This is a genomic window from Pantoea sp. BAV 3049 (assembly GCF_009765445.1).
GTDB lineage: Bacteria > Pseudomonadota > Gammaproteobacteria > Enterobacterales > Enterobacteriaceae > Erwinia.
This window is the reverse complement of record NZ_WHOY01000031.1, coordinates 554,405-604,712: the sequence shown is the minus strand read 5'-3', so window position 1 is coordinate 604,712 and position 50,308 is coordinate 554,405. Positions and strand designations below refer to the sequence as shown.

At 54.9% G+C, this 50,308-nt stretch carries 43 protein-coding genes and 1 pseudogene; 11 read left to right on the top strand and 33 right to left on the bottom strand.

Annotated features, from left to right (window positions below):
* Positions 1-164: 164 nt before the first annotated feature.
* A complete protein-coding gene (gene pmbA, locus GSQ70_RS03655) occupies positions 165-1,505 on the bottom strand; it encodes a metalloprotease PmbA (protein WP_158781245.1) in 1,341 nt (446 codons plus the stop codon).
* A gap of 165 nt (positions 1,506-1,670) precedes the next feature.
* On the opposite strand from pmbA, the gene yjgA reads away from it, so the two are divergent.
* Positions 1,671-2,213 (top strand): ribosome biogenesis factor YjgA, encoded by a 543-nt coding sequence (gene yjgA, locus GSQ70_RS03650; protein WP_158781243.1) that lies wholly within the window; start codon positions 1,671-1,673, stop codon positions 2,211-2,213.
* Between the two features lie 117 nt (positions 2,214-2,330).
* Here yjgA and mpl read toward each other — a convergent pair whose 3' ends face one another.
* Positions 2,331-3,686 (bottom strand): UDP-N-acetylmuramate:L-alanyl-gamma-D-glutamyl-meso-diaminopimelate ligase, encoded by a 1,356-nt coding sequence (mpl, locus tag GSQ70_RS03645; protein WP_158781241.1) that lies wholly within the window; start codon positions 3,684-3,686, stop codon positions 2,331-2,333.
* A 168-nt stretch (positions 3,687-3,854) separates the two neighbouring features.
* Here mpl and fbp point away from each other — a divergent pair, with 168 nt between their 5' ends.
* Positions 3,855-4,853 carry a class 1 fructose-bisphosphatase gene (gene fbp / locus GSQ70_RS03640; RefSeq protein ID WP_158781239.1) on the top strand — a complete coding sequence of 333 codons (999 nt, stop codon included), beginning with the start codon at positions 3,855-3,857 and terminating at the stop codon, positions 4,851-4,853.
* Between the two features lie 143 nt (positions 4,854-4,996).
* On the opposite strand, the pseudogene GSQ70_RS03635 reads toward fbp, so the two are convergent.
* A pseudogene (locus tag GSQ70_RS03635) lies at positions 4,997-5,212 on the bottom strand (Tar ligand binding domain-containing protein); the annotation flags it as partial.
* Positions 5,213-5,576: 364 nt separating this feature from the next.
* The gene (locus GSQ70_RS03630; protein WP_158781237.1) at positions 5,577-7,139 is read right to left on the bottom strand and encodes a methyl-accepting chemotaxis protein; all 1,563 of its coding nucleotides are present in this window, start codon (positions 7,137-7,139) and stop codon (positions 5,577-5,579) included.
* Between the two features lie 325 nt (positions 7,140-7,464).
* On the opposite strand from GSQ70_RS03630, the gene ppa reads away from it, so the two are divergent.
* Entirely contained in the window at positions 7,465-7,995 is a 531-nt protein-coding gene (gene ppa / locus GSQ70_RS03625; RefSeq protein ID WP_158781235.1) for an inorganic diphosphatase, read from the top strand.
* A 60-nt stretch (positions 7,996-8,055) separates the two neighbouring features.
* On the opposite strand, the gene GSQ70_RS03620 is transcribed toward ppa, so the two are convergent.
* The 3 genes from GSQ70_RS03620 to GSQ70_RS03610 are packed head-to-tail and all read right to left on the bottom strand — an operon-like array spanning position 8,056 to position 13,897.
* Complete coding sequence (locus GSQ70_RS03620) at positions 8,056-8,409, bottom strand: gamma-glutamylcyclotransferase (RefSeq protein WP_158781233.1); 354 nt, start codon at positions 8,407-8,409, stop codon at positions 8,056-8,058.
* Between the two features lie 2 nt (positions 8,410-8,411).
* Positions 8,412-12,185: a translocation/assembly module TamB domain-containing protein gene (locus tag GSQ70_RS03615; RefSeq protein ID WP_158781231.1), complete on the bottom strand. Its 3,774-nt coding sequence runs from the start codon at positions 12,183-12,185 to the stop codon at positions 8,412-8,414.
* Positions 12,182-13,897 (bottom strand): autotransporter assembly complex family protein, encoded by a 1,716-nt coding sequence (locus GSQ70_RS03610; RefSeq protein ID WP_158785196.1) that lies wholly within the window; start codon positions 13,895-13,897, stop codon positions 12,182-12,184. Before GSQ70_RS03610 ends, GSQ70_RS03615 begins: the two co-directional genes overlap by 4 nt.
* Before the next feature lie 557 nt (positions 13,898-14,454).
* Here GSQ70_RS03610 and GSQ70_RS03605 point away from each other — a divergent pair.
* A complete protein-coding gene (locus tag GSQ70_RS03605; protein WP_158781229.1) occupies positions 14,455-15,783 on the top strand; it encodes a hemolysin family protein in 1,329 nt (442 codons plus the stop codon).
* A gap of 87 nt (positions 15,784-15,870) precedes the next feature.
* Here GSQ70_RS03605 and GSQ70_RS03600 read toward each other — a convergent pair whose 3' ends face one another.
* Positions 15,871-16,077 carry a DUF1107 domain-containing protein gene (locus GSQ70_RS03600; protein WP_052898849.1) on the bottom strand — a complete coding sequence of 69 codons (207 nt, stop codon included), beginning with the start codon at positions 16,075-16,077 and terminating at the stop codon, positions 15,871-15,873.
* A 314-nt stretch (positions 16,078-16,391) separates the two neighbouring features.
* Here GSQ70_RS03600 and GSQ70_RS03595 point away from each other — a divergent pair, with 314 nt between their 5' ends.
* Positions 16,392-16,958 carry a YtfJ family protein gene (locus GSQ70_RS03595; RefSeq protein WP_158781220.1) on the top strand — a complete coding sequence of 189 codons (567 nt, stop codon included), beginning with the start codon at positions 16,392-16,394 and terminating at the stop codon, positions 16,956-16,958.
* 54 nt (positions 16,959-17,012) lie between these two features.
* Here the strand turns inward: GSQ70_RS03595 and cysQ are convergent, their stop codons facing one another.
* Positions 17,013-17,753: a 3'(2'),5'-bisphosphate nucleotidase CysQ gene (gene cysQ, locus GSQ70_RS03590; RefSeq protein WP_158781218.1), complete on the bottom strand. Its 741-nt coding sequence runs from the start codon at positions 17,751-17,753 to the stop codon at positions 17,013-17,015.
* Between the two features lie 388 nt (positions 17,754-18,141).
* Here cysQ and GSQ70_RS03585 point away from each other — a divergent pair, with 388 nt between their 5' ends.
* A complete protein-coding gene (locus GSQ70_RS03585) occupies positions 18,142-20,079 on the top strand; it encodes a bifunctional 2',3'-cyclic-nucleotide 2'-phosphodiesterase/3'-nucleotidase (RefSeq protein ID WP_158781216.1) in 1,938 nt (645 codons plus the stop codon).
* Between the two features lie 111 nt (positions 20,080-20,190).
* Here the strand turns inward: GSQ70_RS03585 and GSQ70_RS03580 are convergent, their stop codons facing one another.
* Both GSQ70_RS03580 and fklB read right to left on the bottom strand, forming a co-directional pair.
* Positions 20,191-20,481: a hypothetical protein gene (locus tag GSQ70_RS03580; RefSeq protein WP_158781214.1), complete on the bottom strand. Its 291-nt coding sequence runs from the start codon at positions 20,479-20,481 to the stop codon at positions 20,191-20,193.
* Between the two features lie 325 nt (positions 20,482-20,806).
* Entirely contained in the window at positions 20,807-21,427 is a 621-nt protein-coding gene (gene fklB / locus GSQ70_RS03575) for an FKBP-type peptidyl-prolyl cis-trans isomerase (protein ID WP_158781212.1), read from the bottom strand.
* A gap of 183 nt (positions 21,428-21,610) precedes the next feature.
* Between fklB and GSQ70_RS03570 the strand changes: the two genes are divergently transcribed.
* Positions 21,611-22,285: a LysM-like peptidoglycan-binding domain-containing protein gene (locus GSQ70_RS03570; protein ID WP_199257219.1), complete on the top strand. Its 675-nt coding sequence runs from the start codon at positions 21,611-21,613 to the stop codon at positions 22,283-22,285.
* Between the two features lie 103 nt (positions 22,286-22,388).
* Here GSQ70_RS03570 and rplI read toward each other — a convergent pair whose 3' ends face one another.
* From rplI to rpsF, 4 genes are read right to left on the bottom strand one after another with little or no spacing between them, the layout of a single operon-like run.
* A complete protein-coding gene (rplI, locus tag GSQ70_RS03565; RefSeq protein WP_158781208.1) occupies positions 22,389-22,841 on the bottom strand; it encodes a 50S ribosomal protein L9 in 453 nt (150 codons plus the stop codon).
* Between the two features lie 39 nt (positions 22,842-22,880).
* Positions 22,881-23,108 (bottom strand): 30S ribosomal protein S18, encoded by a 228-nt coding sequence (gene rpsR, locus GSQ70_RS03560; RefSeq protein ID WP_002210155.1) that lies wholly within the window; start codon positions 23,106-23,108, stop codon positions 22,881-22,883.
* A 4-nt stretch (positions 23,109-23,112) separates the two neighbouring features.
* Positions 23,113-23,430: a primosomal replication protein N gene (gene priB / locus GSQ70_RS03555; protein ID WP_158785195.1), complete on the bottom strand. Its 318-nt coding sequence runs from the start codon at positions 23,428-23,430 to the stop codon at positions 23,113-23,115.
* A gap of 6 nt (positions 23,431-23,436) precedes the next feature.
* Positions 23,437-23,832, bottom strand: a complete 396-nt coding sequence (rpsF, locus tag GSQ70_RS03550) for a 30S ribosomal protein S6 (protein WP_158781206.1) — start codon at positions 23,830-23,832, stop codon at positions 23,437-23,439.
* A gap of 366 nt (positions 23,833-24,198) precedes the next feature.
* On the opposite strand from rpsF, the gene GSQ70_RS03545 reads away from it, so the two are divergent.
* Positions 24,199-24,408, top strand: coding sequence for a hypothetical protein (locus GSQ70_RS03545; RefSeq protein ID WP_158781204.1), 210 nt, complete (start codon positions 24,199-24,201; stop codon positions 24,406-24,408).
* A gap of 39 nt (positions 24,409-24,447) precedes the next feature.
* On the opposite strand, the gene yjfP is transcribed toward GSQ70_RS03545, so the two are convergent.
* The gene (gene yjfP / locus GSQ70_RS03540) at positions 24,448-25,197 is read right to left on the bottom strand and encodes an esterase (protein ID WP_158781202.1); all 750 of its coding nucleotides are present in this window, start codon (positions 25,195-25,197) and stop codon (positions 24,448-24,450) included.
* A gap of 173 nt (positions 25,198-25,370) precedes the next feature.
* Here yjfP and GSQ70_RS03535 point away from each other — a divergent pair, with 173 nt between their 5' ends.
* Positions 25,371-27,305 carry a methyl-accepting chemotaxis protein gene (locus tag GSQ70_RS03535; protein ID WP_158781200.1) on the top strand — a complete coding sequence of 645 codons (1,935 nt, stop codon included), beginning with the start codon at positions 25,371-25,373 and terminating at the stop codon, positions 27,303-27,305.
* 53 nt (positions 27,306-27,358) lie between these two features.
* Positions 27,359-27,685, top strand: coding sequence for a biofilm peroxide resistance protein BsmA (gene bsmA, locus GSQ70_RS03530; RefSeq protein ID WP_158785194.1), 327 nt, complete (start codon positions 27,359-27,361; stop codon positions 27,683-27,685).
* Here the strand turns inward: bsmA and GSQ70_RS03525 are convergent.
* The 6 genes from GSQ70_RS03525 to GSQ70_RS03500 are packed head-to-tail and all read right to left on the bottom strand — an operon-like array spanning position 27,659 to position 34,455.
* Positions 27,659-29,290 (bottom strand): isovaleryl-CoA dehydrogenase, encoded by a 1,632-nt coding sequence (locus GSQ70_RS03525; protein ID WP_158781197.1) that lies wholly within the window; start codon positions 29,288-29,290, stop codon positions 27,659-27,661. The two genes, bsmA and GSQ70_RS03525, sit on opposite strands and share 27 nt — an antisense overlap.
* 46 nt (positions 29,291-29,336) lie before the next feature.
* Positions 29,337-30,512, bottom strand: coding sequence for an anaerobic sulfatase maturase (locus GSQ70_RS03520; protein WP_158781195.1), 1,176 nt, complete (start codon positions 30,510-30,512; stop codon positions 29,337-29,339).
* The gene (locus GSQ70_RS03515; RefSeq protein WP_158781193.1) at positions 30,509-30,862 is read right to left on the bottom strand and encodes a DUF202 domain-containing protein; all 354 of its coding nucleotides are present in this window, start codon (positions 30,860-30,862) and stop codon (positions 30,509-30,511) included. The genes GSQ70_RS03520 and GSQ70_RS03515 overlap by 4 nt, the downstream gene beginning before the upstream one ends.
* Positions 30,852-31,199 (bottom strand): YidH family protein, encoded by a 348-nt coding sequence (locus GSQ70_RS03510; RefSeq protein ID WP_158781191.1) that lies wholly within the window; start codon positions 31,197-31,199, stop codon positions 30,852-30,854. The genes GSQ70_RS03515 and GSQ70_RS03510 overlap by 11 nt, the downstream gene beginning before the upstream one ends.
* Positions 31,200-31,243: 44 nt before the next feature.
* Complete coding sequence (locus GSQ70_RS03505) at positions 31,244-32,743, bottom strand: sulfatase-like hydrolase/transferase (protein ID WP_158781189.1); 1,500 nt, start codon at positions 32,741-32,743, stop codon at positions 31,244-31,246.
* A complete protein-coding gene (locus tag GSQ70_RS03500) occupies positions 32,743-34,455 on the bottom strand; it encodes a solute:sodium symporter family transporter (RefSeq protein WP_158781187.1) in 1,713 nt (570 codons plus the stop codon). Before GSQ70_RS03500 ends, GSQ70_RS03505 begins: the two co-directional genes overlap by 1 nt.
* A gap of 174 nt (positions 34,456-34,629) precedes the next feature.
* On the opposite strand from GSQ70_RS03500, the gene GSQ70_RS03495 reads away from it, so the two are divergent.
* Positions 34,630-35,502, top strand: coding sequence for a helix-turn-helix transcriptional regulator (locus GSQ70_RS03495; protein ID WP_158785193.1), 873 nt, complete (start codon positions 34,630-34,632; stop codon positions 35,500-35,502).
* Positions 35,503-35,540: 38 nt separating this feature from the next.
* On the opposite strand, the gene rlmB is transcribed toward GSQ70_RS03495, so the two are convergent.
* From rlmB to GSQ70_RS03440, 11 genes are all read right to left on the bottom strand, one after another.
* Positions 35,541-36,275 carry a 23S rRNA (guanosine(2251)-2'-O)-methyltransferase RlmB gene (gene rlmB / locus GSQ70_RS03490; RefSeq protein WP_158781184.1) on the bottom strand — a complete coding sequence of 245 codons (735 nt, stop codon included), beginning with the start codon at positions 36,273-36,275 and terminating at the stop codon, positions 35,541-35,543.
* A 113-nt stretch (positions 36,276-36,388) separates the two neighbouring features.
* Positions 36,389-38,836, bottom strand: coding sequence for a ribonuclease R (gene rnr / locus GSQ70_RS03485; RefSeq protein ID WP_158781182.1), 2,448 nt, complete (start codon positions 38,834-38,836; stop codon positions 36,389-36,391).
* Between the two features lie 30 nt (positions 38,837-38,866).
* Positions 38,867-39,292 carry a nitric oxide-sensing transcriptional repressor NsrR gene (gene nsrR, locus GSQ70_RS03480; protein WP_158781180.1) on the bottom strand — a complete coding sequence of 142 codons (426 nt, stop codon included), beginning with the start codon at positions 39,290-39,292 and terminating at the stop codon, positions 38,867-38,869.
* 195 nt (positions 39,293-39,487) lie between these two features.
* Positions 39,488-40,786, bottom strand: coding sequence for an adenylosuccinate synthase (locus tag GSQ70_RS03475; RefSeq protein ID WP_158781178.1), 1,299 nt, complete (start codon positions 40,784-40,786; stop codon positions 39,488-39,490).
* Between the two features lie 110 nt (positions 40,787-40,896).
* On the bottom strand, positions 40,897-41,097 hold the full coding sequence (locus GSQ70_RS03470) for a DUF2065 domain-containing protein (RefSeq protein ID WP_158781176.1): 201 nt from the start codon (positions 41,095-41,097) through the stop codon (positions 40,897-40,899).
* Between the two features lie 97 nt (positions 41,098-41,194).
* Entirely contained in the window at positions 41,195-42,535 is a 1,341-nt protein-coding gene (locus tag GSQ70_RS03465; protein WP_158781174.1) for an alginate export family protein, read from the bottom strand.
* The gene (locus GSQ70_RS03460) at positions 42,532-44,820 is read right to left on the bottom strand and encodes a phosphotransferase (protein WP_158781172.1); all 2,289 of its coding nucleotides are present in this window, start codon (positions 44,818-44,820) and stop codon (positions 42,532-42,534) included. Before GSQ70_RS03460 ends, GSQ70_RS03465 begins: the two co-directional genes overlap by 4 nt.
* Positions 44,821-44,834: 14 nt before the next feature.
* Positions 44,835-46,652, bottom strand: coding sequence for an ABC transporter ATP-binding protein (locus GSQ70_RS03455; RefSeq protein ID WP_158781170.1), 1,818 nt, complete (start codon positions 46,650-46,652; stop codon positions 44,835-44,837).
* Positions 46,652-47,824, bottom strand: a complete 1,173-nt coding sequence (locus tag GSQ70_RS03450) for a glycosyltransferase family 4 protein (RefSeq protein ID WP_158781168.1) — start codon at positions 47,822-47,824, stop codon at positions 46,652-46,654. The genes GSQ70_RS03455 and GSQ70_RS03450 overlap by 1 nt, the downstream gene beginning before the upstream one ends.
* Before the next feature lie 36 nt (positions 47,825-47,860).
* Entirely contained in the window at positions 47,861-49,066 is a 1,206-nt protein-coding gene (locus tag GSQ70_RS03445) for a glycosyltransferase family 4 protein (RefSeq protein WP_233268239.1), read from the bottom strand.
* A complete protein-coding gene (locus tag GSQ70_RS03440) occupies positions 49,063-50,271 on the bottom strand; it encodes a glycosyltransferase family protein (RefSeq protein ID WP_199257218.1) in 1,209 nt (402 codons plus the stop codon). Before GSQ70_RS03440 ends, GSQ70_RS03445 begins: the two co-directional genes overlap by 4 nt.
* Positions 50,272-50,308 lie beyond the last annotated feature (37 nt).

Sequence of the window (50,308 nt, the reverse complement as noted above, 5' to 3'; positions counted from 1 at the left end):
GAATTCCGTACTGAAATCTGCATGGTAATCAGCAGTGATAAAATTTATTATTTATAGAATAATTTGGAAGAAATAAGAAAATAAAGAAAAACAATGGACCATTGAATCCGATAAACATAAAAAAAGGAGACCAACAGCCTCCCTTTATTTGGCTTATAACTTTTTTACTGCCCGGCGATCTTCATCTCCGGAATAAGCACTGAGCCGCACTGGATATTGCTGCGGGTTTCGATATCACTGCCGACAGTGACCATGTTGCGCCACATATCTTTCAGGTTACCGGCAATAGTGATCTCGCTGACCGGGTACTGGATCTCGCCGTTCTCCACCCAGAAACCGGCTGCACCCCGGGAGTAATCACCCGTGATGCCGCTGACGCCCTGGCCCATCAGTTCTGTCACTACCAGCCCGGTCCCCATTTTCTTCAGCAGCTGCTCAAAGCTGTCACCCTGTCCGGCAATACGCCAGTTATGGATGCCACCTGCGTGACCGGTGCTTTGTAAACCGAGCTTGCGAGCGGAGTAGCTGGTCATCAACCAGGTTTGCAGCACACCATCTTTAATGATTTCACGCTGTTTAGTGCGCACCCCTTCGCTGTCGAAAGGCGTGGAAGCCAGCCCTTTCAGCAGGTGCGGCTGTTCCTGAATGGTCAGCCACTCTGGCAGAATTTGTTTGCCCAGCGAATCCAGCAGGAAGGTGGACTTGCGGTAGACGCTGCCACCGCTGATCGCGCCGACCAGATGGCCAAACAGGCCGGTTGCCACTTCCGCAGCGAAGATAACCGGCGATTTCATGGTGGAAAGCTTACGCGGCGAGAGGCGTGAAAGCGTCCGCCGTGCGCACTCTTCCCCGACCCACTCTGGAGACTTCAGATCCTCAAACGCACGGCCGATGGTGTAGGCGTAGTCGCGTTCCATATCGCCATCTGCTTCAGCAATTACGCTGCCGGAGAGCGAGTGGCGGCTGGAAGAGTACCCCTGGAGCATGCCGTGACTGTTGCCAAAGACTTTCATACCGATATGGCTATTGAAGCTGCCACCTTCGGTGTTGGTAATGCGCGGGTCGGCTTTCAGGGCAGCCTGTTCAGCGCGCGCTGCCAGCTCAATTGCCCGATCCGGATCCAGTTCGGTGGGATGAAACAGATCCAGATCCGGCGCATCAAATGCCAGCAGATCGCGATCCGCCACGCCAGCGTAAGGGTCCGGTGAAGTGTAACGGGCAATGTCGATCGCCGCCTGCACTGTGCGCTTGATCGCATCCGGACTCAAATCGGTGGAAGAGGCACTGCCTTTACGATTCTGGTGATAAACGGTGATGCCTAAAGCACCATCGCTGTTAAATTCGACGTTTTCCACTTCGCCATAGCGGGTGCTGACGCTGATACCGGTGGTTTTGGTCACGGCGACTTCCGCCCCATCGGTGCTGACTTTTGCCAGTTCGAGTGCTGTCGCTACCGCCTGTTCGAGGGTTTTACGCTGTTCTGCAACTTGGGAGAGTAATTTCATCGACCTACCATATAATTAACAGAGGGCTTCTCTGGCGTGCGTCAGACTGCCAGATTTTCGGACTCTTCAGTGATTAGGGTTCATTTGAGTCTAACAGACTCAGAGAACAATTTCGCAGTAGCCTCGTAACCTGATAGCATTAGCCTCTTTTTTAGGGAGCCTCCCATGACCAAACAGCCCGACGACTGGCTCGATGATGTACCGGATAACGAAGAACAAGAAGACGATGAGATTATCTGGGTCAGTAAGAGTGAAATCAAACGTGATGCCGAGGAGCTGAAGCGCCTGGGTGCCGAACTGGTGGATCTGAGTAAAAATGCGCTGGACAGGATCCCGCTGGATGAAGATTTGCGTACTGCTATTGAGCTGGCGCAGAAGATCAAGAAGGAGGGCCGCCGCCGTCAGCTGCAGCTGATCGGGAAAATGCTGCGCTCACGCGATGAAGATCCGATCCGCCAGGCGCTGGACAAGCTGAAGAACCGTCACAACCAGCAGGTTGCGCTGTTCCACAAACTTGAGATGCTGCGCGACCGTCTGGTGGCAGAAGGTGACGACGCCATGCCGGACGTGCTGAATCTGTATCCTGATGCTGACCGTCAGCAATTGCGCCAGATGATCCGTAACGCCCAGAAAGAGAAAGAAGCCAATAAGCCACCGAAAGCTTACCGCCAGATCTTCCAGTATCTGCGCGAGTTGGCTGAGGAGTGATCGACACGGACGGGATCTGTTCCTGCATCTCCCCGTGTGACTCTCTCGTAAGGGCGGAATAAATTCCGCCCTTACGGCCGCTCCGGGGCTGAATGCTTTCGCCCCCCGCTTTTCCCCCTACTTCGCCAGCCGGTCCAGCAGTTTCTGATGGATGCCGCCAAAGCCGCCGTTGCTCATTACCAGAATGGTATCGCCAGGCTGCGCTGTTTTAGCGATCATCTCCACCAGCGTATCAACATCGGCACTCCAGTGTGCCGGCTGCACGCAGGCATCCGCCACTTCTGAAACCTGCCAGGGAATGTGATGCGGCTGAAACAGAAACACCTCATCCGCACGGGCCAGTGCCGGGGCGAGGTCATCCTTACTGATCCCCATTTTCATGGTGTTTGAGCGAGGCTCAAGCACCGCCAGGATCCGCGCCGTTCCGCCAACCTTACTGCGCAAGGCGGTCATGGTTGCCAGGATCGCGGTCGGGTGGTGAGCGAAGTCATCATAAACCTTCACGCCGTTGGCTTCGCCACGCAGTTCAAGGCGACGGCGGGCGTTGATGAAGTCGTTCAATGCACGTCCGGCATCTTCCGGCTTCACGCCGACGTGGCGCGCTGCGGCAATCGCCATCATGCCGTTATGCATGTTGTGCTCGCCCACCAGCGCCCAGTTCACTTCAGCCACTTTCTCGCCATCCAGCCAGGCTTCCCACCGGGAAGCATCCGGCGTCAGCTTTTTCGCCTGCCAGTGGCCGCCATCGCCGACGCTCTCCTGCTCGCTCCAGCAGCCCATCGACAGCACCTGTTTCAGGTTGGCGTCGTGCTCTGGCACCAGGATCTTGCCGCTTCCCGGCACGATACGCACCAGATGATGGAATTGACGCTGAATGGCCCGCAGATCGTCAAAAATATCCGCGTGATCGAATTCAAGGTTGTTGAGGATCAGCGTACGCGGGCAGTAATGCACGAATTTGGAACGCTTGTCGAAAAAGGCACAGTCATACTCATCGGCCTCAATCACGAAGAATGGGCTTTTTCCTAAAGTTGCCGAAACGTCGAAATTTCCCGGTACACCACCGATCACAAAGCCCGGTTCAAGGCCGCAAGCCTGTAAAATCCATGCCGCCATCCCCGCCGTAGTGGTTTTTCCGTGGGTTCCTGCTACTGCCAGAACCCAGCGGTCTTTCAGCACAAAATCATGCAGCCACTGCGGCCCGGAGAGGTAAGGAATGTTGCGTTCAAGCACCGCTTCAACACAGGCATTTCCGCGGGTCATCGCGTTACCGATAATCACCAGATCGGGAGCAGGATCGAGCTGCGAAGCATCATAACCCTGAATTAAATCAATGCCTTGCTTCTCTAAAAGCGTGCTCATCGGCGGATAAACGTTGGCATCAGCGCCGGTGACTTCATGGCCCAGAGAACGAGCCAGCATTGCCAGACCGCCCATAAAAGTGCCGCAGATACCGAGGATATGAATACGCATAAAAGGTCCGTTTACTGGAATGTTCGGCGCACAGTGTACCGTCCTCATCGAGAGGAAGAAACGGATTTGCCCTATGTTCTTTGCCGTTCATTCGGCTAAACTGCGTACGCATACGTTGGCAGTTTGTTATACGAGCTGCTGTTCAACCGCAGATTCAGGGATTGTGTTATGAAAACGTTAGGCGAATTCATCGTCGAGAAGCAACACGACTTTCCTCACGCCACAGGTGAACTGACGGCACTGATTTCAGCCATCAAGCTGGGCGCGAAGATTATTCATCGCGACATCAATAAAGCCGGACTGGTCGATATTCTGGGAGCCAGTGGCGCTGAAAACATTCAGGGCGAGCAGCAGATGAAACTCGATCTGTTTGCCAATGAAAAACTCAAAGCTGCTCTGAAAGCGCGCGGCATTGTGGCAGGGATTGCGTCAGAGGAAGAAGATGAGATCGTGATCTTCGAAGGCGTTGAAAACGGGAAGTACGTGGTGTTGATGGATCCTCTGGATGGCTCCTCCAACATCGACGTAAACGTATCTGTCGGAACAATTTTCTCCATTTATCGCCGCATTACCCCGCCAGGCACGCCGGTCACTGAGGAAGATTTCCTGCAGCCGGGCAGCCAGCAAGTGGCCGCAGGCTATGTGGTTTACGGCTCGTCCACCATGCTGGTTTACACCACCGGCTGTGGTGTTCATGCCTTTACCTACGATCCATCACTGGGCGTATTCTGCCTGAGCGCGGAGAAAATGGAGTTCCCTGAAAAGGGCTATACCTACTCCATTAACGAAGGAAACTATATTCGTTTCCCTCAGGGCGTGAAAAAATACCTGAAGTTCTGTCAGGAGGAAGATCAGCCCACCCACCGCCCTTATACCTCACGTTATATCGGCTCGCTGGTGGCGGACTTCCACCGCAACCTGCTCAAGGGCGGCATCTATCTCTATCCAAGCACCGCCAGCCACCCGAAAGGCAAGCTGCGCCTGCTGTATGAGTGCAATCCGATGGCGTTCCTCGCCGAACAGGCTGGTGGTAAAGCCAGTGATGGCGCAAACCGTATTCTGGACCTCGTGCCGGAAACGCTGCACCAGCGTTCGCCGTTCTTTGTCGGCAATACCGAAATGGTGGACGATCAGGAACGTTTCCTGCGTGAGTTCCCGGACGCATAAAGCAAGGGCGGGTGATTGAAAAATCGCCCTGAAGAGAGTCGCCCCGGCCCTGTCAGCTCCACGCTTACAGGGCTTTTTTACCTCCGCCAGAAACTTACGCCATGCTGACTTTAAACACCGCCATCGACTGCACCAGTTGCTGAGACTGCTCCTCCAGCGACTGAGTGGCCGTGGTTCGCGCTGTTGCTGGAAAAAAATAAGTTGTTCAGCTCAACTCCCTGAATCCGGTTCACCACGTCCAGGGAACGGTTCCCTTTGTTGATGGCAATAATGCCCATAATGCTGACCACTAACAGCATCAGCGTCATAAGCGCTGATAAAACTAACAGACTGGGGCGTATTGATATTCTTTTAAGCATGATTTGGCGTACCCCGACAGGCTGATTATCCATATTCCCAAAAAAAGCGAAGAGATTATCGGCAGGGGTGGTTTAAACATTCAGCACCAGTAACGTAAGCTCCTCCGCCGCGACAGAGCCTGAAAGCGACCCGACGGATAATCATGGGGTGAAAGTAACAATTTATCAGAATTAATATGATGCAATCGTTGCCAATAATAGTGAATATCACTAACAACACCCCTAACTACAAAAATGCTTAACGGTGCAATGTAAGGCACATTTATTGGAGATTTCTGGCAATTACGCCAGTCTGAAACAAAAAAAGGCGATCTTTCGATCGCCCAAAAGGGATGATAAACACAGTGAGAGGGTGCTACTGGTACTACGCGGCGCTGACCTTAAAGACTGCCATGGTCTGCACCAATTGCTGCGACTGCTCCTCCAGCGACTGAGTCGCTGCAGCAGCCTGTTCAACCAGCGCCGCATTTTGCTGCGCCATTTCATCCATTCGAGTAACCGCGACGTTAACCTGCTCTATACCGAGGCTCTGCTCCTGGGAGGCACTGGAGATCTCTTTCATCAGCACCGTCACCCGCGATACTTCACTGGTAATCTCATCCATGGTCTCTCCCGCTTTGGTCGCCATCTGGGAGCCCTCGCTGACCCGGCTTTGCGATTCGGCGATCAGCTCGCGGATCTCTTTTGCCGCCGTCGCGCTGCGCTGGGCAAGAGTCCGGACCTCACCGGCCACCACTGCGAAGCCTCTGCCCTGCTCACCGGCGCGGGCCGCTTCCACGGAGGCGTTCAGCGCCAGAATGTTGGTCTGGAAGGCGATGCCATCAATCACGCCAAGGATGTCACCAATGCGCTTCGAGCTGTTGGAGATCTCCTGCATTTTTTCCATCACGTAATTGACCACTTCGCTGCCACGATCGGCGCTGGAAGAGACGGAGCGCGCCAGCTGGTGCGCCTGGCTGGCGTTATTCGCATTGAGCTTCACGGTGGCCGTCAGCTGTTCCATGCTCGCGGCGGTCTGCTCCAGAGAAGCCGCCGACTCTTCCGTCCGCTGTGACAGGTCCAGGTTCCCGGCAGCAATTTCACGGCTGCCTACCTCGATTTGCAGGCTGGCATCGCGAACCTGCCCTACCGAATATTGCAGGGCGGTCTGCATTTCCGCCAGCGCGGAATTCAGGCGCCCCAGTTCATTTTTACCGCCTTCAGGCAGTTCCTGGGTTAGGTCACCTGAAGCGACAAATTCCAGACGCCCAATCGCCACATCCAGCGGTTTCAGCAGGATTTCACGCAGCACTATCCATGATCCGACCAGCAGGACTACCGTCAGAATGCCGCAAAAGACGATCAATACGGTCAGGAGTTTCTTGTTCCATGCCGCTTCGGCCAGTTTCTGCTCGGTTGTTTCGTCAGCAAAGGTGCGAAACTCTTCTACAGACTGAGTAAAAAGGGCATTCAGCGGCGTCAGTTTCTGCTCCAGCAATTGATAATAAGCATCGAGATTGCTGGCCTGCAGGGCATCGATCATTGGATCGATCCCTTCTGAGAGATACTTGTGATAATTGGCCAGCAACGCATCCGCCAGAACCTTGCCCCTGGCAGTCACCGTCCCGGCTTCCGTGAAGAGTTTGATCTCTTCGTTTGCCACTTTAACGAAACCATCCGCCCTGCCGATCACTGACATGGCCCGATCAGCATTGCCTTTTTCCAGGTTCCTGGCGGCTAAAGCGGAGATAGTGCGGGTTCGTAACAGATAAGTGTTGGCATTGAACAGGCTGTTCAGCTCAGTGCTCTGGATACGGTTAACCACATCCAGCGAGCTGTTGCCTTTGCTGATGGCCGTAATTCCCATCAGGCTGACCACCAACAACATCAGCGTCATCGTGGCCAGCAGGATCATCAATCCTGTGCGTATTGAAAGTTTTTTAATCATGATCTGAAGGGTCCTTAATCAGGTTACAGTTGCAGAATCCATTAGTACAATTGGCTTATCGGACCGACGATTGTGACCTTTAGAGACCATCGGGACTGCAGAGACGCTGATTGGCGGCACGTTGATCTGGATCAATTTTCAATAATGATTAAGACAAATCAGCCATGCCCGGCTGCCCGATCGCAGCGGGGTCGGTTGAAATCATCCGGGCAGCGATTGGCACGGTACTGGAGCATTCCTAAAGGCCAAAAAGGGGGGATACTTTCAGAATCAGTTGGCTATAATGAGCGTCACTTGACCAAGACTGCTATGTAAGGAATTGACCATGAGTTTGAACCAGGTTCCAGCGGGTAAAGATCTGCCAGAAGATATCTATGTCGTTATCGAGATCCCGGCCAATGCCGATCCAATCAAATATGAAGTCGACAAAGATTCCGGCACCCTGTTCGTTGACCGTTTTATGTCTACAGCGATGTTCTATCCGTGCAACTACGGTTACATCAACCACACCCTGTCCCTGGACGGTGACCCGGTAGACGTGCTGGTCCCAACTCCGTATCCGCTGCAGCCAGGCTCCGTGATCCGTTGCCGTCCGGTTGGCGTGCTGAAAATGACCGACGAGTCTGGCGAAGATGCCAAACTGGTTGCGGTTCCGCACACCAAACTGACCAAAGAGTACGATCACATCAAAGATGTGAACGACCTGCCAGAACTGCTGCGTGCGCAGATCACTCACTTCTTCGAGCAGTATAAAGCGCTGGAAAAAGGCAAATGGGTGAAAGTGGAAGGCTGGGACAACGCTGAGGCGGCTAAAGCTGAAATCGTGACCTCTTTCGAACGCGCTGCGAAGAAATAAGTTTTCTTCCGGCACAAAAAAACACCGCTCAATGAGCGGTGTTTTTATTTGCAGAAGACGTCAGTCAGGATCCTGTTGATCGCGGAGCAGCCAGTCGCCGCTCTCTATGCGAAGCTTTCCTGCTACCGGACGTTGGTACACATAGAGCCAGGCGCTGCCGTAAGGCGTTTGTACCAGCTCGCGCTTGTACTCTCCGCCTTTAGTCCGGAGCGCGTCCAGCTCACCAAGGGTCGAGGCATCGATCCGGTAAACCTCACAATAAACCCGCCCGTTCCCCGCGACCACACCAGGGTAATGGCCCAGACTGTACAGCTCATAGCCGTCGATCTGGTGATCGCCCAGCCACTGGCCGTTGGTCATCCAGTGACTGTTGCCCTGCTTACGCCTCAGGCTACCGTAGACAATTATTCGCATTGCTAAAACTCAAACTGATAGAGCACATCGAGGGCCTGGTCTATGCCAGACACCGCTTCCAAATAGAGTTTGGGCATCAGGCGATAACGTAAGGTTAAGGTCGCCAGTGAATCAAATATGCCAACACCGTATTTTACCTGTAGACCCGGCAGCACATAGCCGCTGACCTGAACCTGCTGGCTGTCACCGACGCCAGTCGTATCCAGGGCAAGATTACTCACGCCGAAAGTCTCCCCGATTTTACCCACAACCTGCCCACTTTGTGCAAGCCCCAATCCAACAAGTGCTGAGGTTAATGCGCTGCTGTCGCTGCCGGAGGAGCCAAGGCCCTGTCCACGCAGCAGATATGACAGAGCTTCCTGCTGCGACATCGCCGGGTCAGAGAACACTTCCGCCTTTGGTTCATCCGCCAGCCCGGTCACGCGGACCCCGGCAGTGACATCATCTTCGGTCGCTTCCGGATTACGGATCGCCTCAATATTCAGGTAAGGCTGATCGGCTGGCCCGGCAAACTGCAGCTCCCCTCTGCGCACAATCAGATCCTGCCCGTAAGCATGGAAGCGGCCCGACGGGATATTGATCTGACCATTAAGGCCCAGTCCCCTCCGGTCCTGCGCCAGCTTCAAATCGCCGTTCAGTTTGGCTTTCAGGCCAAATGCGCTGAGCCGCACGTCATCGCCAACGTGAATAACCAGGTTGCTGTTGATCGGGATTGAGGTGCTCTTCGGCGCAATCGGCTTGAGGTTTTTATCCAGCAGCACTTCATCAGGCGAGACACCCACCGCGCTTTGCGGAACTTCCTGCACGGTGATACGCGCCCACGGAATATCCACGCGACCGTTAAGATTGAACATTTCCGGCGTGGCTTCAAACACCAAATCCGGCGAGACATCCATACGCACCATCGGTGGCACGGTCACGCGGATTTTATCTCCTTTGGCGGCAATACGTGCCCGCCAGGCATCCAGTTGGCTCCAGTCGGCATCGCCATTCAGCGTCAGTTGCCCACGAGAAGTCTGGATCAGCCCTTCCAGCGTTGAACTCATACCGTTAAAGATCATGTTCACGCTGGCAGTCGTGAGGTCGACAGGCATAAAGCTGCCTTCCACATCGACTTTTTTCAGTCCCAGCTGGCCGAACACCTGCGGTTTCTGCAGGCTGCCGCCCAGACGAAGGTTGCTGTTCAGCATTCCGGCGACTTTTTCTCCCTGCATCAGCGCAGGATTAAGCAGCCCCAGATCCAGATTGGCGATGTTAACGTTACCGGAGAGCATCCGCTTGCCCTGCGGATCGGCAATCTGCACGTTGCCATCCAGCTGGCCGTTTTTCGCAATGCGGATCAGCCAGTCCAGCTGCGCCTTGCCATTGCGCAGCACTGCATTCAGATTCAGAGTATCAAACGCTACCGGCAGCGTGTTGCCCTGTACATCCTGTTCAACCTTCACACCGTTGCCTTTCAGCGAGACACGCCCCTGTGGCAGCGCACCGTCCGCGGTCCAGCTGACATCGGCATCGCCGGTAAACACGCCGCTGAGTTTGGTTGCATCACCGAGGAACGGTTTCGCCATCGCCAGATCGAAACGACTGAGCACCACTTTCGCATGGCCGGAAGGACCGGCTTCAATGGTCTGCGGCACGCAAAGCTGGGCATTAGGATTCTGCCAGCAGTGAGCGCCAATTGAGACGGTCTGTTTGCTGTTCAGGTAATCCAGCGCTATTGCCCGCGTTAAGCGCCATTCGCCGACTGGCGTATCGAAGCGTGTATTATTCAGCGTGCCCTGCCAGCGCTGCGCCTGTCTGTCAAAGCTGCCGTTAAGCTGCAGCTGCCCGGCCACCGGTTTGCCCTCAAGCGTCAGTTTCAGCTGATGCTGCTTTTCACTGCCGCTGGCGTCCAGACTCAGCCGTGAAATCTCCAGTGCATCCTGTTTCAGCTGATCGACACGCAGCGCCAGTTTGCCCTGGATCTGCTCGCCGGAACTGACATCGCCCTGCAGGGCCACGTGGCCGATACTCATCGCCTGCCAGCGCAAACCGGTTGCGGTCAGGTCAGCCAGCAGCTGCGGCGTCTTCAGATCGCCACGCGCTTTGACGGTGCCCTTCGCCACGCCGCCCAGGCCTGGCAGCGCGTTGTCCAGATGCTGCGCATCGATATTAGCGTCCAGGTTCAGCTTGTCGCCCAGAGAGCCTTTCAGGTCAACATTGTTCCTTCCCAGCACCAGTTTGATGCCGGGGATATCCCACTGGTTATAGCTGTTGCCATAAAGGGAGCCATCGGCGGTCACTGCATTCTGCTTCACGTTGCCGCGCAGCTTGAGTTCCGGTACCCGCACCTGCCAGCTGCCGCCGTAAAGGCTGCCGCGCGTGGTTATTTTGCCCTCCAGCTTCGCTGGCCAGTCAGGATACTGCCGCGCCGTGTTAATGCCGGACAGCGTCAGCTCACTGCGCCAGCTGATGGCTTTGCTCCAGTCCACCAGCGCCGTCAGATCGGTACTGCCCTCCAGCGCGGCCAGGTGCAGTTTATCCAGCGAGAACTGTTCAACATTCCCTTTGCCGTCCAGCGCCAGCGTGGCTGGCGGGATCGCCTGCCCTTTCAGCGCGGTCTTCAGCGACATCACGTAGTCCGTCGCTTTACCCTTAAAGCTGAAGTTGAAGTTATCTGCCTGATATTGCGTTTCTCCGGTCAGCGGCCAGCGTAGCTGAGGACTTTGCAGCGTCATCGACAACGGCAGCCCCGCGTCGGCCAGCCGGGTATTGGCGTCAAGCTGCACACGGACCGGGCCGGAGAGATTCACCGCCATGTTCAGTTGCTCACGAAGGCCGCCATCCAGGGTCATCTTGATCTTTTCGCCCTTGATCGGGTCGAGGTTTACCGTGCTGTACAGCGTGAAGCTGACCGGCCAGTTATCCGCCAGCGTCGCCTGCCCCTGAGCATTCAGCTGCCCCTGCGGCGAGTCCACGTCCAGCGTTTCCAGATGCAGCAGACGATCCTGAGTTTTGGCCTTCACTAACAGGCGATTCACCGCAATATCGGTATCGCCGGTAATGCGCAGCTGTTCGCCGAGGATCTGCTGGATATCCACATCCAGCGGCATTTTGAAATCAGGCAGGTCCGGCAGCAGCGGTTTGGCGAACAGCGTTTTCAGCGTCTCGCCCAGCGGTGGTTCCTCCTGTTTTGGCTGCGTCACTTTCGGCTGTACCACCTGCTCCTCTGCCACTTTGGCCGCTTTTGGCAAGGCAATCAGCAGCCCCTGAATATGGGTTGGCGTCAGGGTGAGCGCACGCTGCTGCCAGCTGATACCGGAGGTGAAATCCGCCAGCGAAATCGCCGTGTCGTCCACTTTCACGTTGATGTTATGCAGAGCCAGGTTGCGCAGGGTGATGGGATAAGGCGTGCTCAGATCGCCGGAGGATTTTTCCTCTTCCACCGGCGCTGGAGCCGCAGGGGCCATCTTCTTACTATCCACTACCACGTTGACGTCCTTTAGCGAAAGATCGTTAACGCAGAACGCACTGTTTTTCAGGCATCCCAGCCGGACAGCGAGACGGAACTCACCCGCATTGACCGTGACGCCGGGCATTTCATACTGCACGCCCGTCAGCCGGAGGTCTCGCCAGCCGCCCTCCACCTGTTTGATTGACAGACCTGGCACCCAGCGTGCCGCACCGTTCAGCAACAGGTGCAGGCCTGGTGTGGTACCTATTAAAAACGCGATGCCGCCCAGCAGCACCAGCAGGAAGATCAGGATGCCAATCAGAACCTTTTTCCAGCGACTCATAGTTCAGGCCCCAATCCGATATAAAACTGAATGTCCCGGTTTTCGTCATCGCCAATCGGCCGCGCGATATCCAGCTTGATTGGCCCGACTGGTGACTGCCAGCGCACGCCAAAACCGGCACCGGTTTTGAAATCACTCTGTCTGATATCGTTCACCGCTTCTCCGGAATCGACAAACACCGCGCCCCACCACCTGCCGGTCACGTTGTACTGATACTCCAGCGAGCCGGTGGCCAGTTTGGAGGCCCCGGTCAGCTTGCCGTCATCATCCCTTGGGGAGATGCCTTTGTATTTATAGCCACGAATGCTACGGTCACCACCGGCGAAGAAACGCAGATCCGGCGGAACCTTATCGAAGTCATTCGTTTCAATCCAGCCGAGGTTCCCCCGCACCACGAAGCGGTGTTTTTCAGCCAGCGTACGGATCCAGACGTTCTGGGCCTGCGCCACGGTGAAATCAATATCCGATCCCCAACTGGTGTCAGAAACATCCACTGAATACCGCTGCGAATCTCCCCAGTCCGGCATCAGGCCACCGCGTGAGCGGGTACGGTTAATGCTCACGCCAGGGTAAATCAGCATCGTGGTGTTGGTGACGTCGGCCTGGGTAAAGTGATCGAGGCTCCAGCGCAGGTTAATGGCACGCTGCCAGCCGGATGAAGATTCCCAGTAGCGGGAAGCAGCCAGCGTTGAGGAGTCGGCTTTGGTGTCGTTAAGGTCGGTTCTTTTGAGGCCGCCCTGCAGCAGGTAATACTGCTCAATCGGGGCTTTCAGCAGTGGGATCTTATAACTGAAATCCAGCTGCTGTTCAGGGGCAGAAATATTGGCGCTGGTGCTGAAGCTGTGACCATAAGAGTTAACCCACGGCCTTCTCCATGTGGCTTTCACTCGCGGGCCAACGTCGGTGGCGTAGCCTACCCCGGCTTCAATGGTGTTTTCCGTGCGCGGGCTGACCACACCGTGCAGCGGCAGGACCTTGGTTGCACGTCCTGCATCGAATTGAGGCGCGACAACCACGGAGTTGAACCAGCCGGTGGCAGACAGGCGGCGGTTAAGCTCGGCCAGATCCCGGGAGCTGTAGTAATCGCCCTTTTTAAAAGGCACCAGGTTTTGCAGATATTCTTCGCGGATTTGCGAACCTTCAAAGGTGACATCGCCAAAGCGGTAGCGGTCGCCGCTGTTGTAATCGATATCCCAGAAGGCTTCCCGCCGGTCGACGGAAACGCCAAGCTGGCTTTTGGTATAGTCGGCATCGAAGTAGCCTTTGCGCAGCGCCATATTGCTCAGCGAGCTTTTAAAGCTGTCATAGTCGCCATGATTCAGTACTTTACCGATCTTGCCGCGGCCGGTGCTCCGCAGCGCCAGGTAGTCTGGATCTTTGCTCGCCCCACCACGGAAAATCACCGTTTCTCCCGCCAGCTTGACTGGTTCGCCCGGTGTGACTTTTGTCAGCAGAACCGGACGCTTACCGCCCTCAGGCGGAGGCTGCAGCTCGAACTCAATGGTCGGTTCGTAATAGCCCAGCGCCTTCAGGCCTTCTTTAACGGCTTCGCTGACGCGCGCACGAAAACGCCCGTCGGAAGAAACTTCATCGCTCGAGATAGTGGAGAGCCGCGCACGGACGTTACTTTGTAATTCCCCAGATAATCCAGTCACCTGCAAACGCACGGTCGCTGCCTGAGCGACGGGTGCAGCGGCGATCAGACAAAACATGCAATACACATGAATTCGTGGCACGCTAACTCCTGATTTTGTGGCCGGCCCTGATTCCAGATGGGCACAACGTCTTCTGTAATTTGATCAAAATGGCCTGGGATCCTAAGCCTGGCAATGTTTTCGCCGACCCGGACCTCTTTTTACTGATAAAGCCAAATTTTTGACATATTGTGTGCAAAGAATCGACACGATACAACACAGGATCGTGACCGAATGTAACGTCAGGACCTTTTGCGTCCTACAGTCGGATTAATCCTGGTGCCTATGCCAGTTCCGGGTGAGAATTGATTCGCAGGTAAGCGCCGCAATTGTAAGCAATCGTCTCCACAGCTATACTCCACCACACAGGCCGCCTGACGGTCTGTCTGAATTCTGCCCCGGCGCATCAGCCGAACAGGGCAGACATTTTTGGCACGGATAGCCCATATTCACTGAACGGGACAAACTTACGCAGATCCTCACACGCTGCCCAGGCCAAAAATGACAAGTGATTAACCCAGGGCCACGGCGTTTTCCCCTGAAAGCGACTGAATGAGCCATTTTATGGATGTTTTATGTTAGACAGCTTGCTTGTCATCTTACTGCTGATCGCGGTCAGCTCATTTTTTTCCCTTTCAGAAATCTCTCTGGCAGCAGCGCGCAAAATCAAGCTGAAGCTGCTGGCGGATGAAGGGAACATCAACGCCCAGCGCGTGCTGAATATGCAGGAAACACCGGGCATGTTTTTCACCGTGGTGCAGATTGGCCTCAACGCGGTCGCGATCCTGGGCGGTATCGTGGGTGACTCTGCCTTTTCACCGGTATTCCAGAAATTATTTGAAGGCAGAGTCAGCGCGGAGCTGGCGGAACAGCTGAGCTTTATCTGCTCATTCACCCTGGTCACCAGCCTGTTTATTCTGTTTGCTGACCTTTTCCCGAAGCGTCTGGGGATGATCGCCCCGGAAGTTGTCGCGTTGAAAATCATCAACCCGATGCGCTTCTGCCTGCTGGTCTTCCGTCCGCTGGTGTGGTTCTTTAACGGCGGTGCCAACATTATTTTCCGCCTGCTGAAAATTCCCTTAGTGCGCAAGGACGACATCACTTCAGATGACATCTATGCCGTGTTTGAAGCCGGCGCTCTGGCAGGCGTGTTGCGTAAGCAGGAGCACGAACTGATTGAGAACGTGTTCGAGCTGGAATCCCGTACCGTGCCCTCCTCCATGACCTCACGCGAGAACGTGGTGTGGTTTGACCTGCACGAAGACGAGGCCAGCCTGAAGGAGAAAATTGCCAACCATCCGCACTCCAAGTTCCTGGTTTGTAACGAAGATATCGACCACATTATTGGTTATGTTGACTCCAAAGAGCTGCTGCTGCGGGTGCTGGGGAATCAGAGCATGGCGCTGAACAGCGGCGTGCAGATCCGCTCGGCGCTGATAGTGCCGGACACGCTGACGCTGTCAGAAGCGCTCGAAAGTTTTAAAACCGCCGGTGAAGACTTTGCGGTGATTATGAATGAGTATGCGCTGGTGGTGGGCATCATCACCCTGAACGATGTGATGACCACGTTGATGGGCGACCTGGTCGGGCAGGGCATGGAAGAGCAGATTGTCGCGCGTGACGAGAATTCATGGCTGGTGGAAGGCGGTACGCCAATTGATGACGTGATGCGCGTGCTGGACATTGACGAATTCCCGCAGTCCGGCAACTACGAAACCATCGGCGGCTTTATGATGTTTATGCTGCGTAAAATCCCTAAGCGTACCGACTTCGTTAAGTTCCACGGCTATAAGTTTGAGGTGGTGGATATCGATAGCTACCGTATCGATCAGCTGCTGGTAACCCGTATTGAGGCCCGCCCGACGGCGGCAAGTGCGGTGCTGAGTAAAACGGCGGAAGAGTAGCGGAATGATGGCCTGCCATTCGGTCTGTATGAAGTGAGAGGCTGAACAGCCTGACAAAAAGGCGCGAAGTTTCGCGCCTTAGTTTTATCAGTTAAATTCGGTCTGCAGACGCAGCACCTGACGATTCACTTCTGACATCACGCTGTAGTGCTGTTTATCTTTAATGCGTGGGATCAGAATCTTACCTTTGTCAAATTCAAATGCGCCTACGTCTTTGATGTATAACCTGCCACGAAACAGGGTCTTCACGTATTTGGCTACCTGCAGCGGATTATATCGCTGAAAGATTTTCATTCTGGTTCTACTCCTGAAAAATGATGCGTGCTGCGTCGTGTCCAAACTCGGTACGAATCCTTGCAGCGCAAACTGCATTCACTATAGACCAATATCGGTTTCCTGAAGTCTGAAATTGAATTTTTTTACTGTGTTTACATATCATGACAGTATGCTCTGTCACCCGGACACGAGATAACAGTATAAACCTTCAATCCTCAGGGAATTGTGCAGTGTGTTGCAAAGATGTTATTTCGATGCGACAGCAGCATCTTCTGCGCTTATTATTGCAGGAACATGACTAACTGGTCTGATCACTTACATGAGGCGCTGCCATGACGACTTTTCGCTCATTTTTCACTCTTTTTGTCCTGCTGCTGCCGCTTGCCGCCGGTGCGCACAACTTTGTTGAGGGGAAGCGTGTTCCGCCAGTGGGGATCAACGACCGAGGTGAGCTGATCCTGCAGCAGGATAAATTCAGCTATCAGAACTGGAACAGCGCGAAGCTGCCTGGCAAAGTACGGGTGATCCAGCATATTGCCGGACGCTCTTCTTCAAAAGAGAAAAATGCCGCGCTGATTGAGGCGATCAAGGCCGCCACGTTTCCGCACGACCGTTACCAGACCACCACGCTGGTCAATACCGATGACGCCATCCCCGGCACCGGGATGTTCGTGCGCAGCAGTATAGAGAGCAACAAGAAACAGTTTCCCTGGTCACAGTTTATTGTCGACAGCACTGGCGTGGCGAAAAAGGCCTGGCAGCTGGAGAACGAAGGTTCGGCGATAGTGGTACTGGATAAGGAAGGGAAAGTGCGCTTCGCCAAAGACGGCGCGCTGACCCAGGATGAGGTGCAACAGGTGGTTGCGCTGGTGCAGAAGCTGCTGAAAGGGTCGAATTGATTCGACCCGAAGCGAATCTCTGGCCCGAAGCCTCTTCAGGCCAGAAACTAAACGTCAGAAAATAGAAACGCGGAAGCCCGGATTGAGGAAGGACTCACGCGGAGCATAGTCCAGCGTTTTGCCCTGCCAGTCGTGCACATGCGCTCCGGCGGCAATGGCGACTGCATGACCGGCACCGGTATCCCAGATATTGGTGGGTCCAAAACGGGGATAGAGCTGCGCTTTGCCTTCCGCCACCAGGCAGAACTTCAGTGAAGAGCCGATTGCCGTGGTCTGGTGTTCGCCCAGCTGGCTCAGGTAATCCTCCAGCTCGGTACCCGAATGCGAGCGGCTGACCACCACCAGCGGCGGCCGCGCTTCACGCACCTGAATTTGTGCTTTATGGCCGCCCTCCTCTTTCCAGGCTTTGCCATCGACGGCGGAATACATCACGCCCAGCACCGGCGCATACACCACGCCCAGCACCGGCTTGCCGTTGTCAATCAGCGCGATATTAACGGTGAACTCGCCGTTACGCTTGATAAACTCTTTAGTGCCATCCAGCGGATCGACCAGCCAGTAGCGCTGCCAGTGCTGACGGATTTCCCAGGAGGGAGGATCTTCCTCTGAGATTACCGGGATATCCGGGTACAGAGCAGACAACCCCTGCACAATCACTTTATGAGCGGCGATATCCGCAGCTGTCACCGGCGAATGATCGGATTTATGGGAGACATCAAGCGGTGCCTGCCCGTCATAAACTTTCATGATGGCGTCGCCCGCATCCCGTGCCAGCTGGCAAATTTTATCTAGCATTTTCCACCCCTTGATTAGCATCTGAGTCCCGGCTACCGCCGGTTGAGGGACCTGTCTCAGCCGGGTTTCGCCCGGAAAAAAAACCTTTATTGATCATAGCAGCAGATCGGCACTGACCTTTAACACACGATCTCTCCTGTCTGATCAGAGGAACCCCTGACATGTCAGCCTTAATTATCAAAAGCATAATTCATTTCATTCCGCAGAATCTGCTGTTTTTGAGCCTCTGTCCGCTCGAGTGTACGCCTGATGCTGGCGGATGCCTGCGGAAGCGCGCATAAGAAGTAAATATTTGTACCAGCTCACATATTTGTGAGACATAACATAACAATTTCACAATTCTTTGAGATGTTAAGGATCTTTGGCATCTGATTTTAAGGAAAAAATGATGATTAAGCCTTCTGTTACACTGGCTGCGCTGCTGGTCAGTTCCGTTCTGCATGCCGCCACGGTGGATTTTCGCCTGCTGGAAACCACCGACCTGCACAGCAATATGATGGACTTTGACTATTACAAAGATACGCCAACCGAGAAATTTGGCCTGGTTCGTACCGCCACCTTGATTGAAGCAGCCCGCAAAGAGGCCAGCAACAGCATACTGGTGGATAACGGCGACATCATTCAGGGCAGCCCTCTGGGCGATTATATGGCGGCAAAAGGCCTGCAGCAGGGCGAAGTGCATCCTGTTTATAAGGCCATGAATACGCTGGATTATACCGTAGGTAATCTGGGCAACCATGAGTTTAATTACGGGCTGGACTACCTGCATAATGCCCTCAGCGGTGCCCGTTTCCCCTACGTCAACGCCAACATTATCGACAGTAAAACCGGCAAGCCAATGTTCACTCCCTTCCTGATTAAAGCCGTTGAAGTCACCGACCGCGAAGGGAAAACGCATCCGCTTAAAGTGGGCTACATCGGCTTTGTCCCGCCGCAGATTATGGTGTGGGATAAAAAGAACCTCAGCGGCAAAATCATCGTTAATGACATCACCGAAACCGCCCGCAAGTGGGTGCCGGAAATGCGTAAACAGGGAGCCGATCTGGTTGTTGCCATCCCGCATTCAGGCCTGTCTGGCGATCCTTACCGGGCGATGGCGGAAAACTCGGTGTATTACCTGAGTCAGGTACCCGGTATTGATGCCATCCTGTTTGGTCACGCTCATGCCGTCTTCCCCGGCAAAGATTTTGCCAATATCAAAGGGGCTGATATCGCCAAAGGTACGCTGAATGGCATCCCTGCCGTGATGCCCGGCATGTGGGGAGACCATCTCGGCGTGGTCGATCTGGTGCTGAATAATGAGGCAGGGAAATGGCAGGTAAGCAGTGCAAAAGCAGAAGCCCGCCCCATTTATGACGCTGCAACAAAGAAATCGCTCGCCGCGGAAGATCCCGCCCTGGTGAAAGTGCTGGAGCATGACCATAAAGCTACGCGAGAATTCGTCAGCAAACCGATCGGCAAATCAGCGGACGTGATGTACAGCTATCTGTCACTAATTCAGGACGATCCCACCGTGCAGATCGTTAATAATGCTCAGCGCGACTACGTTGAACGCTTTATCCAGGGCGATCCGGATCTGGCAGACCTGCCAGTGCTTTCAGCCGCTGCACCTTTTAAAGCCGGTGGCCGTAAAAACGACCCGGCCAGCTATGTCGAAGTTGAAAAAGGCCAGCTGACCTTCCGCAATGCCGCCGATCTCTACCTCTACCCGAATACGCTGGTGGTAATGAAGGTGACAGGCAGGGAAGTGAAAGAGTGGCTTGAGTGCTCGGCGGGGCAGTTCAACCAGATTGACCCGAGCAGCAGCAAGCCGCAGGCGCTGATTAACTGGGACTTCCGCACCTATAATTTTGATGTGATTGACGGAGTGAATTACCGCATTGATGTCACACAGCCCGCCCGCTATGACGCTGAATGCCAGCAGATTAACAGTAAAGCCTCACGCATCCGCGATCTGACATTTAAAGGCAAACCAATAGATCCTGATGCCATATTCCTGGTGGCGACCAACAACTATCGTGCTTATGGTGGGAAGTTCGCTGGTACAGGAGAAAGCCACGTAGCCTTTGCCTCACCGGATGAGAACCGTTCAGTGGTCGCCGCTTATATTGAGGCCCAGACCAAAACATACGGCGAAGTGAAGCCGCAGGCCGACAATAACTGGCAGCTGGCCAGTATTGACAGTAAAACACCACTGGATATTCGCTTTGAAACGTCACCCACGGAGAAAGCTGCCGCATTTATCAAACAGTATGCTGTCTATCCTGCTCATAAAGTGAGTCACGATGATATTGGCTTTGCTGTATATCAGTTAAAACTCAATTAATAATGTTTTTCAAACAGAGAAAAATATTAACCTGAAAAAAGCCAGCCCCGGTATGCAAACCCAAAGGCTGGCTTTGTTTATTCAGCTATTAAAATATTGACGACCGGGCTATTACGCTTTTGGCGTAGCGGTAGCCTGGCTGACAGCATCAGAAGCTACTTTGATCAGTCCAACAACGCCCTGTCCCAGGTCGCTCAGAGCGCCTGACAGGTTCAGTTCCAGAATTTTACCAATACCAGAACCAATCTGCTGTGAAGCCGTGGTTGAATCAATGGTCACGCCGCCTGAAGAGGCACCTGAGTTGATCAGTGAGCCGGCAATAAAACCGATAGCTGAACCGATATCAGCAAAAAGCCAGGCACCTGCTACAGATTCAATTTCAGTATTATTTAATTCACGCATGATTATTCCCTTTATAAAATGTACATTACCTAAAAAACGGCTTCCTTCGCCGCAAAGAGAATATATTTCACAAAAATTAATAAATCAAACACATCTTAAATATAAAAAAATGGAATCAGAATTAACCACGAAATAACGACATCAATTAAAAAAACAAGCGTTATATTACGATAAAACAAGCGTTAAATTGTAATAAATAAATACCAGTTAATTAAATCCAAATCATTGAGTTAATAATGTGATACATAATACCAAAAATATTATGTATCGCATTTAAGAAGCAGCGGAGTTTCACTCTCCACTGCGTCCTGCCAGCTGGTTGAATTTACAGAATTTCCAGCAGCTCAACTTCAAAAATCAATGTACTGAAAGGGGGAATTGAGGCACCAGCACCGCGCTCACCGTAGGCGAGATTCTGAGGAATAACCAGCTCCCATTTGGAACCCACCGGCATCAACGTCAACGCTTCGATCCAGCCCGGGATGACGCCACTGACCGGGAATTCAGCCGGTTCGCCACGCTGTACGGAGCTGTCGAACACGGAGCCATCGATCAACTTGCCAGTGTAATGAACACGAACGCGATCCTGACGGGATGGGATTGGGCCTTCACCCTGAGAAATCACGCTGAACTGCAGGCCGGATTCGGTGCTGCTCACGCCTTCACGCTGACTGTTCTCTTCCAGGAATTTCTGACCTTCAGCGGCCATCTCCTGCTGACGCTCTCGACGAACGGCATCGGCACGCTCGTGGACTTCGCGCAGCGCACGGTGCACCACATCAACAGGTACTGCCGGAGCGTTCCCTTCCAGCGCATCGCGCAGACCCGCCAGCAATGCTTCTGGCTGCAGACCCTGCAATCCAGATTCCAGCAGCTGCTGGCCAACCTGTAAACCGATACCGTAACTTGCTTGCGCTTCTACGCTGTCAAAAGAAGGGGTAGTCATGGATTTTCCTTTCATCATTGATAAAACCGAAGACGAAGCATAACAGCGCAGGCAACGGGCGTAAAATGCCATCTTCTTTAGGTGACTTTTCCCCGGCAAAAGGAAACAATACCCGAATCCCGGTGACGGAATTAACTCCGCACGGACAAGGGTTTATCAGCTATATTTTATATCGAGGTCAACATGGGCCATCTTGCCCGCAGGCGACGGAAAAGCCAGCCGCTTTCTCTAAACGGTTTATTGCAACGGTTAGCGAAAAGCTCACTATTTGCGCGAGGTTCGCGCCAGGAGGATGACGCCATGCCCAAAGCGTCTTCAGCAGCACGAGTACCGCAACTGTTCAGCAAGATCTGGCATCTGCCGGATTCGGTGAGCTGGATGGATCCCCTTCCACCTTTCCACCGCCGCGGTATCATTCTTGCCGTAGTGGTCATTTTGCTGGCTTTTCTCTGGCCTTCTCCTGCTCCTCAGCAGGCCGCAAGACCCGTGAACGCCGGACACTCAACGGGAACCAACATTCCAATGCAGGCTGAGCTGAGTGAGAGCCAGCCGGACACCACCGCCCGACAGCCCGCTCAGCCGTCTGCCGATTCACAGGGGCAGTGGCGGAGCTATCAGATCGCTTCGGGCCAGACGCTGGCGCAGCTGTTCCGCGACAATAATCTGCCGGTAAATGACGTATTCGCAATGGCGCAGGTCGAGGGGAATGACAAGCCGCTCAGCAATCTGCAAACCGGGCAGGCAGTGAAAATCAGGCAGAATGCTCAGGGGGTGGTGACCGGATTAACCGTTGATACCGATAACGGCCAGATCCTGTTTACCCGTCAGCCGGATGGATCTTTCATCCGCGCACAGTAAGTTTTTTCCTGCGGCTCACGGGCGCAGGAATCGGGCAATCTTTCTGTGCACAAAAACAAAAACGCCGGCACGAGGCCGGCGTTTTTATTCGTTACTGTTGCACTTAAGCTTCAGAAACGATGCTTACAGTCAGCTTCGCGAAAACTTCGCTGTGAACCTGGAAGTCCACTTCATGCTCACCGGTATTACGCAGAACGCCGTTCGGCAGACGCACTTCGCTCTTGGCCACTTCAACGCCAGCTGCAGTTACAGCGTCAGCGATGTCGCGGGTACCGATGGAACCGAACAGTTTACCTTCGTCGCCTGCTTTAGACGCGATGGTAACGGTGCCCAGTGCGTTGATTTTCTCAGCGCGTGCGTTAGCCGCAGACAGAACGTCAGCCAGTTTGGCTTCCAGATCTGCACGACGTGCTTCGAAGAACTCAACGTTTTTCTTGGTAGCAGGAACAGCTTTACCCTGTGGAACCAGGAAGTTACGAGCGTAGCCCGCTTTAACGTTAACCTGATCACCCAGGCTGCCCAGGTTTGCTACTTTATCAAGCAGAATAACTTGCATTACCTTATCCTCTTAAAGTCGTTAATAGACAGCGGCCGATTACTGATGACGATCGGTATATGGCAGCAGGGACAGGTAGCGAGCACGCTTGATGCAGCGAGCCAGCTGACGCTGGTATTTTGCACGAGTACCGGTAATACGGCTCGGAACAATTTTACCGCTTTCAGTAATATAGTTTTTCAACGTTGCGATATCTTTGTAATCAATCTCAACAACGCCTTCCGCTGTGAAACGGCAGAACTTGCGACGACGGAAATAACGTGCCATTTGGCTAGTCTCCAGAATCTATCAATTCAATCTGCTCGGCATGCAACACCGTTTTGTTCAGTCCATTGCGACCTTGATGGCTGCTAATAAAACCTGAAACGGTTAGAGGCGTGCCGACCGTTATACTTTGAGTAATGGCCTGATGGGCTTTGCCGCTGATAATCACCGGCATCCGACACCAGGCTTGCCGGGTAAAACCGGCTTCCACCTGCTCCGAACGGTGCTCAAGCACGAACTGGCAGTGTGGAATACCTGACGGGCTTACTTTACGCATCGGTGTCTTGCACACAGTGCCAGACAACGTCAGCCGATTAGCCGTCACGGTCAATTACTCTTCAGAATCCCCAGCATCTGCATCATCAGAGGTTTCGTTAGAGAAATCTTCACGACGGTCACGTCGCTCATCTTTCGCTTTAACCATCGGAGATGCTTCAGTTACCGCGTGCTTAACGCGCATAACCATGCTGCGGATAACGGCGTCGTTGAAGCGGAAGTTAGTTTCCAGCTCATCGATCGCTTCCTGCGGAGCTTCAACGTTCAGCAGAACGTAGTGGGCTTTGTGCAGTTTGTTGATCGGGTAAGCCAGCTGACGGCGGCCCCAGTCTTCCAGGCGGTGGATCGTGCCTTCTGCACCAGTGATGGTGGCAGAGTAACGCTCGATCATGCCAGGAACCTGTTCGCTCTGGTCAGGATGAACCATAAATACGATTTCGTAATGACGCATCGAATTTGCTCCTTACGGATTATTCAGCCTCCTGTCAGGGTCAGCCGCGGCCCATGGAAGCAAGGAACGTGTATGTTTGTGCGGCCGAAAAATTGACGCATAATCATACTGTCGTCGGGGGGATAACACAAGGCAAAGTCACAGGGGAGGGGAAACTATTTGTCATTTTCCAGGCCATTCTGGTGAGCATTCCGTGCTAATGGATAAAGATCATCCACTTAGGTGAAATATCGTTCAAATTTCCTGTTCGAAATGAGCAAGAATTACTAATACCTTTTAGCGGAGGGCGGACTAAACTAGAGAAGTTGCTTATGACACGACCCTGACGTCCGCGTCAGATGTATTACCTGATTGTGGAGTTGAACCATGAAAACCATCGCAATCGCCACTCTACTCGGTCTCTTCCTTTCCACGTCCGCCCTTGCCAGCAATTCTGGTAACGCGCAGCAGGTGAAAAGCTACACCAGCAAAGCGGCGAACAGCTACGTCTTTGTTAACCGTATCGCGTCTCCGATTGATAAGTCAGCCACTAAAGTGCCGACCACTGCCGCAGAGCAGCTTTCGAAACAGCTGTAGAAGCCTGGCAAAATAAAAATTCGCCCCGCCAAAACAGAGCTATAAATGATGTTTAAAGAAAGTCACTAATGCCTCCAGCGCAGGCGGTGTAATGCGATGCCCGATACCTTTCTCAGTGATGTACGTCAGATGGGTATCGAGTTTCGCTTCCCGCAGCGCCTTTTCCAGCCTGACGCTCTCCGCGAGAGGCACCACCTCATCCGCTTCACCGTGCCAGATCAATAGCGGCCGATCGGCAATATTCTCCAGCCTGCTGCTGACATCATAGTCAGCCAGCGGGGCCGTGCGCTCTGCAAACTCTCTCTTCTGATCTGGCGTTTTCGCCACCAGCGGTGGGAACAACGTGTGGCACAGCGAGGTGAAATAACCCGATCCCATCATGCAGGCAACGCTGGCAAAATGGGGGTTCCGCGCCATCGCGCCCAGTGCGGTCATACCGCCCATTGAAGCACCCGCCACCGCAATACGCCGCCCATCAATCAGGTTTTGTTCCCGCAGCGCGGCCTCCAGCAGCGGTACTTCATTAATATTGCTGCGCAGGATTTCCCAGAAATGGCTGAAACGGTATTCGGTCTCCCCGTTGTAGCGTGCACCGTGCAGATCGGCATCGGGCAGCACCGCGCGGAATCCGGCTTGCGCCAGCGCCACACCGAAGTAGGAATAGACCTCTTTAGACGAGGTAAAGCCATGATAAAAGAGGATGGTTGGCAGAGGATCGTGACGTTTACCGGCCGGAGTAGCCTGCAGGCAATCAATACCGGCAAAAGTCCCGGTGATCATTTCAATCATGATATCTCCCTGATTTTATGATTTGAGTCAGCCCCTGAGCAGGGGTTTAACAACGCACTACACTGAGTTTAAGGTCAGGATCCTTAGCCTGCTCACAAAATTAAGAACTAAATGTTTCAGCCGCATTGCCGTTAACCGTTATAACCCATCGTATAAATATAATGAGCCTGCCAATGAAACTTTTATCTTTTCGCCGCTGGAGCCTGGGGGTCAAGCTGTCTGTGATCACCTCGGCAACCGTTGCCATTCTGTTCCTGATCCTGACGCTGGCACTGACCCAGAACGCCGCAAAACAGCTGCAATCGCTGACGCTGGAAAATATGGAGAACCAGGTCAGCGGCATCGGCGATATGGCCTCTATGTTTAACAGCACGCTGAGCGAAGAGGTCGCCAACTATACAGCGCTGTTCCAGAGCTTTTTGCCGAAGCGTTTTTCCCTTGATGACTCGCAAATCATCGCCGTGGGCGATGAGCAGACGCCAACTCTGCGCGCCGGGCTGAAAACGCTGAACCTGGATCAGGTGCTGGTGGACGACTTCCAGCAGAGAACAGCGGCCATCTCAACCATCTTTGTGCGCATGGGCGATGATTTTGTCCGTGTCTCCACCTCTCTGCGCAAACAGGATGGTGAACGTGCCATTGGCACCCGCCTGGATCACAGCAGCCCGGCCTGGAAGCGGGCGCTGAACGGGGAGATTTACCAGGGGGTCAGCATGCTGTTTGGTAAACGCTATATCACTCAGTATCAGCCTGTTAAAGACAGCTCCGGCGGCGTTATCGCCATTCTGTTTGTCGGCGTCGACATCACCAGGCAATATGCATTAATCCGCGATAAGGTGCTGTCGAAAACACTGGGCAGCAGCGGACGATTCACCGTGCTGAATAACGCCGAAGGTAAAAATCGCGGGCAGTTTGTGTTCCATCCCTCCGAAGAAGGCAAGCTGCCCACCTGGCCGGACTCGCTGCAGCAGCAGTTATTAAGCCAGAACAGCGGTACGATTGAAGCGCCCGATCAGAGCGGTAAAATGCAGATCATGGCCTGGCAACATCTGCCGGACTGGAACTGGATCATCCTGGGTGAAGTGGATAAAGCCAGCCTGCTGGCTCCAATCCGGCATACGCGCAATCTGTTCCTGTCGCTGGGGGCCGCACTGGTACTGCTGTTTGCTTTGAGCTTTGTGCTCACCACCCGCCGCTGGCTGAGCAGGCCGCTGCAGCAGGTCATCGAGCTGGCCCGCCACTACTCCGCAGGCAACCTGCAGGCCACGCTGCACACTCGCCGTCATGATGAGGTGGGGCAACTGATTGTGGCCATCAACGGCATCGGCGACGGCCTGGACCGCATTGTCTCTGAGGTCCGCGAAGCCGCCCAGGATATCAGCAGCGGCACTGATTCCATCGCGCTGAGCAGTGAAAACATCAGCGAGCAGATCACCCGACAGGCCAGCAGCGTGGAAGAAACCTCGGCCAGCATGGAGCAATTGAGTGCCACCGTTGCGCAGAATGCTGCCAACGTTTCGCAGGCGCTGACGCTGGTCGGTGAAGCAGCCAGCGCGGTACAGAATGGGGGAGAAACCGTTTCGCAATCCGTGGTGACGATGAGCGACATTAAAAATGCTTCGCAGAGCATCGCCGACATCACCCAGGTCATTGAATCCATTGCATTCCAGACCAATATTCTGGCGCTCAATGCCGCGGTGGAAGCCGCCCGTGCGGGTGAGCATGGTAAAGGGTTTGCGGTGGTCGCTGCTGAAGTGCGGGCGCTGGCTCAACGCAGTGCACAGGCGGCCAAAGAGATTGATGGCCTGATCGAAAACTCACTGAGTAAAGTGGTTCAGGGGCATGACCTGTCTGAACAAACCCGTCAGGCGATGGAGGATATCGTCGGCCGGATTGATCAGGTTAAGGTGCTGATGAGTGAAATCAACGTTGCCTCGAAGGAGCAGTCTGCGGGAATTGGCCAGGTGAATCTGGCGATGAACCAGATTGGTCATGCTACCCATCAGAGCAGCGAGCTGATTGGCAACTCTGAACAGACAGCGCAGGAACTGAGTCGCAAGGGCCGCCACCTCACCCAGCTGGTACAGGTATTTACGGTAAAAGCTTAAAAAAAAGCCGGGATAGCTTACACTTCAGGCTATCCCACTGCTGAGACACGATGATGCGCCGGTTACTGCCTTTGTTGTTCACCCTGCTGCTTGCAAGCTGCAGCCAGTTTAAAACGCCCCCCGAACCACCGCCACCAGCAGGGCCGAAGGCTCAGGAGATCACCCGGGCGCAGAGTACGGCCCTCAACCGGCTGGGAACCATCAGCGTTACCGTGCGCGGCTCGCCTGACGATGCAGAACGGGCCATCGCCGATAAGGCTAATGCCGCCGGGGCTACCTGGTATGTTATCCAGATGGTCAGCGAAACGGTAATGCCCGGCAACTGGTACTCCACGGCGATCCTTTATGGCCCGTCAGTTCCCGCCACCGGCGCGAAGTAACAGCCGCTCACAGACTTTTTCCGTCAGGGTACTGGCGCCGCGCGGATCCAGCATCTGGCGGCACCAGGCATCGGCAATCCCCGGTTCCAGGCTGGTCATCACCTCCACGCTGCTGGCAAGAGTAAACAGCGTTTCACAAAGGTGACGCGCCTGCCCCTCCTGCGGTTTGCGTAACATCAGCTTCAGCTGTCGCCAGCGGCTGTCAAAATGCCGGTTCTGCCCCTTCACCACATCAAACTCTCTGGTCAGCAGTTCCAGAGTGCCCGGTTGCCGGGTCAGCACCCGTAACACATCCAGGCACATTACGTTTCCCGAACCTTCCCAGATACTGTTGACCGGCATTTCACGGTACAGTCTCGGCAGCTCGCTCTCTTCGCAGTAGCCAATGCCGCCGAGCACTTCCATCGATTCGGCCACAAAACCCATACCTCGCCGGCAAACGGCGAATTTAGCCGCCGGGGTAAACAACCGGCTGAAGATTTTCCCCTCTTCCTCACTCACCGATGACCAGGCCCGTGCCAACCGGAACAGCATTGCCGTCTGCCCTTCCAGCAGCAGCGCCTGAGAGCTGAGCACCTGGCGCATCAGCGGCTGATCGACCAGGTTTTTACCCAGTACCTGCCGCTGATGAGCATGATACAGCGCAACAGAGAATGCCCGCCGCATCATGGCATGGCTGCCCAGTGCGCAGTCGAAGCGCGTGTAACCCCCCATTTTAAGGATCTGCCTGACGCCCTCGCCCTCTTCGCCGATCAACCAGCCGGTGGCGGCAAAAAATTCGACCTCGCTGCTGGCATTTGAACGGTTGCCCAGCTTGTCTTTCAGCCGTTCGATATGGACAGCATTACGCTCACCGTCCGGCAATATCCGCGGCAAAAAGAAGCAGGAAATGCCTCCCTGAGCCTGAGCAAGAACCAGATGAGCATCACTTTGCGGCACCGAGAAAAACCATTTGTGGCCGGTGAGGCGATAGGCTGCGCCACTTCCCCGCCCGGCCACGGGTTCTGCCCGCGTGGTGTTGCTCAGCACGTCAGTCCCGCCCTGCTTTTCGGTCATCCCCATGCCAATCAGCAGGCCGCGCTTAAGGCTGCCGGATTGCAGATGTGGGTCATAACGATCGGAAAGCAGCGGCTGCAGCCAGTCACGAAATTCAGCAGGCAGGTACTTTTGTAGCAGCGGAATGGCACCAAAGGTCATCGTCACCGGACAGAGAGTGCCCGCCTCGACCTGAGCATGAAGGATAAAGCGGGCGGTACGGGCAACAAATGCCGCAGGAGGAGGCTGTTCCTGCCAGGGAAGGTTGTGCACGCGGTTGGCGCACAGGCCCTGCATCAGCAAATGCCAGGCCGGGTGAAAGCGCACGTCATCCAGCCGTTCGCCGCAGGGATCAAAGCGCAGCAGCTCCGGCGGATTGCTGTTCGCCAGACGCCCTAACTCCAGCGACTCAGCGCTCCCTAACTGTTGACCGACCGAAGCCAGCAGATCGCTGTCCCAGCCTGCGCCCTGGCGCTGCACCGCTTCGCGCAGCGGCGTGTCCGACAGAAACAGGTTGCTGTTCGCCAGAGGGCGGGGCTGATTAAATACGCTGTGGGTTTTCCAGTCCATATCTGCACCCTTTCACATTCAGGGTAAGTATGGGAGCCTGGCAGGGTTATGCCTGGCTCTGGTGAGAATTTGTGCAGGGGATCACAACCTGTCCCCGCGAGTCGGTCAGTTCCGGAAACGCTCCCATCAGTTCGGCTGGCGAGCGTCGGCGGCGAATCAAATCACGCATCATCGCCATCCATGGCGCGCTCTCGCGGAAAAAGCGACGATAGCCCTCGCACAGCGCACTTTTTCCGCCGGGTGGCCGGTGTTTTGGGCAGTCACCGTGGCAGAAAGGCCGCTCCCGGCACGTCAGGCATTCCGCTGGCAGCTGCGCCTTTTTGGCCATACCAAATGTGATAACCGGCTGGCTGGTATTCAGCTGACTCAGCGTCGTCTGGTGCAAATTGCCCACAAACCACTGCGGCCCGACAAAATGGTCACACTGGTAGAGGTCACCATTCGCTTCCAGCGCAAAAGCATGGCCACAGGTTTCGCTCAGCACGCACATCTGAGACGGAAAACCATTCCAGATCCCCAGCGTGGATTCAAACAGCTGAATATGGATGCGGCCAATATCCTGCCTGCCCCAGCGCATAAAAACGTCAGTCAGAAAGCTTCCCCACACTTCAGCGGTGACCGATTCCGGCGTCAGATTTCCCGCTGCATCCCACTCCACCAGCGGAATAAACTGCAGCCACGGCGTGCCCAGCTGTCGCAGATACGCATACATTTGCTCCGGCTGCTGGCCGTTAAGATGGTTCACCACCACCATCAGGTTAAAGGCGACCTGATGCTCGCGCAGGCGATTAAGGGTAGCGATCACCCGATGGTGAGACGGCAATCCGCGCCGCGTCACCCGATAACGGTCATGCATCTCTTCCGGACCATCCAGCGACAACCCCACCAGCCACTGATGTTGGTGCAGGAAAGCGCACCACTCATCATTCAGCAGCAGGCCGTTAGTCTGCAGAGAATTGTGGATGCGCTTTCCGGCTGCATAACGCGCCTGCAGCGCCACCACTTTTTTGAAGAACGGCAAACCACAGAGTGTGGGTTCGCCGCCCTGCCAGGCAAACGCCACCTCTTCACCAGGCTGCGCGGCGATATGCTGGCTGATATACAGACGCAGCGTTTCGTCATCCATCACCGGCAGCGCAGGCTTATCAAGATAAAAACAGTAGTGGCAGCTGAGGTTGCAACGCGAGCCTGCCGGTTTCGCCATAACGTGGCAGCCCTTCATCGCAGACCGCCGGACAACAGCTGCAAAAGATGACGGCAGCAAAAGAGCAGTGCCAGCAGCAGCACAGCAAGGGCAATCCCCAGTTTCGCCATCCGGGCTGGCCAGCCGGTGAAATCGTGCGCAATATCCATTCTTCCACGCTGCCGGGTGTAGCCGCACAGCATCAGCCAGATGCCGATCAGCACGGCCATCACGCTCCAGAACGGCGGGCCGGAAAGTTCGCGATGATGCCGCAGCGCCAGGGCCATCAGCACCCCGCAGCCGAGCAGCGTACGAAACCAGGCCAGCGAGGTTCTTTCCGGCTGCAATCCCGGGTCGGCCAGTCGCCGGGCGTGGCGCTTAGCGGGCATGGAGCAGCACACCTGACAGCACTACGGCCGCGGCAACCATCGCCAGTGCCACCAGTTGCAGTATGCGCGTGTAGGGCAAATCTTCCTTCAGCCGCATTGCCCGCTCGTTGCGCAGCCAGCGCAGGTAACCCATCGCCGCCAGCAGCGCGGCAAACAGGCACAGCAGCAGTGCCAGCGCCTGACGAACCGGTGGTGTGGCAATGTCCGGGGCAAACTGGTCCAGCCCCACTCCGGCGGCCAGAAACCCCAGAGCCGTGCGGATCCACGCCAGGAACGTCCGCTCATTCGCCAGTGAAAAACGGTAATCCGGCGCTTCACCAATCCGTGACAGATTCATCTTTTCTCCTTGCTTCGGGGCCATGCTGTCGGCCCCGGACAACCTCAGAACTTCTGTTTTTTCTCTTCCATCTTCACACCCTGGGTCGGCATCCCGGTGTCATAGTCGCGCACCACCGGCGAATAGCCATCCTCCGGACGTGGGCGGAACGGCCCCATCCAGCGCGGCTCTGCATCTGTTCGCCATGTACGACATGCCCACTGATAAGAGCGGAACGGATCGCGGATGCGCTCCATATAATTCAGCAACTGGTCATGCAACTGATTGCGCTCTGTGGCGAAACGGGGATCGTCAATCAGGTTACAGACCTCCTCCGGATCGGCGTCGCGATCGTACAGCTCATCGCTGGTGAAAAGGTTGATCACCAGCTTGAAGCGCGAGGTGACCCAGCAGCGCACCGGAATAAACCCGCCGAAGCTGTCGTGTTCGATTTCGTAACGGTTGAACTCCACCATCACGCCGCGATCCCCTTCCACCTGCAGGAAGTTGCCGCCTGGCAGAATATCGGGCTGCTCAATGCCTGCCAGCGCCATCAGGGTTGGCAGCACGTCGATATGGCTGACAGGTGTATCCACCTGACGCGGTGGCTGCTCACCCGTCGGCGGGCAGACAATCAGCGGCACGCGGGTAATATCGTCATACATCGCGGCCCCTTTGCTGATTAGCTGGTGCGCGCCCATCATCTCACCGTGATCGGAGGTGTAAACCAGCCAGGTGTTCTCACGCTGCTCCGGGGTTAATGCCGCCACGACCTTACCAATCTGGTCATCGACAAAATCGTTGCAGGCAAAATAGAGCGGGTGATGGTAGCGGCCATCCTCACCGACCGGCGAAGGCATGGCATCTGCCCAGAGCTGATGGTGCTCCGGCTTCTTCCGCAGGTCGTCCTGCGCGCGCGGGCCAAGGTCATAATAAAAATCCTCGTACTTGTCGATGTACTCAGCCGGGCAGGTAAAAGGATGGTGCGGCTCATCATAGGAGATCACCATCAGGAACGGCTGTTCTTCCCGTTCCGGACGCCGGACAAAGTCGATCGCCCGTTTGCTGATCCGCCAGGCCCAGGTGAAGGTTTCATCAATATGATGTGCACGGATATCTTCCGCGCTGTTCAGCCCGTTGCGCCACAGCCCAGTTTGCTCCTCGCTCAGCTCCGCCAGGTAGTTAGCGCCATCAAACCAGTAGTCGGCATCCCACTCCGGCGGGCAGATGCCGGTGCCGAAGTAGTCATGCCCGTCGAGATGCCACTTGCCGATAAAACAGGTGTGATAGCCCGCATCCTTAAAGTAGCGCCCCATAGTGCTGATGTTTTTCCCCGGCGCGACGTTGTTGGTCCACGGCCCGGACTGGTTGGCATAAATGCCGGTAAACAGCCCGGCACGCGCTGGCGTACAGACTGGCGTGCAGGTGTAGGCCGAGTTAAAACGAATCCCCTCCTCCGCCAGCGTATCAATATGATTGGTATTCAGCGGCTTGCCGCTGTAACAGCCCACCATATTGGTGGCCTGGGTATCGGTCATGATCAAAACGATATTGGGACGTTGCATCAGTCATCCTTAGCTTGAGAAAGAGGGACTGCAGAAGCCACGCGACGCTGGCGTCGGCTGTCCACAAAGAGGTAAATCACCACACCCGCCACCACCAGATAACAGAACACCGTCAGCAGGTGGCTGTTATAGCCGCCAAACCGGGCAAAGCCGGAATAGACGCCAATCATCGCGAAAAGCACGCCGAAAGAGGCGATTTTGGCGTTTTTCCACGGCGTCATATCCACCGCAAAAGCATCACGGAAGCGGAAAGGCTCCGCCTGCGGCCACAGCCAGCCAATGGTCAGCATCAGCACCACGTTGATACAAAAGGTGAATGCCAGCGTGTAGAGGAAGTGGAAATGCAGATCCACCAGATAGTTGATCACGATATAGCTACAGATGCCGAACAGCAGCGCGGCTTTCGCGGCCACCGCAGGAATACGCGGAAAGAAGAAGCCCATAATGATGATGGTGACCAGCGGCACGTTATAAATGCCGTTCAGCTGCTTCATCCAGGAGTAGAGTCCTTCGGGCGCATGGGCAATCCACGGCGCGACCAGCACCGAAATCACGGTGACCACCAGACCGAACTGACGGCCAACTCTCACCAGTTTCTCTGAAGAGGCGTCCTGATTGATGATGCGGTTATAGATGCCAAGGCTGAACAGCGTGGAGGCGCTGTTAAGAAAGCCGCAGAAGGCGCTGATAATCGCCCCGAACAGCACGGCGCTGAAGAAGCCGATCAGCGGCAGCGGCATCACCCGGTTGACCAGCGCCGGATAGGCCATGTCCGCTGAGGGCAGTTCACGAAACAGGTGGAAGGCGATGATCCCCGGCAGCACCAGGATCAGCGGATCGAGCATTTTCAGCACCGCCGTCAGCAATGCGCCCTTCTGTCCTTCGGCCAGATTGCGCGAGCCGAGCGTGCGCTGCACGATCCCCTGATTGGTACACCAGTAGAAGGTGTTCACCAGCACCAGCCCGGTCAGCGCGGCCCCGATCGGCACCGGATCGTTAGCCCCACCAATCGAATTCAGCATCTCGCTGTGGTCAGTGGTCAGGCGATCCAGCCCTTTCAGCAGGCTGCCATCACCCATCACCATCAGGCCAAACACCGGCACCATCAGGCCACCAATCACCAGGCCGATGCCGTTGATCATATCGGCGATAGCAATCGCTTTCATGCCGCCGATGACCGCATAGAGGATCCCCGACAGCCCGAGCACCACCACCATTGCCCAAATCGAGTCCGACTGCGAAATGCCAAAGGTTTCACTGATATGGAAGATACTGTTAAAAGCCAGTGCTCCGGAGTAAAGCACTACCGGCAGAAAACAGATCCCGGTGGCGATCAGAAAGCAGCAGTCGACGATGATGCGGGTGGTTTTGTCGTAACGCTCTTCAATGAACTGCGGAATGGTGGCAATACCGCGCTGCAGATAGCGGGGCAGAAAGATCAGCGCAAGGAAAATCAGGGGAATAGCGGAGATCACTTCCCAGGCCATGACCGACATCCCGCTGCGGTATGCCTGCCCGGTCAGACCCACCAGCTGTTCAGTCGACAGGTTGGTCAGCATCAGCGAAGCAGCAATAATGGGCGCTTTCAGGGAGCGTCCGGCGAGGAAGTACCCCTGTTGTGACTGGGTGTCAGACTTTCGCAGCTTCCACCAGGTGATAAACGCCACCAGAAAGGTGAAAGCCAGGAAGCTCACAATTTGCTGAATATTCATTTCATGCCCTTAGATTATTATGTCCCGATGCAATAACGGCACAAAGGAATATTGCAGCACTCGGGTCGAGGCGGTTTGAAATCACAGATAACGCATCCTGTTTACCCGACGGAGATTTTTTTTGCTAAATTTCACATTTGGGTTCGCGTCATCATTAACTGGAGGGAGAATAAAATGAATGGAAAAAACGCCCTTTCCGATGTAAAAAACGAAACTACCTATAATATTCCGCTGGTTCTTGAAGAAAATGTGATCTCCAGCGGCATTATTCTGCTTTCCCTTTGGCACACTCTTGCCGATAAAACCTATCGTGTTTTCTGGCCACAGGATAAAAAGAAGCCGCTGATTGCCAGCTCATGGGTGGCGATCTATACCCTGCAGGGCAGCGGCAAGATCCTGCTGCACAGCGGCGAGGAGGTTACGCTAAACGGTAACTGTGTGATCTTTCTTAAACCTGTCGATATCCTTTCCTATCACTGCGAAGGGCTGGTGTGGGAACAATACTGGATGGAGTTTATACCGAATTGTGCAATGGATATTCCTTTAAGGCAAAAAGCCATTATTCACAATGGTGACGGTTATAACCAGGAATTGCTGGAAGTTGGAGAACTGTTGGGGAATCAAAATTCGAATAAAAAGAACCTGGCGGTGGCCTTTCTGACTAAAATGATTTACCAGTGGATTTGTCTTATTGCAGAAAATGGGATTAAGCCCACAAAATTAATTAAAATTGAGAAGCTGCTCTCGACACTACATGCCGATTTACAAAAACACTGGAGCGTAACGGAAATGGCGGAATGGATGGAATGTAGCGAACAATATCTGCGGAAACTATTTCTGAAATATACAGGTAAATCACCAAAAGAGTATTATCTGGATGCGAGGCTGGAGCTGGCCCAGTCGCTGTTGCAGCAGGAAGGGTATAGCGTCAGCCTGGTGGCCGAAAGACTGAATTTTTTTGACTCTTTTCACTTCAGCAAAGCGTTTAAACAGAAGTTTGGTTATACCCCTTCCGCCGTGATCACGCTTCGTCAGTCAGCGCTGTAAAGCAGCAGACCGGCCGCCAGAGGCAGCCGGTCAGAGGATCAGGCTTTGCGCTGGCGCACCGCCTCAAACAGGCAGACCCCGGTCGCCACCGAAACGTTCAGCGAGGAGACGCTGCCCGCCATCGGAATACTGATCAGTTCATCACAATGTTCGCGGGTCAGACGACGCATGCCTTCCCCTTCCGCACCCATCACCAGCGCCATCGGGCCGGTCATTTTGCTCTGATAGACATCATGGTCGGCTTCGCCAGCCGTGCCCACGATCCAGATGTTTGCTTCCTGCAGCAGGCGCATAGTGCGCGCCAGGTTAGTCACGCGGATCAGCGGCACATGCTCGGCTGCACCACTGGCGACCTTTTTCGCCGTGGCGTTCAGTTGCGCAGAACGGTCACGAGGGACGATAACCGCGTGGACACCAGCAGCATCAGCACTGCGCAGGCAAGCTCCGAGGTTATGCGGGTCGGTCACGCCATCCAGGATCAGCAGGAACGGTGAATCCAGGCTGGCCAGCAGGTCCGGCAGGTCGTTTTCCTGATACTGACGACCGGCTTTCACCTTCGCCACGATCCCCTGGTGCACGCCTCCTTCCACCTGGCTGTCCAGCCACTGACGGCTGGCGAGCTGGATGACGATCCCCTGGGCTTCCAGCGCCTTCACCAGCGGCTGCAGACGACGGTCGTCACGGCCTTTAAGGATGAACACTTCCTGAAAGCGCTGCGGGTCGCTGTCGAGCAGCGCCTGCACGGCGTGAAGTCCAAAAACAATCTCACTCATTAATCAAATACTCAGTAGATAATTTTTACAGAGGGGCGGAATAAGTTCCGCCCCTGCAACGATCTTCGCCCCCACGGGGGACGCATGTCTTCCCCCACGGAGGACATCAGATGTCAGGCCGTTGTGTCAGATTTCTTCTTCGCTGCGCGTTTGGAGCGGGTCGCGGCTGCAATTTTACGGGTTTTATCCGAAGATTTTTTCGGTTTTTTATCTTTCTTCGCGCTGGCATCCTGCCTACCGCTTCCTGCACGGAAGGCGCTGTCCGGCTCAAAGTTCGCCTTCTTAGCCTGGTCACGACGGCGTTTACCTTGTTGCAGCGGCGCGCTCTTTTTCGCCCGATCGCGCTCTGTTTTCCCTTCGCCACGCGGTTTACGTGAGCCTGAAATCAGAGCAAAGTCGATTTTGCGCTCATCCATATGGACAGCATCAACACGCACTTCGACCGTATCGCCCAGGCGGTAGGTTTTGCCACTGGACTCGCCGATCAGACGTTGCCCAACCGCGTCAAAGCGGTAGTAATCATTGTCGAGCGTGGAGACATGCACCAGCCCATCGATAAAGAGGTCGGTCAGACGCACAAAGAAACCAAAGCCGGTCACGCTGGAGATCACGCCGGTAAAGGTTTCGCCCACCTGATCCTGCATAAAGTCACACTTCAGCCAGTCGGCCACGTCGCGCGTGGCTTCATCGGCACGGCGCTCGGTCATCGAGCAGTGCTGACCGAACTGCAACATCTGCTGCAGGTCGTAATGGAAGCCGCCGGTCGGCGTGGTATTACCCTGCAGAGTGCCATTCTCTTTTGCCAGCAGATACTTGATCGCACGGTGCAGCAGCAGATCCGGATAGCGACGGATTGGCGAAGTGAAGTGGGCATACGAGGCCAGCGCCAGCCCAAAGTGGCCACGGTTTTCCGGATCGTACACTGCCTGCTTCATTGAACGCAGCAGCATGGTTTGCAGCATCTCAGCGTCAGGACGGCTGGAGATTTGGGTCAACAGTCCGGCATAATCCAGCGGATGCGGTTTGTTGCCGCCGCCCAGCGTCAGCCCCAACTCGTTCAGCACCGAGCGGAAGCTCTTAATGTTCTCTTCACCTGGACGGTCGTGGTCGCGGAACAGCGCTGGTTCGTTGTTCTTCTCAACGTAACGAGCCGAAGCGATGTTGGCGAGGATCATGCACTCTTCTATCAGCTTGTGCGCATCGTTACGGGAAACCTGCTCCACGCGCTCAATGCGACGATCGGCGTTGAAGACGAACTTGGCTTCATCAGTTTCGAACGAGATGCCGCCGCGCTGCTCGCGGGACTTCTCCAGCACCAGATACATGCGGTGCAGCTCTTCCAGGTCCTGTACCAGCGGCTCGTATTGCTCACGCAGCTCCTGGTTGCCCTGCAAAATGCTCCAGACTTTGTTATAGGTCAGACGCGCCCAGGAGTTCATCACCGCTTCGTAATGTTTATAGCCGGTGAGTTTACCGGTGGCGGAGATGGTCATCTCACAGACCATACAGAGACGGTCTACCTGCGGATTCAGCGAACACAGGCCATTAGACAGCACTTCCGGCAGCATCGGCACAACCTGCGATGGGAAGTAGACTGATGTCCCCCGGTTAACCGCCTCATCGTCCAGCGGCGTGCCCGGACGAACGTAGTAGCTTACGTCGGCAATAGCCACCCACAAGCGCCAGCCGCCGCCGCGTTTCCTTTCACAGAACACAGCGTCATCGAAGTCGCGGGCATCTTCACCATCAATGGTCACCAGCGGCAGATCGCGCAGATCCACCCGGCCAATTTTCGCCTCTTCCGGCACTTCCTCTTTCAGTCTGGCAATCTGGTTTTCCAGCGCTTCCGGCCAGCTGTGAGGAATATCATGGGTGCGCAGCGCCATTTCGACGGCCATGCCGGTACCCATGTTGTCACCCAGCACTTCCACCACTTTACCGACTGCTTTGCTGCGGCGAGTTGGACGCTGCATCAGCTCCACCACCACCACAAAGCCCATTCTGGCTCCCATCAGCTCTTCCTGTGGGATCAGAATATCGAAGCTCAGTCGGCTGTCATCCGGCACCACAAAACCAACGCCCGCTTCGGTAAAGTAACGGCCAACAATCTGGTTATTGCGCGGTTCAAGTACGCGAACAACGCGCGCTTCACGGCGGCCTTTACGATCGGCACCCATAGCCTGGGCGAGGATCACATCGCCGTGCATGCACATTTTCATCTGCTCGGCAGAGAGGTACAGGTCGTCTTTGCTGCCTTCAATGCGTAAAAAGCCGAAGCCATCGCGGTGGCCAATTACCTTGCCGCGCAGCAGATCCAGACGTTCTGGCAGTGCGTAGCACTGCCGGCGGGTGAAGACCAGCTGTCCGTCACGCTCCATGGCGCGCAGGCGGCGACGCAGCGCTTCAGTCTGCTCTTCGCCGGAAATAGACAGCTCAGCAGCCAGCTCTTCACGGCTGGCTGGTTTTTCGCGTTTATCCAGATGTGCCAGGATAAATTCGCGACTGGGAATGGGATTTTCGTATTTCTCAGCTTCCCGTTCCTTAAAAGGATCTTTTGACATTGCGGTTCCTCCGTTGTCATCAGTTGCGGATTATCGGTGTTTAATCTGCAATATTTGGTAGAGCGGATGGTTGTCGGTAACCAGGTCGGCCAGCGTGTAGTCATCCAGTGCGGCCAGGAAACTCTGCACGGCGTCATTCAGCGCCTTTTTCAGGCGGCAGGCCGGGGTGATCAGGCAGGTCTCACAGTTCACCAGCAGCAAAGGCTCCATATCCCGAACCACCTGACCAATCACAATCTCGCCCGGCGCTTTACCCAGCCGGATGCCGCCGTTTTTTCCACGCACTGCGGCTACATAGCCTGCACGACTAAGTTGATTGATTATTTTGACCATATGATTACGTGAGACACCGTAAGCCTCTGTAACCTCAGTAATACTGGTCATCTGACCTGCAGGGAGTACGGCCATAAAGATCAGCGCACGTAAACCATAATCGGTGAAACTCGTTAGCTGCACAGTTACCTCAAAAGCCTGACCAGCGCCGGTAAAGTCGCCGTAATCCGCTCAAAAATGAGTGTGTTATAAATGATGATAAACCAGCCTTCGCATTCGAGGCCATTTTATTTCAGCAAGCAAGAGATAAGAGAATGCAGGGCAGGAAAATGTGGAGGAATGAGTAAGGCCGGATTGCTCCGGCCCTGAAGACAGCATTTATGCATCAAATGGGTCACGCAGGATCATTGTCTCGCTGCGATCCGGACCGGTCGAAATAATATCAACCGGGACGCCAGTCACTTCTTCAACACGCTTGATGTAGTTACGCGCTGCCTGTGGCAGGCCTTCCAGCGTTTTCACACCAAAAGTGGTCTCTGACCAGCCCGGCATGCTTTCGTAGATTGGCTCAATGCCTTCCCAACCTTCTGCTGCCAGCGGGGTAGTGGTTACTTCACGTCCGTCAGGCATTTTATAGCCCACGCAGATTTTCACTTCTTTCAGGCCGTCCAGCACGTCCAGTTTGGTCATGCAGAAGCCGGAGAGGGAGTTGATCTGCACCGCACGGCGCACGGCAACCGCATCCAGCCAGCCAGTACGACGGCGACGACCGGTAGTAGCACCAAACTCGTTACCCTGCTTGCACAGGAACTCACCGGTTTCATCGAACAGCTCAGTAGGGAAAGGACCTGCACCCACGCGGGTGGAGTAGGCCTTCACGATGCCAAGCACGTAATCCACGTAACGTGGACCAATACCTGAACCTGTTGCCACGCCACCCGCAGTGGTGTTGGAAGAGGTGACATACGGATAGGTACCGTGGTCGATATCCAGCAGCGTACCCTGTGCGCCTTCAAACATGATCAGGTCGCCACGCTGACGCGCGTTGTCCAGCAGGTCGGAAACGTCAACCACCATGCCGGTCAGGATATCGGCTACTGCCATCATATCGCCGAGCACTTTGTCGTAATCAACCGCTTCTTCTTTGTAGTAGTTAACCAGTTGAAAGTTGTGATAATCCATCACTTCTTTCAGCTTGACAGCGAAGGTTTCCTTGTTGAACAGGTCACCTACGCGCAGGCCACGACGCGCTACTTTATCTTCGTAAGCCGGGCCGATACCACGACCGGTGGTACCGATCGCTTTCGCACCACGCGCTTTCTCACGAGCCACGTCGAGTGCTACGTGATATTCGAGGATCAGCGGGCAGGCTTCAGAAATGAACAGACGTTCGCGTACAGGGAAGCCGCGATCTTCCAGACCCTTCATCTCTTTCATCAGCGCAGCAGGAGACAGCACCACACCGTTGCCGATGATGCTGGTCACGTTTTCACGCAGGATGCCAGAGGGAATTAAGTGGAGGACGGTTTTCTCACCGTTGATGACTAGCGTATGGCCAGCGTTATGGCCGCCCTGATAGCGAACAACATATTTTGCACGTTCAGTCAGGAGGTCAACAATCTTTCCTTTACCTTCGTCACCCCATTGGGTGCCCAGTACGACGACGTTCTTACCCATTTCTCAAAATCACCGATTGCTTAAAAATGGATTCTACCACCGTAAAACACGTCTTTCAGCTCTTTTAGCATACGATTGCGGACTTTTTTACCGCGGAGCTGTGCGCAGTTTTAACCACCGCTGTGAGTGCTGATCATGTAGTAAATCACTGCCCCGGCGACCACCAGCCCACCGCCAAAACGGCGCAGCAGCGTGTCAGGCAGTTGGGTCATTGATAAAATCATTCGCCGCCAGAGGCGGGGAAACAGGACCGGTCCCAGGCCTTCTAAAACCAGCACCAAAGCCAGCGCCATCCAGATAGTTGGGTTCATAATACGAGGATTATCCACAAAAAAAGAGCCGTAGTATGCCACGGCTCTTCACCTGAATCGTACAGAGAAGATGTAAAGAGAGATTGAAGTCGCTCTTTTAAAATCTCACCTCCGCTTTTAGCCACCATGAACTGGCATTACCGGCGCGCGGGCTGTGGCGGCTGGAACCAGCATGAAAGCGGGAAGAAGGCGCAAACCAGGCCATGCCACCCTCCAGCCTCACCCGCTGATGAGGCCGCCAGCCCACAATCACGTCCAGCGCCGATCCCAGTTTTTTCGTTGTTTGGCGGTCATATTTGGCCTCCAGCGCGGTGGTATCATCAACCAGTGCCGCGAGGCGATGCTGGCGATAATAGTGATAAACCACATCCAGTGACGCCTGCTTACCCAGGTCAATTCCCGTTCCGGCTGTAATAATGTGGATATTGGTCAGTTCAGGGGCGAGGGTGTCGCCATAGATTTTGAATTTAGCCATGCCGCCAAAGGTCGCTTCATTACCCTGTAAGCCAGTTTGACGATAGCGTCTGCTGACTCGCTCGTCGCTGTCTTTATCCGCACTGCCCCAGGCATAGCCGAGCGTGAAACGCGGCTCCAGCGGCATCTCTTTCAGCCTCAAGGTTACGCCGCTATCCGCCGCATACCCTCTCAGCTGTTGTCGATCTTTCTGGCCCCGGACGGTGGAAACATCCAGCCAGTGGCTGAAATCCTGCCGTGGTGAGGCCCAGGAGCGCAGTCCCATATTTAACTGACGATCTTCTTTCGTGGCCCGGCCATTCTGATACACAGCATAGCCCCCCACCAGCCAGTGCTGACTGAGGTCATAACGGGGGATCAGTGCCAGAATGTTGGTTTTATTGCCGCGCGTACTGCTGTCCAGCAGGTCACGCTGCCAGTAGTTAACCTGCCCGGCGACGAACTCGGTCTCCACCTTGCCGTCATACTTCGCATAGACGCCATCGATATTTTCATCAAACAGCCATTCCCGCTCATCACGTAACAGCCAGCGGCCAAGCCGTAAATCCACATCCGGGATCAGCGACTCATCGAATTGCAGCCAGGCCTGATTAAAATTCAATGTGTCGGTGGTCTTAGCCTCTTTTCCCGTCTCCCGCTTTTTCTTCTGGATGAATTCCAGCTCGCCAAAAAAAGAGACCGGTCGCCCTTTAAAAGCCCTGACGCTCAGCCTGGCGGTCGGCTCCAGCTCCAGCTTATTGGTTCTTTTGTCGCCATAGCGAAGCTTGCTGTTTCTGAGCTGCGTGGCTTCCACAATGGTCCGTAAATGGACGGCCAGCGCCTCCCCTGGCCGCGGGTCAGGAGAGGCTTTTTTTCTGGTGTGAGGGATGTGCTTACCGGTTGGTACACTGTCAGTGGCCACACCGTCCAGTGGGAAGGCGAGAATTGAAACCAGTAAACAAAGATAACTCACTCTTTTCATCATTCAGCCTCCCTGCTGACGAATTCATTTTTCAGTCTCTGTTCGCAGAGAGAAAGCAGGCGCTCCGTCACCGCATGCCGCTCCGCAAACAGCAGGCTGATACCTATATGACGAGCCAGAGCAAGCAGGGTAAAGATGGCAATATCTTGCTCGTCCGCTGGCTGACTGTGCTGCTGCCAGCCTTCGATAAGTCCCTGCTCATGGAGGTTAAGAGCGTCCACCTCTCCCCAGCAGCGTAATGCCTGTTCCTGCACATGGGCCAGATAGTTCCCTGCGTCCAGTGCCGCCGCGCCAGTGGCGGAGAGATCAAAATCAAGAATCACGATCCGCGCCGGGGATTCATCGGGAACCAGCAGTTGGGCGGGATAGAAATCACGGTGGACAAAAACGTTATTCGCACCAGACAGAGAATGGGTGAGTGACTCACAGGCGCTGAAAACACGTGTGATGCGGCTGGCCCATTCAGGACGGTCATCACTGGCCGCAGCGAGCCGCAGCCTGAGGACCCTCAGCTCATCCTGCAGGGTCCAGCACTTCTCCGTGACCAGGGTGCTGGCCGTCCGACTGGACTGTATTTTCGCCAGCGCCTTCCCGGCACAGTAGCCCAGCTCAAACAGACGATCGTTATCCGGAAAGAGCAAGGCAGTCATACAGGGGCCTGCCACCTTACGCTGTATCCACAGATGGCAGGCGGGCAATATCGCAAGAGGTTCCGGTACGGCAATGTCGCTATTGGCACCAAAATCGTTACGCCACAGCGCCTGCTGTACGGCATAACCGTGCTGATTGATCCCCTTACAGCGATATTTTCCCACCACTGAAAAAGGCGCGCTGCTGCCTTGCACGACAAACTGATATTCCAGTACGGATCGCCGGCCAGGCTTGCTGGCGACAAGCCCGATACGGTTCAGAATACTGGCCTCTGGCAACGCCAGCACCGCACGCAGTGGCTCCTCCATCTGCTGACGATTGAGCAAACGCTGCAGGGCAGCATCCGCCGGTAAAGTGGCAGGTAAAGCCAGTAATTGCTGCACCCGAAGCAGCAAGGCTTCAATTTGCTGTGACCAGTCCGCAGCACGTTTCCGGAACGGCTCAGCAGCCAGTTGCAGCATAGCCAGAGCCGTGTACTCATTCAGATACTGCGGTAACCGGTCGCCCGATGCGACGTAGCCAGCATGGAAAGTCGCAATCGCCTGGCTTCCCTGTTGCTGGCTGAGCAGACCTTCGATGACCTGCAGCTCAATCCTGGCCTGGAAAGCAGCCAGATCGCTCGCCGGATTTCCCAGCGCAGACCGATCCCAGTCGATAATTCTTAGCTGTCGCTCAGTAGAAAGCCTGACCACCTGATCAATGGAAAAATCGCCGTGAATCAAAGCCGGTTTGAAGTGATGGACCGCTAATCTCCGGTCGAGCTCATCCAGCAGCATGGAAAACAGTGTCTCCTGCTGCGGACAGATAGCCCGCAGCGTGTCCAGTACATTTCTGGCCCCGCTGGTACCCTCCAGGGCGCACAACGTCGCGGGTGAAATGGAGTCATCCTGATGTATTCCAGCCAGCTGGCGTCCGGTGAGGAAAAGATCGCTTTCCTGCCAGCACCCTCCCTGCTCGGGACAAAGGGTTTGTCCCTCAATCCACTCGGTGATCAGTAACCGGTATTCCGGCACTACCGCCAGAAGGGTGATTTCACCGGTGGTGTGCCCCCACTGATTCCCCGCCAGCATCGGCTCAAAACGACTGGCGCTGGCGAAGCGCAGCACAGCACGGGGCTGACCATCGCTGTATAACAGTGCCAGTAACCTGCGCTCAGGTTTATAACGCATGATCTGCACACTGATTTCTGCACTGCCAGAAAGCCCCGGAAGCCACTGACGGAAAAGGGCATCACGCTGCGCGGAGGGAGTCAGCAAGCCAAGCTGAGGGAGTGCACGATCCTGCTGGGGATAAGTTAAAATAATGCCCAGTTCAGGAAGTGCTACCGGAGCGGAAGGATCCTGTTTTTCCACCAACCTTTGTCGTTTTGGATGCTGCCATGAGACAACAAAACGGGCCATCGTCAGGGCTTTTGCAAAAAGATACTGCTTGCGTCCGTCTGCAAACGTTAAGAGCAGTGTCGCCGCACAGCTGGTCGCAGGTTTGTAACGCAAATAGTCCGTTTGCAGCTGGCGAAGATCGGCAAATTGCGGCAACCCCTGCAGCTTCTCCAGCAGAAATTCGCTATCCAGCATTGCGATCAGCCCCGGCAGATCGGCGTCGCTTTTCACTACTTCAATATCCTTATCCAGTAACATTCCGCTCTTCCTTGTTAACTCTCGCATAGCTGCTGATAATCTGGCTGTTGGATGGCCCATAGCTCTGCGTAACGGCCCTTATTCGCCAACAGTGTGTTATGCGTTCCCTGCTCCACTACCCTGCCGTTTTCCAGCACCAGGATACGCTGCGCTCTTGCTGCAAAAGAGAGGTTATGGGTCACAATAACCGTGGTGCGCTCAACCATCAGCTGGGTCAGCGCTTCCATCAGATAATATTCCCCTTCACTGTCCAGGCCGGTCCCCGGTTCATCAAGCAACAGAACAGGGCTTTGCCGGATAGCCGCACGGGCAATGGAGATCCGCTGACGCTGCCCACCAGAAAGGGAAGTGCCCCGTTCACTCAGTACCGTGTCATACCCTTCTGGCAGCCCAAGAATAAACTCATGCGCCCGGGCCAGCCGTGCCGCCGCAAAGACCTGTTCGTCCGTGACCTCTTGCGTGGCAGCCAGCGCGATATTTTCACGCACGGTCAGACCGAACAGCAGGTTATCCTGAGGCACGTAGCTGATAGATTGACGGATGCTTTTAATCGTACAGTCACTGATGTCCTGACCATCCAGCAGGATGCGCCCGGATAGTGGCTCATACAGCCGCAACAGCAGGCTGAGCAACGTTGATTTACCGGTGCCTGAGGGGCCAACGATCGCCAGCGACTCTCCGGCAGACAGGCTAAAGTCGATCTGATTCAGCAGATTAAGCCGCTCCTGCCCTGGTCTGGCGTAAGCAAAACTCACCCGTTCAAAACAGATCTCTCCCCGAACAGCGGTCAGCGGTTTCGCTCCCGGACGGTCGACTATTTCCGGCTGCAGATCCAGCAGGTTGGTCACGCGCTCAGCGGCCGCCAGCGCTTTTGACAGACGTCCGGCATATTTGGCGTACTCGCGGACCGGGCGGAAAGAGTTTTTCAGGTAGGAGACAAAAATCAGCAGATCGCCCGGCGACATCGTCCCCGCCAGCACATCAGTAGCGCCATCGAAGAGCACGATGGCGGTGGCGAAAGCGATGATCAAATCCACGCGGCGTTCCAGGCCCGCCAGCAGTCGCCGCGACCGGACGTTTTGCTGCAGGCTTTTTCCGTCATCGCTGGCAAAACTGCGGGAGGCTACCGACTCCAGCGAAAGAGCCTGCACGACCCCCATAGCGCCAAGAAACTCCGCCGAGCTGGCCGCCAGCGCACCTTCCCGCTTGCGCTGCTCGCGGCTTACCTTGTGTATTTTTTTACTGGAAAGTCGGGTGCTCCACCACAACAGCGGCAATGGCAGCAAAGAGATCAGCGCCAGATCCCAGTCGATATACAGCATCATGCTGAACATCCCTACCAGGATCAGCACATTAGCCAGCATTGGCACCAGTGCAGTAATGATTGCCTCGCGCAGCATGCCAATGTCATTGATCAGACGCATCGCCAGGTCGCCCGTTTTAGCCTGCTGATGGAACCGCAGCGACAGACTTTGTAAATGCCGAAATAACTCCACCCTTACCGCACTGATGATCCGGCTGCCGGCGATAGCCAGCCCGATAGTACTGAAATAACTCAGTGCCGCCTTTACGGCTGCGATAACAATAACGCTTCCGGCACAGAGCAGCAGCAGCTCTTCTACCGTCAGTGAAGCAGTAAGTCCGGCCAGCGTCCCGGTAGAGGTATGATCCTTCGCCAGCAAATTATCAACAATAAATGCCAGCGGCCACGGCTCCAGCAGCCGCATCGCAGTGGCCAGCAGCAGTGCCAGCAACGCACGGACAATAACGCCACGCTGCTGGCGAAGATAAGGTGAAAAACGGGAAGCAACCTTCATCCAACTGTGCTGCATCACGGCTCCCGATCCGCAAGCCGGAGATCTGCAATCCGCAATATTTGCTCCGTTACGGCATCCCAGCTGTGTTGCATGGTCACATTAATGCGTCCCGCACTTCCGAGTTGCTGTCGCAACAAGGGATTATCCACCAGATGCCTGATGGCCTCGCAAAGTGCAGCAGAATTATCCGGTTCCACCAGTAAACCGGTCTGCCCTTCGTTCACCACTCCGGCAAGATGTCCCACCCGGGTCGTCACTACCGGCAAACTGGCGGCCATGTATTCATAAATTTTCAGAGGAGAAAAATAGAATCCTGCCAGCGCAGGATAAGGGGCGACTGCAATATCCATTTTCGCCAGCCAGCCGGGCACCTCCGCCGGATTGACTCCCCCGCTGAAAATAACACTTTCCGACAGTCCGAAGCGATGGAGTGCTTCAGTCAGCGTTGCCCGTTGAGGCCCTTCTCCGACAATAAGCAACTGAGTGTTTGGCCGCTGCGCGTGAAGAAGTCTGAACGCATCGACCAGCGTGGTTAACCCATGCCAGGGTTTTAAAGTGCCCAGAAAACCAATAACCACCGGGCTTTCGTCGATATCCGCCTGGTGCCGGAACTCCGGGAGGGCGAAACGAGCCGGATCCACGCCATTAGCAATCACATGTACTCGTTCCGCCGAACGATAAAACGAGGCGAGGTAGTCCTTTACGCCAGGCGACACCGCCACAACGGCTGCCGCACTGTCCAGTAAACAACGCAAAACGAAGGTTGCCTGCTCTTCATCCACCAGCTCGCGGTAGTTGCGCTGCTCCTCAATCAGCGGCGCATTCACCTCCAGCACCGTCTTCCAGCCCTGGCGGCTGGCGAAATCCAGACCTGCATGACTCCACAATGAATAGCGTTCATACACCAGATCGAAGGGACCGTTATCTTCCAGCGCCTGAACCAGTTGCTGATTGGCCTCCAGTGCAGCTTCGGCCCGATCGGCGCTTTTTGATTTCGCCTGGGGCAACGAACAGAGCTGGATCCCTCTCAGATCCTGTGGAGGTGGGCTGTCAATCCGGCTGGCAAACAGGACAATTTCCGCCCCCTTTTTGATTAACGCGCGCAGCACTTCCTGAATATGTACCGACGCACCTTTACAGCCAAAGACGGGAATTCCGGCATCGGCACAGATGTAAGCGACTCGCATTTTAGAAAAATCCTTTTTTCCCTGGGAAAGCAAAGTTCATAAGGCAAAAGAACGGAAAACGGCGCTGAGTTTTTGTGCGTTGCGATCGACATCGTAGTCACGCACCACAAGATCTCTGGCTTTTCTGGCCAGCCGCTCACGAGTATCCGGTTCATTCAGCAGCTGGCCGACAGCCTGCGCCAGCTCTTCCGCATCATTCGGGTTCACGCACAGCCCCGTCACATCGTTGTCCACCAATTCCGGGATCCCCACAATGTTGGTGGAGACAACCGGAGTTCCCAGCGCCATGGCCTCGACTAAAATGGTCGGCAGACCATCACGATCGCCATCTTCACTGATAATGCACGGTGCGACGACAACGGCAGCATTCTGGATCGCCTCAGCCACCTGATGCCTTGGCAAGGCCCCGGTGAGCGTCACAACATCTCCCACTCCGGCCTGCTGAATTAAGGCCTCCAGCTGTTCACGCAGTGGGCCTTCGCCAATCAAGGTACAGTGAAACGCTGTTCCCGCTGCTTTTAACCGGCTGACGGCGTCAATCAACACCAGAAACCCTTTTTTCGCCACCAGTCGTCCCGCTGCAACAATTTTCGGCGGACGCCTGTAAGGGGAAGACCAGGGGAATTGCCGTAAATCCAGACCGTTATAGATGCGGCTGATTTTATGCGGTTCGGGGCTGTACTCTCTGCGGAGCCAGTTGAGGTTGTAATCAGAGACGGTCACGATATGGTCAGCATCGTCAATCTTGCGCTGAAGGAAAATATCCCCGTCATAGCGGTAATAAATATCCTTCGCGTGGGCGGTAAATGACCAGCTGATGCCACTGAATTTGGCAGCAAGGCGCGCCACCGTGGCAGCCTGGGTGGCGAAATGGGCGTGCAGATGCTGAATGTTTCCTGCCTGTACGGCCAGTGCAATATGCATTGCCAGCGCCAGATCGTGCACGCTATTTTGTCGCTCCTCTTCCAGCTTACGGGCTAAACCAGGCAGTTTTTCAAGGGCTTCACTCACCAGCGCCCAGTAGTGCTCCACATTGCGTTGCTTCTCAGGCAGACGGCTTACCGGTGCCCTGACCGCGCCGATATCATGTTGAAAATGGGCTTCCATTACCGGGCCGAGCGCAAAAATATCAATCGCCATGCCGGCCCGTTCGTGGGCCAGGATCTCATTCACCACAAAGGTCTCGGAAAAACGGGGATAACGTTTAAGCACGTAACCCACGTGCAGAGGTTGAGAAATCACGATGCCTCCTCGCGGCTCAGGCTACGTTCAGAACTGAGCATGCCGCGGACGCTTTCCGCCACGAAGTTCAACCCTGAAAAATCAAGCCGTTCGCGAGGATCGGCAAAGCGATGTGACCCGGCAAGCCAGTTACTGAGATAGTCCACCGTCAGATGGTCAGGATGGACACAGTCCAGCAGCCCCATCCGGGCCAGGCGTTCAGCCCGTAACCACTGCTCCAGCCGGGGCGATACTCTGGGGACTATCAGGGCGGTTTTGTGGAAGGTCAGGATCTCCGTTACCGTGTTATAGCCCCCCATTGCCACCACTGCACGAGCATTACGCAGCAGCTTAAGCGGCTCGGCCATGAAACCGACGATGCTCTTTTCAGCACTGCCTACAACCAGTTGCTGCAATCGCAGGCGCTGCGCTTCCGGCATCATTGAGCCGGTCACCAGGATCCCCTGAACCCCTTCGGGCAGACGGGCACGGGCAAAAGTTTCTGCCAGATGAAAACCGTCCTGTCCTCCGCCAACCACGCAAAGCACATAGGGTAAGTTGCCGTTGCCCAAAAGCAGACCATCATTGTCGTCGGACTGGGTACGTTGAGCCGAATCCAGATAACCGGTGAAGTTTATTTTTTTATTGGTCTGTGCATCGAAATGATATTCTTTGCGCAGGTCATAGAGTTTTTTATCGCCGTATATCCAGATGGTGGAATAAAAGTCACGGATCGCCTGACTGTTCTCCTGTTTATCCCACTGTTTTTTCACTGCCTGAGGTTCGTCAATGATATCCCTTAACCCAAGCACCATATGTGTACCAAGGCGGGAAAGTAATGGCAGGCTGAGATCCAACTCACGCATGGCCCCCCGGGGCACATTATCCACAATCATGACATCCGGGGAAAATGCATTAATGGCCGAGTAAATTATTTGTTCACGCAGTCTGACCAATGATTTTATTTTTTTGCCAAGCGATCGTGGCTGATATTTACCCTCGGGTGTTTTTATATAAGAAGGAAGAATAACGCTATCCACCCCCTTACGGAGGGTAAAGCGGCCAGCCTCACGTACACCAGAAATCAGCAGGACTTCTGCGTTGGGCAGAGCGTCGAGAACCGCCTGACTTAGCAGGATATTGCGACGGATATGCCCAAACCCCATCGTGTCGTGAGAATAAAGAACACAGCGAGGTGCCCTTTTTTTATTCGCGGAAGATTCCATTTCCTTTCATCCTGTTATCTGACGATAATTCCTTGTA

Bases quoted from the DNA above. Each gene is read 5' to 3' on its own strand.
- pmbA (WP_158781245.1), bottom strand. From the start codon at position 1,505: ATGAAATTACTCTCCCAAGTTGCAGAACAGCGTAAAACCCTCGAACAG.
- yjgA (WP_158781243.1), top strand. From the start codon at position 1,671: ATGACCAAACAGCCCGACGACTGGCTCGATGATGTACCGGATAACGAA.
- mpl (WP_158781241.1), bottom strand. From the start codon at position 3,686: ATGCGTATTCATATCCTCGGTATCTGCGGCACTTTTATGGGCGGTCTG.
- fbp (WP_158781239.1), top strand. From the start codon at position 3,855: ATGAAAACGTTAGGCGAATTCATCGTCGAGAAGCAACACGACTTTCCT.
- GSQ70_RS03630 (WP_158781237.1), bottom strand. From the start codon at position 7,139: ATGATTAAAAAACTTTCAATACGCACAGGATTGATGATCCTGCTGGCC.
- ppa (WP_158781235.1), top strand. From the start codon at position 7,465: ATGAGTTTGAACCAGGTTCCAGCGGGTAAAGATCTGCCAGAAGATATC.
- GSQ70_RS03620 (WP_158781233.1), bottom strand. From the start codon at position 8,409: ATGCGAATAATTGTCTACGGTAGCCTGAGGCGTAAGCAGGGCAACAGT.
- GSQ70_RS03615 (WP_158781231.1), bottom strand. From the start codon at position 12,185: ATGAGTCGCTGGAAAAAGGTTCTGATTGGCATCCTGATCTTCCTGCTG.
- GSQ70_RS03610 (WP_158785196.1), bottom strand. From the start codon at position 13,897: ATGTTTTGTCTGATCGCCGCTGCACCCGTCGCTCAGGCAGCGACCGTG.
- GSQ70_RS03605 (WP_158781229.1), top strand. From the start codon at position 14,455: ATGTTAGACAGCTTGCTTGTCATCTTACTGCTGATCGCGGTCAGCTCA.
- GSQ70_RS03600 (WP_052898849.1), bottom strand. From the start codon at position 16,077: ATGAAAATCTTTCAGCGATATAATCCGCTGCAGGTAGCCAAATACGTG.
- GSQ70_RS03595 (WP_158781220.1), top strand. From the start codon at position 16,392: ATGACGACTTTTCGCTCATTTTTCACTCTTTTTGTCCTGCTGCTGCCG.
- cysQ (WP_158781218.1), bottom strand. From the start codon at position 17,753: ATGCTAGATAAAATTTGCCAGCTGGCACGGGATGCGGGCGACGCCATC.
- GSQ70_RS03585 (WP_158781216.1), top strand. From the start codon at position 18,142: ATGATTAAGCCTTCTGTTACACTGGCTGCGCTGCTGGTCAGTTCCGTT.
- GSQ70_RS03580 (WP_158781214.1), bottom strand. From the start codon at position 20,481: ATGCGTGAATTAAATAATACTGAAATTGAATCTGTAGCAGGTGCCTGG.
- fklB (WP_158781212.1), bottom strand. From the start codon at position 21,427: ATGACTACCCCTTCTTTTGACAGCGTAGAAGCGCAAGCAAGTTACGGT.
- GSQ70_RS03570 (WP_199257219.1), top strand. From the start codon at position 21,611: ATGGGCCATCTTGCCCGCAGGCGACGGAAAAGCCAGCCGCTTTCTCTA.
- rplI (WP_158781208.1), bottom strand. From the start codon at position 22,841: ATGCAAGTTATTCTGCTTGATAAAGTAGCAAACCTGGGCAGCCTGGGT.
- rpsR (WP_002210155.1), bottom strand. From the start codon at position 23,108: ATGGCACGTTATTTCCGTCGTCGCAAGTTCTGCCGTTTCACAGCGGAA.
- rpsF (WP_158781206.1), bottom strand. From the start codon at position 23,832: ATGCGTCATTACGAAATCGTATTTATGGTTCATCCTGACCAGAGCGAA.
- GSQ70_RS03545 (WP_158781204.1), top strand. From the start codon at position 24,199: ATGAAAACCATCGCAATCGCCACTCTACTCGGTCTCTTCCTTTCCACG.
- yjfP (WP_158781202.1), bottom strand. From the start codon at position 25,197: ATGATTGAAATGATCACCGGGACTTTTGCCGGTATTGATTGCCTGCAG.
- GSQ70_RS03535 (WP_158781200.1), top strand. From the start codon at position 25,371: ATGAAACTTTTATCTTTTCGCCGCTGGAGCCTGGGGGTCAAGCTGTCT.
- bsmA (WP_158785194.1), top strand. From the start codon at position 27,359: ATGCGCCGGTTACTGCCTTTGTTGTTCACCCTGCTGCTTGCAAGCTGC.
- GSQ70_RS03525 (WP_158781197.1), bottom strand. From the start codon at position 29,290: ATGGACTGGAAAACCCACAGCGTATTTAATCAGCCCCGCCCTCTGGCG.
- GSQ70_RS03520 (WP_158781195.1), bottom strand. From the start codon at position 30,512: ATGAAGGGCTGCCACGTTATGGCGAAACCGGCAGGCTCGCGTTGCAAC.
- GSQ70_RS03515 (WP_158781193.1), bottom strand. From the start codon at position 30,862: ATGCCCGCTAAGCGCCACGCCCGGCGACTGGCCGACCCGGGATTGCAG.
- GSQ70_RS03510 (WP_158781191.1), bottom strand. From the start codon at position 31,199: ATGAATCTGTCACGGATTGGTGAAGCGCCGGATTACCGTTTTTCACTG.
- GSQ70_RS03505 (WP_158781189.1), bottom strand. From the start codon at position 32,743: ATGCAACGTCCCAATATCGTTTTGATCATGACCGATACCCAGGCCACC.
- GSQ70_RS03500 (WP_158781187.1), bottom strand. From the start codon at position 34,455: ATGAATATTCAGCAAATTGTGAGCTTCCTGGCTTTCACCTTTCTGGTG.
- GSQ70_RS03495 (WP_158785193.1), top strand. From the start codon at position 34,630: ATGAATGGAAAAAACGCCCTTTCCGATGTAAAAAACGAAACTACCTAT.
- rlmB (WP_158781184.1), bottom strand. From the start codon at position 36,275: ATGAGTGAGATTGTTTTTGGACTTCACGCCGTGCAGGCGCTGCTCGAC.
- rnr (WP_158781182.1), bottom strand. From the start codon at position 38,836: ATGTCAAAAGATCCTTTTAAGGAACGGGAAGCTGAGAAATACGAAAAT.
- GSQ70_RS03475 (WP_158781178.1), bottom strand. From the start codon at position 40,786: ATGGGTAAGAACGTCGTCGTACTGGGCACCCAATGGGGTGACGAAGGT.
- GSQ70_RS03470 (WP_158781176.1), bottom strand. From the start codon at position 41,097: ATGAACCCAACTATCTGGATGGCGCTGGCTTTGGTGCTGGTTTTAGAA.
- GSQ70_RS03465 (WP_158781174.1), bottom strand. From the start codon at position 42,535: ATGATGAAAAGAGTGAGTTATCTTTGTTTACTGGTTTCAATTCTCGCC.
- GSQ70_RS03460 (WP_158781172.1), bottom strand. From the start codon at position 44,820: ATGTTACTGGATAAGGATATTGAAGTAGTGAAAAGCGACGCCGATCTG.
- GSQ70_RS03455 (WP_158781170.1), bottom strand. From the start codon at position 46,652: ATGCAGCACAGTTGGATGAAGGTTGCTTCCCGTTTTTCACCTTATCTT.
- GSQ70_RS03450 (WP_158781168.1), bottom strand. From the start codon at position 47,824: ATGCGAGTCGCTTACATCTGTGCCGATGCCGGAATTCCCGTCTTTGGC.
- GSQ70_RS03440 (WP_199257218.1), bottom strand. From the start codon at position 50,271: ATGGAATCTTCCGCGAATAAAAAAAGGGCACCTCGCTGTGTTCTTTAT.